The organism is Neisseria elongata subsp. elongata, assembly GCF_900113545.1.
Lineage (GTDB): Bacteria > Pseudomonadota > Gammaproteobacteria > Burkholderiales > Neisseriaceae > Neisseria > Neisseria elongata.
Genome location: NZ_FOPS01000001.1, coordinates 1 through 57,390, shown reverse-complemented (window position 1 = coordinate 57,390; position 57,390 = coordinate 1). Strand labels below are relative to the sequence as shown.

The following is a 57,390-nucleotide window of genomic DNA, read 5'->3' as shown; positions in this document are numbered from 1 at the left end:
ACCTTGACCAACACCGGGACAGGCAAAATCTATGGTAACCATATTGCCCTGGACGCGCAAAAACTGCTTAACCGAGAAGAAACGACAGAAGGCAGTACCAAAGCGGGTGCAATAGCTGCAAGGAAACGTTTGGATATCGGAGCGAAAGAGATTCATAACCAAGAAGGAGCCCTACTATCCAGCGAAGGTATTTTTGCTATCGGTAATCGACTGGATGAACAACATCATGCGGCAGGCATGGCTGATACCTTTGTTAATGGCAGTGCCAGTTTGGAAGTACAAGGTGATGCATTGATGTCCGTTAGGAATATGCAGAATATCAATAATCATTTTAAAACAGAGGCATACTTGGCCAAAGCGGAAAAGCAAGTCCGCGATTACACCGTACTGGGGCAAAATACCTATTATCAGGCAGTAAAAGACGGCCTATTCGACAACTCGCACGGAAAAAAAGACCAAACAACTGCTACCTTCCATTTAAACAATGGTTCTCGTATTGAGGCCAACCAATGGCATGTCCGAGACTATCACATCGAGACTTATAAAGAACGTATCATTGAAAATCGACCAGCACACATTACTGTGGGTGGTAATTTGACTGCTTCAGGCCAAGACTGGCTGAACAAAGACAGTCGAATTATAGTAGGCGGGCGTATTATCACTGATGATTTAAACCAGAAAGAAATCACCAATCAAGGTACAACAGGCAAGGGGCGCACAGATGCTGTCGGCACACAGTGGGATTCAGTTACAGAAAAAGGATGGTACAGTGGCAGAAAAAGACAACGCCGTACTGAAAAAAACCACACTTCTTACCATGATACCCAACTATTTACCCATGACTTCGACACGCCTGTATCTGTCATCCAACAGAATGTCACCTCCCCTTCCTTTCAACCCGCAGCATCTGCAGCCAAACTGATTGACGGAGCATCCACAGCAGCCGTCAATGGGCAGCGCATCCATACCGGTAATGTGGTCTCATTAAATAACGCTACTGTTACTTTGCCTAACAGCAGCCTCTACACCACCCATCCTGACAATAAAGGCTGGTTGATTGAAACAGATCCTCAATTTGCAGACTACCGCCGCTGGTTGAGCAGCGACTACATGTTGAAACAACTGAAATTGGACACCAATCATCTACACAAACGGCTAGGAGACGGCTACTACGAACAAAAACTTGTTAATGAACAAATCCACCAGTTAACAGGCTACCGCCGACTCGACGGCTACAGGAGTGATGAAGAACAATTCAAAGCTTTGATGGACAACGGCCTTACTGCTGCCAAAACATTCGGCCTTACCCCGGGTATCGCCTTGAGTGCAGAGCAGGTTGCCCGCTTAACTTCAGATATCGTTTGGATGGAAAATCAAACCGTCACCCTGTCTGACGGTTCGACTCAAACCGTACTGGCCCCCAAAGTTTATGCCCTGGCGCGTAAAGGTGATCTCAATACCTCCGGCGGCCTGATTAGTGCCGAACAAGTCTTACTTAAACTGCAAAACGGCAACCTAACTAACAGTGGTACCATTGCGGGGCGGCAAGCCGTACTCATCCAAGCACGGAATATTAACAGCAACGGCAACATTCAAGCCGACCAAATCGGCTTAAAAGCTGAAAAAAGTATCAATATCGACGGCGGGCAGGTACAAGCAGGCGGACTGTTGACTGCCCAAGCGCAAAATATCAACCTTAACGGTACAACCCAAACTTCCGGTAATGAACGTAACGGCAATACCGCCATTGATCGTATGGCCGGTATTAACGTGGTCGGAAGCTATACTGAGCAAGTAGATAACAGAGCTTCAGACGGCATCCTATCCCTGCATGCCGACAACGATATCAACCTTAATGCAGCCACCATCTCTAACCAAGTTAAAGGCGGCACCACCCAAATTACCGCCGGTAATAATCTCAATCTCGGCACCATCCGTACCGAACATCGTGAAGCCTATGGTGCATTAGATGACAAAAATCATCGTCATGTCCGCCAAAGTGCCGAAGTCGGCAGCAGTATCCGCACGCAAAACGGCGCAATGCTTAGAGCCGGCAACAACTTAAAAATCCGTCAAGGTGAACTGGAGACCGAAGAGGGCAAAACCGTCCTTACCGCGGGACGTGATGTCAATATCAGCGAAGGACGCCAAATAACCGAATTGGACGCCGCTGTAAGCGGGAAAAGCAAAGGCATCCTTTCCAGTACCAAAACACACGACCGCTACCGCTTCAGTCATGATGAAGCAGTCGGCAGCAACATCGGCGGCGGCAAAATGATTGTTGCAGCCGGGCAGGATATCAATGTACGCGGCAGCAACCTTATTTCTGATAATGGCACTGTCTTAAAAGCAGGAAACGACATCGATATTTCTACTGCCCATAATCGCTACACCGGCAATGAATACCACGAGAGCAAAAAATCAGGAGTCATGGGTACAGGCGGATTGGGCTTTACTATCGGTAACCGAAAAACTACCGATGACACTGATCGTACCAATATTGTCCATACAGGCAGCATTATAGGCAGCCTGAATGGAGACACCGTTACAGTTGCCGGAAACCGCTACCGACAAACCGGCAGTACCGTCTCCAGCCCCGAGGGGCGCAATACCGTCACTGCCAAAAGCATAGATGTAGAGTCCGCAAACAACCGGTATGCCACTGACTACGTCCATACCCAGGAACAAAAAGGCCTCACCGTCGCCCTCAATGTGCCGGTTGTCCAAGCTGCACAAAACTTCGTACAAGCAGCCCAAAATGTGGGCAAAAGTAAAAATAAACGCGTTAATGCCATGGCTGCAGCCAATGCTGCATGGCAGGGTTATCAAGCAGCCCAACAAATACAACAATTTGCTCCAAGCAGCAGTGCGGGACAAGGTCAAAACAACAATCAAAGCTCCGGTATCAGTGTGTCCGTTACCTACGGCGAACAGAAAAGTCGTAACGAGCAAAAAAGCCGTTACACCGAAGCGGCAGCAAGTCAAATTATCGGCAAAGGGCAAACCACACTTGTGGCCACAGGAGGCGGGGAGCAGTCCAATATCAATATTACAGGTTCCGATGTCATCGGCCATGCAGGTACCACCCTCATTGCCGACAACCATATCAAACTCCAATCTGCCAAACAGGACGGCAGCGAGCAAAGCAAAAACAAAAGCAGTGGCTGGAATGCAGGCGTAGCCGTCCAAATAGGTGATGGCATCAGTCTTGGAATTACCGCTGGAGGAAATCTCGGCAAAGGTAAAGGACAAGGGGAAAGTACTACCCACCGCCACACCCATGTCGGCAGTCCGGCCGGCAAAACCACCATCCGAAGCGGCGGGGATACCACCCTCAAAGGTGCGCAGCTTATCGGCAAAGGCGTACAGGCAGATACGCGCAACCTGCATATAGAAAGCGTTCAAGATACTGAAACCTATCAGAGCAAACAGCAAAACGGCAATGTCCAAGTTACCGTCGGTTACGGATTCAGTGCAAGCGGCAGTTACAGCCAAAGCAAAGTCAAAGCAGACCATGCCTCCGTAACCGAGCAAAGTGGTATTTATGCCGGAGAAGACGGCTATCAAATCAAAGTCAGAGATAACACAGACCTCAAGGGCGGCATCATCACCTCCGGCAAGAGTGCCGAAGACAAAGGAAAAAACCTTTTTCAGACGGCCACCCTTACTGCCAGCGACATTCAAAACCACAGCCGCTACGAAGGCAAAAGTTTTGGATTGGGTGCAAGTGTTGCCGTAAGCGGTCAAACACTGGGACAAGGAGAACAAAACAATCCGCAAGAAAGTCACTTAAAAACCGTAGCCGATAAAAACGGTACAAGTTCCTCAGTGGGTTATGGCAATGACAGCGACAGTCAAAGCAGCGTAACCCGAAGTGGCATCAATACCCAAAACATCAGCATTACAGATGAAGACAAACAAATCCAACTGACGGGCAAAACAGCGGAGGAAAGCAAAGCCCAAATCCATACCGACACCACAACGGAAACAGCTCAAGAGCTTTCAGGCAGCCTGAAAAACATCTTCAACCAAGCAGCGGTGCAAAGTGAGCTGGATTTACAGGTTCAAGTAACAAAAGAATTTGGTACAGTTGCGCCTAATCTTGTTGCAAATGCATCTGAAAAATTAGGCAATGTTTCAGAATATGAAACTGTTGCACTCATTAAAGCAAATGCAGAAAAAAAACTTGCTCAAACAAGTGATGAAACTGAACGCACAAAACTTGTACAAATTATCCAACAAGTAGACCAATATTTAACCGCCAATAAAACCACCTACGAAACATGGAAAGAAGGCGGTATAGGAAGAGCTCTCTTGCAGTCAGGCGTTGGCGGGGTGATGACAGGTAATGCAAGTGGTGCATTAGCGGGTGGTAGCACTTCACTAGCTGCTCCCCATTTAAATGAAGCCGAAGAAAAACTTGGTAGTACAGGTACATTAATTAATGCATTAGGTGGTGCAGCCATTGGCTATGCAACTGGTGGCAGTGGTGGTGCTGTGGTGGGTGCGAATGTAGATTGGCATAATCGGCAGTTGCATCCGAGTGAATATAAATTAGCAGAACAATATGCAGATATAGTGGCTTCTCGTCTGAAAATTTCAAGAGAAGAAGCACTTGGGCGAATTATTCGGCATATGCAACGAACCGTAGATTACGCAACAGCTAAAGCGGATAATTTCCGTACAGATGACGCCATTATTTCAATTTTAGGAGCAAACAATTTACCCAAGCAAGATCAACATTACACTAATCCGAACTACAACAAACAATACATTCAAAATTATGTTCGTGATTTCAATTTAGCCAATAAATACAATTATTTTGGGAAAACGCCTACTCAATCAAGGGATTATAAAGTTGGAGTTGTTACAGATATTGGTAAGGCTGCATTAAATAGCGGTATAGGTATATTTGAATCGACTGCGAATTTAGCGACAGGGGAGATAGATCCGAACTCATGGGCTTATGTACACATGGGGCGTATAGGTTATACACATCCTGAATATGGGAATGCTCTAGAAAATACAATGACACTTGGTGTCGCTGCGGTTACCGCTGGGCGAGGGGTGAAGAGTGGGAACAAGGTGGCAACAAATACAGTCATTGATCCAAGTAAATTTAATTATCTTTTTGGTAATGTATCAAGTAATTCTCACAATGCTGCACGCTCTGCTCAATTATTGCAGACAATGCAAAGACTTGGTGTTCCTAATAATACTTATGGACGCAATCTCTTGACCAAACACTTTTCAAATGTTACACAAAATAACAATAACATCATCAGAACTTTTTCTACACAATACGGTAATTTTGAAGTTCGAGAATCGTTGTTTGCAGGTCCAAGTGGAAAGTTTGTAAAATTTGAAACCACATATCAAGTATTACCAAACGGAACAAGGGTATTTAATACAGTAATTCCCAAAGGGGGACAATAATGTCTGAAAATATGTTACTTAACGCAGATGAGTTAATGTGGTTTTTTGAAAAAGAACCAGTAATTAGCGAAGATGAAAGTTGTGTTATTTTCAAATTAAATGACGGTATCAATAATTTTGAAATTGCCTTTGGATATGCTTTGCCGTATGTATCCATAAAAGTTTTTTCATCTATTGGAATGATTTGCTCATATTATTTAGAGCAAATTATTGAAATGAAAATAAAAAATGATGAGATAAGTGAATATCTTTATGTTGAATTAAAACAAAATAACGATGTTAGTAGTTTTAGCATAAGAATAAAACCACATATCCAAATAAACTTGCAATCGCTTTGTAGCTAATAAGCAGTAGCGTGAGCAACTTTTTTGGCATTTACTGCAATAACATTCAGGCAGCCTGAAAAACGTGTTTGACAAAGATAGAGCCAGCGTAGCCTGTGCAATTAACGCGAATTGTTAAATAGCAAGCGTTGCCCACGCAGTTCAATTTCGTACATTAAAACTATGTTTTAATGTGAAATATTTCATTTCAGGCAGCCTTTCTACCATGCCATTGGAATTGCGTATTCGCAGTAAATCCACTACGCAATCACACCGCACACCGATTTACTACGTTGATTTGGTGGTCAGAAGCGGTTTGAGCTTAAATGAAGCCATTAGCCAAGCCAAACAAAAAGCCGCTGAACGCCAAGCAGCAGGTTTTAATCAGCAAGCCGTAGCCCATATGGAACCTAAACTCAACAAGTAGGATGTGTGCGGAACGCACGTATGCGGTTCTCAAGGTTTGAGCTAAGAGGCCGTCTGAAACAATAACTACGGTTTCAGACGGCCTTTCTTTCAACAAGCCACCACAGCAATCAGACAAAAGCAGTCCACCGGCACACCCATGTCGGCAGTACGGCCGGCAAAACCATTATCCGAAGCTGCGGGGATACCACCCTCAGAGGTGCGCAGCTTACCGACAAAGCGGGACAACTTGCCCGAACAGGCAGGACTGCCAAAGAAACCGAAGCGCGTATCTACACCGGCATCGACACCGAAACTGCGGATCAACACTCAGGCCGTCTGAAAAACAGCTTCGACAAAGACGCGGTTGCCAAAGAGATCAACCTGCAAAGGGAAGTAACGCAGGAGTTCGGCAAAAATGCCGCACAAACCACAGCAGCCGTTTCCGACAAACTCGGCAATACCCGAAGTTACGAACGGTATACCGACAATGAAACTTTAGGTACGACGGTCTTGCAAGCGTTGGCAAACAGCAGGACTTTCGTTTATGACAGTTTGGAAGACCAAGATTTTTTTGATACCGAAAAATTTCGGCAACGCTATGAGGATTGGGTTGCCAACCTATGCGGGAACTTGGGCTATAAAACCAGACGCGCCCTATTTAAAAACATGATGAGCGGGGATATTTGGCTGCACAACGGCTGCCTGAAAATCAGCCCGAGCCGCCATGTCAAGCTGGAAGCGTGGGATGCCATTGATGCAGACGATGTAATTTTATCATTGGATAACAGCCCTGAAAAAATCGGATCAGGTTTAAGGTTGGCATTGAGCCGCTGCCGATAATATTTGGCAAAAGTCGTCTGAAAGCTGGAAAAATGTTTCAGACGCCCTTTTTTATTAGACTCAAGCTCGCGTGCGTGCGTACCGCGCACACCTTACCTGCACAGGTTTAATGCGGGCTACGGCTTGCTTGGAAGGATACATGAATTAAAATTTAAAAAAGTTGACTTTCCCGTTCCTAATACTAATTGGAAAAATCCTATTGATGTCTTGAATGAATCAGGTAATGTTAATAGACCTCGTTATAGGAGTAAATAAAAATGGCAATTTGGAATTATCGGTACTACTTTATCCCATCAGCTGCTATCAGAAATAAATTTAATGCAAATAAAGATATCATACTTGATGAGTATCGATCTAATGGTTTTCAGAATTTTAATGAGAATAAAAGTTTTGAAAATTATTTTATCGATAATAATGTTATATTATTATCGATAATAAATGAAGCAAAAAAACAGCTTAAATTGAAAGAGTCTTGGGATAAAGACGCAATCATGTTTTGTGATAATTTTGGTAATAGTCTTACCGTTTGGCCAGATGATATAGAGTGTGAACTTGATTTAAGATTTGATTATACTAAATTTATTCAGAAAACCATTGATTGGGCAATTAAATATAATTGTCTACTTGTAATAGAAAAAACAGGAAATGTAGTTTCCCCTAATATAAATAATCTAATGTATGAAATAAAAGCATATTTGGAAAGCAAGCCGTGACCCATATGAAACCTAAACTCAATACGTAGGATGTGCGGAACGTACGCATGCGGTTCTCAAGGTTCGAGCTAAGAGGCCGTCTGAAAACAAAAAAAACGTTTCGTACGGCCTTTGTTTAACGCCACCGATCCAGCGCGGGCCATAAAGCGCAGTTGTCCAAAAAGGTATATTGATAGGCAAATACAAAAAGGAGGAAAAGTGAATTTTACTATCTTAAAACATTTTCAATTTGGAGTATTTTCATGATAATTAATTATCAAGAAGCAAAGAAAATCGCAGTATCTTTTTTAAGTCAAATAGAGCAAGAAATGGGAATTTCATTGTTAATAGTTGAATCCCATGCACGAGAAAATGATGATGGGTGGTTTTTCCCATATCAGTCAAAAGAATATTTAGAAACAATGGATATAAACAAATCTATTATTGGAAATTGGCCTATATTTGTTTCTAAAAATGGAGAAATTCCTTCTATTCGTTGATGTTGGTTCATTAGCTAAGTCCGTATCCCGCTAAATTTGAAACTATATGGATGGAAACAGACTCATAACGGGTGAAATATATGGACCAACAGGACGCTTTAGGCACGGAGCAAAATAATGAGATTAACGAAATATCCTTATAACTCCATAAGAGAGTTAGAAGACTATTTAATAAACACCTATCAAAAATATATCATTCTACAAGAGGAAGGAAAGGAGATTTATCGATGTTTCATTCTTTCTTTTCACAAAGAATTCAATATAGGTATTGGATTAGCTGTTTCCTGTATAAGCATCCCCCCAAAAGTATTAATATTTGATGATGAAAATATTTTTATTGGATTTGATTCAGTTGTTTTTTGTATTTCTATACAAAATTTAAAAGTTAACATGCTAAATATAGATGGAATATTTTTTGATATTTATTTATTGGAGAATCAAAAAATTTGTATTATTCATGCGTTGGGTGCAATCATTACAGATAAAAACTTCACAAGAGAGAATTCAGTATCTACCGATATAATATCAGACTGGAAAATAGATAAAATTAATAAGTTAATCATATTAACAGAATTAGACTCTGACAAAATAATTTCTCTAAATTATGATTGAGGATGCTTGGTTATTTAAGATATTCTCCCCATTATGTAATACAGGTTGGCTAAAAACTAGGAAACTGTTCCTTTACTGATCGGCTTGAGCGGCGGCGGTAACACCTATGCTAACCCTAATAAATGGCCATTTTTATAGGTCAGTTGAAAATAGCCGTTCTATTTTTTCAATAACTCCAAATGAATTAAAAGTTATTTTACAAAGTAGAAATACGATATCCTCTCCAGTAACAGCCATCCCTGGCGGTCAGTTTGTCCGCGTAGTCGATACTGGTAAGAATATTGGTATAACTAGTTTGAAGGAAGGAGGAACACCAACTAGATATATTAAGATATTTACTGACGAAATGGGAAATTTAATCACAACATATCCAGTGAAAGGGCAGTAATTATGCAAAAAAAATAATACTTTCTTTAAAAGAAAAAATTGAGGGTATAGGTAATAATGTAGATCATATCTTACTCGCAACTTTAATTCTTAAATGGTTACATGATTATCCTAGTTTAGAGAAAGAATTTTTAGATCACGGTTCAAATATTTCTATATTTATGAATATAGAAATTTTAGATATCCCTAATTATCCAATAAAAAAATCACTAATTAGTTTTTACGATTTAAAAGCTCTTAAACGGCAAATAGATATTTCCATGCAAAGAAATAATTCATATATTTATCAATCGCTACAAAATTTTTTAGAGAATTTATTTATTATTTCAAGAACCAGATATGGAATGTAATATTTGCCATGGCACCTATGGTTTTGATTTATTGAAGGAAATTAAGACTAATAGATTAGTTTATTGCTGCAAAACATGTGCATTCTCAGAATATGTTAATGGGGAATTTAGAAATAATGAAAATCACCTTACAATTCCAACAAATGATGATTTGAGTTTATTGAATACATAATTAATAGAATAAGTTATAGAAAACCATGTTTACATTTTTTCATCATGAGAAGCTTATGACTGAATTAAATCTTGTTCTAAATAACCGCAACTTGCAAACTAGAAAAGGAGAATAACCATGAATCATGAGCAATCCGTAGCCCATATGAAATCTAAGCTCAATAAGCAGAATGTGTGAGAAACGCACGTATGCGGTTCTCAAGGTTTGAGCTAAGAGGCCGTCTGAAAACAGGAAAACCGTTTCAGACGGCCTTTCTTTTAACCAGTTGCCTCAGCAATCAGACAAAAGCAGCCTACCTCCACATCCATATAGGCAACACAGGGGAAATATTTTGTAAATTCTACGAATATTTTCCCTGCTAAATAGGGTAGGATATGGTATGAAGCGAACATTGGCTTAATAAACACTATGCCAAGATCGAACCAGACTGGTACTAGATTGTTATATTCCAACGATGGATTGCTATATAACAACTGATCGTTATATCTATGCAACACAGTTTGGAACTTGGAAATAGGAGTATAACTTATACAATTAGAGATTATCGGTAGTAAAATTTATACGGAACAAGATTTTCATAATCAAATTTCAAAAATATTTCCTATACAAGATTATTATGGGAACAATCTTGATGCTCTGTGGGATTTATTAAGCACAAATGTAGAACGACCGATTACTTTAGTATGGAAAGATGCTATATTCTCAAAAAATCAGTTAAAAAGCACATTTATTGAAATAATAAAGGTTCTAGAAAGAGTTAAGAAACAAGATGAGGATTATGGATTCGAAGAAAAATTTAATTATATTTTAGAGTAAGCAAACCCTAATTAAATTACGCACACAGGCTTAAAACTCCCCGGAGCCAATTAAGCCCGGCCGTCTGAACCTCTCCCTCCTTTCAGACGGCCTCCCCCGCAGAACAAACCATGAATAATGACCCACATATCCGCTCCCTCTTCCCCTTATCCCATTCTCCTTGTCATTACTGCCCACCTCCGCCCTCGCCTCCTTCACCCAAGGCATCATCGCCACTCTAGCCGCCCCCGTACACCAACAACCTGAGGCCTTTTCATAGGATAAGTTACTAATTTTTATACTCAATACCATTTCAAAAATGAAAAACCTTTCTGATTTTTCCTACTTTTTGCTCAATATAAGAAAGGTTTTAGTTAATTAAAAAATTTTTTGGCGCACTTTTATGCGTCAAATTTCGGTAATAGAATATTTTTGCAAAGGTCTCAGCCTACTATGATACAAACTGGTAACGACATCCCGCAGGCCAATATCCAAACTCCTACTGCCGCAGGGATTTCAGTTATCCAATATTCCCATTTCAATATTGGCAACCGTGGCGCCATTTTGAACAACAGCCATCGGAATGTGCAAGCACAGTTGGGAGACTGGATATAGAGCAAACCCCTGGTTTGCAGGTGGTGAGGGGCGTGGCATTGTAAATCAAGTCAATTCAGCTAATTCCTCTTTGTTGGATGGATATAGTGGTAGACGAGCAGCACGTATTACAAAAAAAGGGGGAGAAATTGTGATTAATGGCACATCAAACAATAAGTATTTAAGAGGAATTCCAAATGAAACAGAACTAGCCCGATAAAATATAATGGTCCGTTAAAGGAGGAGTTTAAACGACTGAAATTTCATAAGAGTGATGGCGAAAATATAAGATCACAAGACTTTAAAACCATTGTTTTTGAAAAGGTAAAATAATATGACAACTTATACTATTCCAAGAAAATATTATCAATCTCTGCATATAATTGAAGGGTCTCTATTAAACTATACTTTGAAAAATGATGAATTCCATATTATCGTTAAGGATGTGGATTATCCGGATTTTCCTCAAGAGATCCCTACACCCAATTATTCAGAATGGGCAAAAATTAAATTCAAGCAGTTCAGCTATCTGAAATTTATCTATGGATACGCTACGGAGAACCAAGATATAAATATCGATAATACATTGGAGCTTGGAGAATTAAAGCAGGATGATGAAATCTTGGATTATGGAGGTACGCTGGCATTGATAGGCGGTAGGTATGATCTTCCGACCGGTTTTGGCATATATATAGTTTGCCAGGAAATAGAGTTAGAATTTTTAGATCAGGAGAGTTTCAATTAAACAAGCCGTATCTTGTCATGCTGCGCAAGCAGCCTTTTGGAAGCTCTTGGCAAGGCTGGTTGGGCATATGTGCTTTATCATGACAAAAGGCCGTCTGAAAACAGAAGAACCGTTTCAGACGGCCTTTGTTTAACGCCACCGAGTCAGTAATACCGCTGCGCCCTGCGCCTCTGAGGCAATAGGCAGGATATTTGGCCACGGTGAAAACAAAAATGAAACCGCTCAGGCAATCGGACATTTCCTTTTAGGTGCAGCCATCGCTCGTGTCAATGGCGGTAATTTTGCTGCCTGTGGATCGACAGCAGTTGCGGCTGAAAAGGCAGCAGAACATCTTGCCCAACAGTATAACGACGGTAAAACCCCACAATCGATCCACAAACAAGAGAGTTCAATGTCAACCTGCTGCCGGAACATATCAAAGAAGAAATCAAATCAAAGAGCGGGGTGATTGCATCGCTGACGGGAGCAGCCATAGGCGGCAGGCGCCGATAGGCGCGCAAACCGGAGGGGTGGTCGGGCAAAATGCGGTAGAGAATAATTCAGTGGGTATATCATATTCTGCTTGGAGAAAAGATCAGACTTTAATGAAAGAAAATTATACCGCTTATTCGCAATTACGTGCAGAACAACTCCAGGCTATTGACTTTATTCCAGTTATCGAAGATATAAAAGGTTTTGCAGAAGCAGAAACCAAAGGCGATTATTTCTTTGCTACTGTAGGAATTATCCCACTTTATGGAGATGCTGCCAGAAAAATACATCAAGCCGAAAAAGATTATCAGGCAGCCAACGCCGCTAAAAATACGGAGAAAATGAAGGCTGCAATAAATCAAGCCCTCAGTTGAACAACTAACGAAGATTAAAGCAGGAAATGAAAAAATTCCTGGTTATACATGGCATCATAATGCACAAAGCTCTCCTAATAATATGCAGTTAATTCCTAATAGTATTCATAAAGCTGTTAGGCATACTGGTCAAAAATCGTTAAAGAAAGGTCAGTGAAAATGAGAAAACTATCAATATCATCAGATGAGGGATTGGTTTCAACAAGAACAATTCAGCAATTTGCTGAAGATGTCGGGGTTGTTTTTCCTGTTTTATATGTATCACTTCTTAGTAAACATGATCATTTATACCCTAAAGAAAATATTTTCAATTTTGTCAATCAATACGGTGAAAATGATGAAAGAGACATTTCATTTTTAGGGTATAAGCAAAATTTAGGTTATGAAGATATTTATAGCTATTCATGTATTGATGATGAATATGGGTATGCAAAAAAAGTGATTGCTTTTGGGATTTCAGCTAATGGCGATTATATCTGTTTTGATTACAGAAAATGCAATGAAAATCCATGTATCATTCTGATGTATCATGATGATTTTTATAAAGATGAGAATGGAGATACGAAAATGGTAACTAGCCATATTGCAGATAGTTTTGATGCCTTTTTGGATATGCTATATGAACTTTCAGATTAAACGCATAGGTATAGTTGACACTCAATATTTTGAAAATGGCTGATTTTATTGCTTTGGATAGCACATCTAGGAAAAAACCGTTTAAAGAGTGTTCTGCCGCAAAATCCGTATAGTCATAAGCTATCATTTAGCATTGACTGCCGATGGAGTTTTTGAGGGCTATGTCGAGTTGGACGAAAGCTATTTCAGAGAACACCGCAAGAGAAGACACGGTCACGGTGCTGCAGGGAAGTTGTTGTCTTCGACATTCTGAAACACAACGGATGAGTCTATACCGTTATGGTGGATAATACCAAGTCTGAAAGCTTACTACCTGTTATCAAGAAGAAGATTATGCCTGAACAGCTTCAAACCTTGTGGAAATGGTGTGGAAGTTAGGGCTAATCTAGTCCTTAACCGCCTAATGCAATTGCTGATGCAAATCCAATGCAACCATAGCCAAAAACAAGCAGAAAACGAACTATTCGGAACGAATTGTAAAGATAAATCAACAGAGTAATACGGAATACAATTTATTGATTTTAAGAGACAAAAAATAAACCCTTACTATTTTCTAGTAAGGGTTTATTCAAAATCTGGCACGCCCACGGGGATTCGAACCCCGGTTGCCGCCGTGAAAGGGCAGTGTCCTAGGCCTCTAGACGATGGGCGCGTAACCGAAGCGCGAAATTATACGGAAAACTGAATTGTAAGTCAAGCTTTGCGTGGGCTGCCGATATTCAGACGGCCTGTGCATCCTGTATAATGCGCCGCTTTGAGAAGCAAAGGGATGCAAAATGTGGTTTAAGCAAATCAGTCTTTATCCGCTAAATAAAGACAAACTGCCTGATTTGGATACATTGTCTGCCAAACTGGCCGAAGCTGGATTTGTTTCGGTCAGCGGTTTGGATTGGTTCAGCGAGGGCTTTGCAGCACCGGTTTCCTTTTCTCCCGAACCGGTTTTTCCCGCCGAGCATACTTGGCTGGTGGCCTTGAAAAAAGAAGAAAAAGTGCTGCCTGCCGGCGTCATCCGCGACATCTTGGACGATAAGGTGGCGGAAATTCAGAATAATGAGGCACGAAATGTCGGCCGCAAAGAGAAACAAGAATTAAAAGAACAAATTACCGACGATCTGCTTCCCCGTGCCTTTACACGCAGCAGCCGCAGTTTGGCGGTTTTCGACACCAAACACGGCTACCTGCTGGTTAATAATGCTTCATCAGCCAAAGCGGAAAATATGCTGACCAGGCTGCGCGAGGCTTTGGGCGGTTTGGAAGCGTCGCTGCCGAACACCAAGCAATCTCCGGCTTCGCTGATGACTTCATGGCTGCTTAACGGTGCTTGCGACGGCGGTTTCGAACTCGACAGCGATTGCGAACTGAAAGGTAGCGGCGATGTCGCACCGACGGTTAAGATATCGAAACAGGATTTGACGGCTGACGAGGTGGTTCAGCATGTGAAAAACGGCAAAACCGTCACCCAGCTCGGATTGGTGTGGCGCGAACAGCTGGCCTTCGTGCTGACGCAGGATTTCACCCTGAAACGCATCCAGTATCTGGACGTTCTGCAAGAGGAAGCGGAAAGCCACGGCGACGATGCCGCCAGCTTGGCATTTGCCTCGCAAATCCTAATGGCCGAAGCCCTGTCTACCATGGTGGACGAATTAGCCGTACACCTGGGCGGCTGGCAGGATTAGTTTTCAGACGGCCTCAATACATGCACATAGATAATGATTTAAAAAAGGAAATCTACCTTATTCTTGCTGATTTTTTGAATGCCTATCGGACGGAAGACATCCAAATCCTGAACGGCAAATACGATATTTCGGGACAATTTTTGGAAGAAATATACGAAATGTTGGATTTTGTAGAAGACAAAAGCAATCTGCGTCTCTTTCCGATGGAAGAAATGGATAAAGAAGAAGGTGGTGCGGCAAAATTGCAGATTTTCGCCTCAAATCATACGGAGTCGGTGGTGGGAATAGAAGCCTGCCTGTATGACGGACAAGAGTGGATCGGCCTGATCAAGGGAATATACGAACCGGATGGCTTTCCAAAATTTACCTTCCACTATTTCAGCACTTAAGGCCGTCTGAAAATACGGCCCGGATATTAAAGGACATTATCATGCTTGGCGCGGCAATCGGCGACATTGCGGGTTCCCGGTTCGAATTCGACAACCACCGCGATACCGATTTCGAACTCTTTCACCCGGACAGCGATTTTACCGACGACACCGTCTGTACCACTGCCGTTGCCGATTGGGTACTGCAAGGATGCGGGGAAGATTTGGCTTCAATCCTGCGCGATTGGTATGCAGCATATCCCTCTCCCAAAGGCGCGTACGGCGGCCGTTTCCTTCAATGGCTGCAATCGGACGACCCGCAACCCTACAACAGCTGGGGCAACGGATCGGCTATGCGCGTATCCGCCGTCGGCTGGGCATTTGGTACGCTGGAAGAGACCCTGTATTTCGCCGAACAATCGGCTGCCGTGACCCACAACCACCCCGAAGGCATCAAAGGCGCGCAAGCGGTGGCTGCTGCCATATTTTGGGCGAGAAACGGCATCAGCAAAGCACAAATTCAGGAAAACATCACGCGGCAGTTCGGTTACCGCCTCAATCAAAGCTGCGACCAAATCCGTCGGCACTACCGCTTTAACGAAAGCTGTCAGGAAACCGTGCCGCAGGCCATAACCGTCTTTCTTGAAAGCAGCGGTTTCGAACATGCCGTCCGGCTGGCGGTTTCGCTCGGCGGCGACAGCGACACCCTCGCCGCCATCACCGGCAGCATCGCCGAAGCCTGTTACGGCATTCCAGCCGCCATGCGAGAACGAGCTTTGGCCATCCTGCCGCGCCGTATCGCCGAAACCCTGCTGGCATTGGAATCCTCAATCAGGCCGTCTGAAAACATACGCAATAAGGAACCCATATGAAATATTCCGCCCTACTCCTCCTTTTAGGCACATTTTCCGCCGCCGTTTCCGCCGAAACGCTTTCCCCTTATAACGGCAAAGATTGCCAATATCAGGGCAAAGTCGGTAAAAACGGACTTCCCGAAGGCAAAGGCACTTGGTCGTGCCGCAACGGCAACCGCTACGACGGAACGTTTAAAGACGGAAAATTCGACGGCCAAGGAAAATACTCCGTCGGTTCCCAGGGCAACATCTTCCTCGAACCTTTCGGCGTATACAGTGCCTACTTCAAAAATATGACTGTGGAAGGCAACTTTAAAAACAACCGTGCAAACGGCAAACACAAAGTATCGGAAAACGGCCAACTGATTTTCACCGTTACCTTCGACAAAGGCATCATGAAAAATGTCAAACTGGTCAAAACAAAAAAATAAACCGTTTTCAGACGGCCTTACCCTTAAAGGCCGTCTGAAAACCTCCCCGCCAACACCCCAATTCAGGACAAACCCATGAGCATCAAATCCGACAAATGGATACGCCGCATGAGCGAAGAATTCGGCATGATCGATCCCTTCGAGCCGAACCAAATCAAAGAAGCCAACGGACAGCGCATCATCTCCTACGGCACGTCCAGCTACGGCTACGACATCCGCTGCGCCAACGAATTCAAAATCTTCACCAACATCAACAGCACCATCGTCGATCCCAAAAATTTCGACCCGAAAAACTTCGTCACCGTCGAAGACGACTGCTGCATCATCCCGCCCAATTCCTTCGCACTGGCGCGCACGGTCGAATACTTCCGCATCCCGCGCAACGTCCTGACCGTCTGCCTGGGCAAATCCACCTACGCCCGCTGCGGCATCATCGTCAACGTTACCCCGTTCGAGCCGGAATGGGAAGGCTACGTTACCCTCGAGTTTTCCAACACCACCCCCCTGCCCGCCAAAATCTACGCCGGCGAAGGCGTGGCGCAAGTCCTCTTCTTCGAGAGCGACGAAGTGTGCGAAACTTCCTATAAAGACCGCAACGGCAAATACATGGGGCAAACCGGCGTTACCCTGCCGAAAACCTGATGCCCGGCCCTCAGGCCGTCTGAAACCCCACTCTAAAACAACCGAGTAAAAGAAACGAAGCCATGCTGTTTGTCCTATCGCCCGCAAAAAACCTGAACGAAAAAGACCCCGCCCCCATCGGCAGGCATACCCTGCCCGACCTGTTGTCCGAAGCGGAACGACTCATGGCCGAACTGCGCCAGCTCGCCCCGCACCAACTGGCCGAACTGATGCACGTTTCCGACAAAATCGCCCTATTGAATGCCGAACGGAATGCCGCCTGGCACACACCGTTTACCCCTGAAAACGCCAAACAGGCGGTTTACATGTTCAACGGCGACGTTTACGAAGGCTTATCCGCAGAAACACTCGATTCAGACGGCATCGACTACCTGCAACGGCACGTCCGACTGTTGTCCGGCCTCTACGGCCTGCTGCGCCCGCTCGACCTCATGCAGCCCTACCGCCTGGAAATGGGCACCCCGTTTGCCAACCGCCGAGGAAAAAACCTATACGAATACTGGGGCGGAACCATTACCGAATTGCTCAACCGCACCCTGAAGGAGCACAAGGCTGGCACACTGATCAATCTGGCTTCACAAGAATATTTCAAAGCCGTCCAGCCCGAAAAACTAAACGCAGACATCATCACCCCCGTTTTTAAAGACGAAAAAAACGGCCAATACAAAATCATCAGCTTTTACGCCAAACGCGCACGCGGCCTGATGGTCCGCTACGCGGCCGAACGCCGCATCAGCCGTGCAGAAGAACTGAAACAGTTTGATTACGAAGGCTATATCTACAACGAAGCCGCTTCAACCGAAAAAGAATGGGTTTTCTTGCGAGACAACCGCCCATAAACAGAAAAGAATGCTTGGCAGACACCCTGTTTTACGCTATTATGCGCGCTTTCAAGAAACGGAAGCGTGGCAGAGCGGTTTAATGCAACGGTCTTGAAAACCGTCGAGGGTTGATAGCCCTCCGTGAGTTCGAATCTCACCGCTTCCGCCAATCTTGAAAATTTTTTTATCTATCAAAAACGCGACAGAACGGAAGCGTGGCAGAGTGGTTTAATGCAACGGTCTTGAAAACCGTCGAGGGTTGATAGCCCTCCGTGAGTTCGAATCTCACCGCTTCCGCCAATCTTAAAATTATTTTTATCTGCTGGAAACGTGGCAGAGAGGCTGAATGCAGCGGACTCGAAATCCGCTGAGGGTGCAAATCCTCCGTGGGTTCGAATCCCACCGTTTCCGCCATCATCAGACAAGCATCCGACTTGTCTTTTTTCATTTCTACCCTGTTCGAATTTATCCAAAGAAATCATCTGTAACAATTAGGCTGTCTGAAAGCCGAACTGCCGTTCATTTTCAGCCGCATGGCGGATTAACTTGTCTTTTACTATGACTTTGCCGCGCGGGACTCGGGCAGGGACCTAAAAATGCAGAAATAAAATAAATCGGTTTGCACTGGCTGCTCCTCGCATTGGCAACTTACCGCCTTATACCCATGTCCGATTCCTGCCAAACCACTGACAAAACCGCCCTGCTCATTTTGCAGGGCGGTTTGGTTTGTACGGCCTTCAGACGGCCGGAAGATAAAAAGGCCGTCTGAAAATCATACTGCCTTCTGCTGCCGGACGACGGCAAGCAATGCTATCGGACACCATTATATTGCGGCTCTGACAGTATTCGCCGCACGGGCTTTCAGACGGCCTCCCGTTCTTATCGGAAGAATTAAGCGGCGATTTTCTCACACTCTTTGATGCAGTCGGTGCAAGATTCGTAGCAGGCTTTGCATTCGGCATGATGCGCGGCATGTTTTTGGCACGCGGCCGCACATTGTTTGCAGGCTTCGATGCAGACTTTGGCCAAAGAAGGCGTCAGGCGGGAATTTTGTGCCGCCAGATTTTGCATTGCGCCGCAAAGGGCGAGCATTTGGTTAACCGCTGCGGCGCAGTCTTTCATGGAAGTGTCGCCTTTGCTCAGCAGCGTGATGCAGTGTGTCAGGCAAACTTGGCCGGCGGCAACGCAGTGGCCTGCAGCTTTACAGGCGGCTTCGTAGGCATTGTTGGCACTGTGGGCGGCATGGGAATGGCTGCCGTGGTCGTGGTTGCCGTGCGCATTGGCCAATGTTGTGGCGGCAGCCAATGAAATGGCAGCGGTGCCCCCGATAAATTGACGACGGTTCATTTTTGATTTCCTTATGGTTTAATTGATAAAAAATAGGCTTTGTGTGAAAACAAACAGCCTTGTGCAAAATCTTAACACGGGGATTTATTTGCCGCCAAGCCCGAAACCTTCGTCCATAAGGTTTTTCAGACGGCCTCCTTGTTAAAATAATCATGAAAATATTGCGTTACGGCAAATTAACTAAACTTTTATTACAATATCGCCACACTTCGACGTACCATCTGCGCCTTTCTGCCTGCGGTCTGAAAAGCCTTGATTTCAAGCCGATTGAATCGGCCATGGTTTGAGGGAAATATGGTTAAACTGATTCGAAAATATTTTTTACTGGCGGCGTTGCTGCTGGCGTTGGTTGCCAGCTTCATCTACAGCCCGTCGTGGCTGAGGCTGTGTTACGGCTTGGCCCTATTCCTGTTCGGGATGCAGAATATCGAGGACGGTTTGCGCGAGGCGGCGGGCGGACGTTTGGAACGCTGGATGCGAAAATCGACCGCCACTCCGGCCAAGGGGGCATTATTCGGGATGGGGGCGACCTTCATCCTGCAATCAAGCACGCTGGTTTCGCTGCTGACGATTGCGTTTTTAAGTACCGGCATGATTCAGCTTGCCGGCGGTATCGCCATTTTGCTCGGCACCAATTTGGGCGCGACCAGCGGGATTTGGCTGCTGGCTTTGGCCGGGCAAAGCCTGAGCCTCAGCCCCGCCGCCCTGCCCATGCTGGTATTCGGCATCCTGATGAGTTTTTTCAGCGACCGCAGCCGGGCTTTTGGCCGGGTTTTGGTCGGCATCGCACTGATTTTCCTCGGTGTGGACGAAATCAAGGCCGGTTTTCAGGCCTTCGGTGCGGACATTGATTTCAGCGGTACGCAAATCGGCGGCATGGCCGAAGTGCTAATTTTCTTTGTCGTCGGCTTGTCAAATGCAGGCTGCAAATAATCCACGCGCACCGGCGCGGTGGTTGCGCCCACATTCACGCCCAGCTCGGTCAGCGTATCCAACGCCGCCCAGTCGTACACGGCGACGCGTTCGGGATTCTTCGGCACAACGGCATCGCCCCGTGCGGTCGGCACGGTCAGCGTGGCGGCAGATGCGGCTTGGGATGCAGCGGATACAGTTTTTTCGGCGGCAGGTTCGGGCGAACAGGCGGCCAGCAGGACGGCGCAGGCTGCCCAATAAAAACGCGTTTTCACGGTGTGCGGTTCCTTTGTTGTGCGAATAGGAATATCTATTATTAAATAAATAATCTGCAGAAACTATGCTGCAAAACGCAAAATTCCCGATACGGCAAAACAAATTCCCGAAACGGGAAAGGCCGTCTGAAACACACTTTCAGACGGCCTTTCCCGTTTCAACCAATCCCTACGCTTGATTATTGGCAATAATTCCTATTTAATCCACTTATCAGACAACCCGTTCCTATCCAAGCATGAACACCGCCGCCATTTACCGCCAGTACCAAACATATGTCCGCTCCGATAAATCCGGCTGGGCGTTGGACGGCTGTTCCGACAGCGCGCTCATGGCGCAGGCAAAACAGCCCGGTTTGCATCTGGAAATGTGCATCAACCGCTTCGACTCGGGCATCACCCTATCGCGGATGCGCGGCGGCGGAACGGGTGTGTTCCCCACCGAAATCCACAATTTCAGCCACAACTGCGCCCTGTTCGTCATGGTATCGGGGCAGAACCGGTTACAAATGGGCGGCAGGGAATACCGCCCGTCTGCCGGCGAAATCTGGTTGGTGCGCGGCGAACTGGCGGACGTATCCGAAACCCTGCTGCCCGACAACGGCGGCATGTGCGCGCTGCATTTGGATTTTTCGCTGGAAAAACTGCGCCGCTGGCACGACGAAGGCTTGCTGGACGAACGCCTGTTTTCGCCGCAGACGATAGGCCGATTCTCCCTGCAACGGCTGGCGCAAAACGCGGCGGCGCTGACGGCGGCGGCCTGCCCCCTGCTGCAACGCCCGTTCGAATCGGACGGCTTCGGCCTGCTTGCCGACGAAGCCGCCGCGCTGGAACTCTCCGCCCGATTATTGCGCTTCACCTTCCGCCGCCACGACAACGGCTACCGCCGCCGGCGCATAGACGAAGCCGCCGATATTTTGAACAGCGAATTTGCCCGCCCGCTGACCATCGCTGAAATCGCCCGCCGAGTCGGATTGAACGAATGCTACCTGAAACGCTATTTCAAAGCGCAAACCGGCGAAACCGTCGCCGGACGCCTGCGCCGCCTGAGGCTGGAACACGCGCTCGCCCTCATCGAATCCGGCAGCACCGTCCAAGCCGCGATGAACTTTTGCGGCTACCGCCACGCGGGACGGTTCAACGAAGCGTTCAGACGGCATTACGGATTTTTGCCTTCGGATGTGAAGAAGTCTGTTTGTATGCAAATGACCGAATAGAGAAAAGCTGTCTGAAAAAGACGGGAGGATAGTGAATATAAATAAGAATCCGCCATAGCACCATCAGTTTACATAAGTCTGTCCCATCATTCCCGAACAGGTGAAAATTCAGAAGGCTTATGATAATCCATTGATACTATTGAAATTACGTAGCCTGGATTCCCGAACTGTACGGGCATGACAGTAGGAATGTTTCTGTTTTTCAAAGTTGGAATGCCTGCGCTTGAGCAGATGTTGCATGAAGGCAGTCTGAAAACAGTGGGGATTCCCTCTCCCTACTCATCATCCATGAAAGATGGAGCGGTATTGTCGGGGTTCGGGTGTTCATTGGGAGCAGCTGACATGGACAAAAGGCCGTCTGAAAAAGAACAAACCTTTTCAGACGGCCTAAACCGTATCTGGCGGATGGCTAGAACTTCGCTTTAATGCCTAGCGTTACTGTCCTGCCCGGCCCGGGCGTGGGGACGTTGCTCATCGGGTCGAGGTAGTAGCGGTTGGTGAGGTTGTTCACGCCGAGGTTGAGGCTGAGTTTGTTGCCGATGCGGTAGCGGACGTAGGTATCCCAGATGGTGGAGGCATGCCAGTGATAGGCTTGGCCGGTGGAATCGAGCAGGTAGCCGAAGCCGTCGGTAATGAGCTGATCGTGCTGCTTGCTGTTGCGGCGGCTGTGGTGGATGCCGCGGATGCCGAGCTCGAGTTTTTCGCCCAACAGCCGCACGCCCAAGTCTAAATTAATGGAGTATTTGGGCTGGATGGATTGATAGAACCGCGTGGCGCCGATGCCGCCTTCGATGCAGGCGGGTACGCTGTTGTAGTACATATCGTAGGCGAAGGAGAGGTTGTCATCGCAGGTTTCTTGTTTTAAACGGTAAGTGCCGCCCAGCGACATAAAGAAGCGGCCGAAATCGAGGCGGCTTTGCAACTCGATGCCTTGGGTAATTTTGCGGTCGTATTGGATAACCTGCTTATCAAAATTGGTGTCGATAACGTTTTTAATGTTATTGGAGAAATAAGTGAGCCGTACGTCGCCTTCGCGCAGTTTGTGCCACAACGGGGCGAAGTTGTAAGTGTAGCCAACTTCCCAGTTGGTGCTGCGCTCGGGTTTGAGGTCGAAAGTTTGATAAAGCGGCTGCCGGGTATTGAAGCCGAAAGTCATATTGGTTACTTCATAAATACTGGGGAAGCGGCTCATCTGCGCCCAGCGCAGGTGCAGGCGGCTGTTGTCGGTCAGGTCGTAGCTGAGGGCGATCATGGGCGACCAGGCCGAGCTGTTTAAACGTTGGGCTGGCGGATACTTGGTATCCTCGTCAAGCGGGAGATAGACATATTCAGCCTCCTTCATATTATCGACGTTGGCACGGCTTTGGCGTATCTTGCGGTAGTCCGTTTGTCCGGACTCCCCATTTTCAACAAATCGGCTATATCTGTAGCTGGCACCGGTAATGCCCAGTCCCGCATTAGGATCATTAGAATAATGAAAGCTTTGTTCTTCGGCACGCAAGTAACGGTAGAAATTACCCTGCCTGCCTTGCGGGTTTGCCACGCGTTGTTCAAACATACCGTTTTCGAAAACGGGGCCGGTAAATTTTCGGCTGCGATATTCGGAAATCCTCGGCGGCATCGGGCGGTAGAGCACGGTTTGGCTTTCATCAAAAGCCTGGTATTGGCCGTTGCTATCGACATAGCTGGTGTTGCCGTCTTGATTGTGGCGTGAAATGGTGCCATCGGGGAAGAAGCCGTGGCGGCGGTAGAAGTCGCGGTAGATTTCTTCCCAATCGTTCGGGCGGTTTTGCAGCTCAACTTGGGCGCGGTTGTAGGCATCGATTTCTTCCGGACTCATGATTTGAAGATAAGGGAAGGCAATGCCAGTAACCACTTCATCCGCACCTTGGCCGATGGCATAAGCGGGGTCGCGGCGGGCGCGGGCGCGGGCAAGTACGTCATCAACCGCCCAGAAGCGGTCGTAGCGGATGCCGGCTTCGATTTTCAGGCGCGAAGTCGGCCGCCAGTCGAAGCTCAGTTGCGCACCCCATTCCTTGCGCCGCCCGGCACGCGGGCCGGAAAGTTTAGTGAGCATGGTAGCAGCATCCATAATGCCGAAGAAGTCTTTGTCGTTTTGCGCCACTATGCTGGATTCGTCCAGTTTTTCATATTGATGATGGGCAGAAAGGGTCAGGCTGAATTTGTCGCTTAAGTGCGTGCGGTTGCTGATGTTGAAGCCGGTACGGGTGGCTTTGGTGGTTTGGCGCGAGCCGGAAAAAACGGTGTTTGCGCCATCGATAATGGGCGGATCATTGGGCGGGGTGTTGCGGTCGTAGCCTTCGTCAATCAAATCTTGGCAACTGTAACCGCGAGCCAGATCCGGCTCTACATTGTGGCGGAAGCAGCGCGCCCAGGCATCGTATTTGGCATCGCCGTATGGCACGGCCAAATCCGCGCCGCCGCTTTGGTGTCGGGTGCTGGTGGTATTCACGCGCCAGATGTCGGCTTTAAGGTCTATCCAGCGGCTGCCTTCGGGCTGCCATTGGTAGCCGAGTTTGTAGGTACGGCTGCGGATATCGGAATCAATCCCCTGTATCGGCACGATTTCATAACGTTTTCTGCTGGCATTGTTCCACAGGCCGCTATAACCGATCAGTATTGAGTTGATAAAGGGGTTTATCTCGCCGAATCGGACTTTGGTGTCCATATAGCGCAGGTTGATTTGCTGGTTGCGCGGCAGATACCAGTTGTTTTTCAGCAGCAGGCTGCGGCTGGCCACGTTGCTGTTGGGCACTTGCTCGCCCGGGCGGTAGAGCTCGGCCATATCGGGAATTAGGGTTTCAGACATCCCGGCACGCGGATTGTCGGAGAGCACGCTGTTGCCCTGATAGCCTTCAAACCCACCTTTACCGCTGAAATAAGTGCCTTTGCGGCGGTCGCTATAGGCAACGAGGCCGTCGGCAATATCGGTTTTGAAGGCGGCGGAAAACAGCAGATTGCGGTCGTTTTTGAAATCAGAAAAGCGGCTGCCCGTGCGCGGTTTGTCGTTATCCGTACCGTAGAAATTCAGACTACTAAAAGCTATGCTTCCGCCTATCAAGCCGCCCGCGCCGTCCGCGGTGGGATTGCCCGGCAAGGTGCGGTAATCCTTGCCCAAATAGTCGTTGAAATTATGGATGGGCTCGGCGGTGTTGTTGGAAAACTCGGTTTTCACTTCCACGCCCCAGCTTTTGCCTTCGGGGATGATGTCGGCAGGCTCGATGGTGCGGATGGACACCGCGCCGCCCACGCCGGACTTCACGCCGCGCGTCATGGCCGGGCCTTTTTCTACCGTAATACTGCGGAACAAGGCGGGATCGACATAATTGCGGTCGGCGATGCCGTAGTTGTTCATCCACACGTCCACGGTCTGCTCCGTGCCGTCGATGGTAACGGGGATGCGGCCTTTGCCGCTGATGCCGCGGATATTGGGCGTAATCGCGCTGCCGGCGTTGCGGGTGTTCATGTTGTACACGCCGTTTAAGCCTTTGAACACGTCGCCGGCGGCATCCGTGCGGTAGCGTTCGAGATATTCGCGGCCGGCGTAGACGCTGGAAACGTTTTTATAAAACACGTCGTCCGCACCTTTTTGGTCGACACTGCGTTTGCCGGTAACGGTGAGTGCTTCGATGTTGCTGCTTTCGGTTACTTCGGCGGGCGGGTTGCCGGTTGTGTCAGCTGCTTGGACAGGCAGGGCGGTGAGTATGCCCGCGAGGCTGGCGGCGAGGATGGTTGGGCGGGAGGGAAGTTTGACCATAAGTTTAATCTTTGTCAGAAAATGTGAATGCCAGAATATTAATGCAAAAATTATCAATTATCAATTGATATGATGCTATAAAAATATACAAAACCATATGATTCATTTTGGGAATATTGTTTTATTTCATTATTTATGATTATCTAAATAGAGAATTAATTTTGTTAATTTTAGTAAAACACCGATATGGGCAAATTCAAATACGCATCCACCGTTAGTTTATGAAGCCTTGCCGCACATCGGCTGAAAACAAGGTTCGGCTATCCCATAATATGCACTGTAACAAAAAGGCCGTCTGAAAACAGTTTTCAGACGGCCTCCTTTTTATTTCTGTTCGATACGGTGATACTGACCGGGTTTCAATTTGAATGTTTCGGCATCCCCGCGTCCGCACCAGCGTACCGACAGGCTGACTTCGCCACTGCCTTTGCCGCCCAAGCCGAAGAGGATGCGGCGGTCGCTTTGGGCGGCCAGTCCGTTGTTGGCATAAACTTCGCGGTGTTGCGCGGCACCGGTCGGGCTGTCCCCTGCGGCAAGGACGACTTTACTGCCCAGCGCGTCGCGGTTGCAGGTTTGACCGTTGCCGACCAGTTCCACGCCTACCCAGCCTGCGGGCCGGCTGTCGTTGCGGTAAAGCGAGGGCGCGGCGGTCATGTGGGTTACGAGGCTGTCAAGGTCGCCGTCGTTGTCGAAGTCGGCCAGTATCATGCCGCGCGACGTGCCTTTTTTGTTCCAGCCGGCCTGTTCGGCAACATCGACGAAATAGCTGCCTTTGTTCAAATAAACGCGGTTGGCTTCAAAGCCGAAGACGCAGCGGCCGCGCACGTCCGCCCAGCGGTCGGCATAGCCGTGCACGTCGGGGTTGGTCAGGGCGATTTGGGCGTTCCAATACCAATAATCGGGGCAGACGGCCTCTTTTTTGTCGTAGGCATCGTCGGCCATGCCGTTGGCCTGCACGATGTCGAGGCGGCCGTCGCGGTCGAGGTCGCCGAAAGCCGCGCCCCAGCCGAACCGCCGTTCGTTGAGTGCGTTGCGGCGGGCGGCTTCGTCTTTGAACATGGCGGCATCGGTTTGGCCGCTCTTGCTGTAGTTCATCCACAGCAGGCTGCCTTCGGCCTGTAATTTTTCATGCACGTTGGAAACGTGGATGTCGGGACGGCCGTTGTCGTCCAAATCGCCGAAAGTGGCGTTCATGCCTTTGTAGGTGTCGCGGCCGACGGAGCCGGCAAAGCTGCCTTTAACGGGCAGGAAGCGTTTGCCCTGCTCGTTGATGTACAGCTCGTCGGGGCCGAAATCGTTGGCGATGTAAAGGTCGGCAAAGCCGTCGTCGTTCAAGTCGCCCGTAGCGACCGCCATTGTCCAGCGTTTGCCGCTAAAGCCGTTTTCGTTGTTGGGGATTTGCGCGAAGCGACCGCCGCCCAAGTTGCGCAGCAGCAGGTTTTCGTCGGCATTGTTTGCGTCGTGCCAACTGCGGTGCATGACGTTGAACATCCTCCTGTCGCCCCGGTATTCGGGTTGTGGCAGTTTGAAGATGTTGTAGGGAACGGTGCGGTCGTAGCCGGGCAGATAACGCTGCATGACGTTGCCGATGATGATGTCGAGGCGGCCGTCGTTGTCGTAATCCAAAACATTGGTGGCAACGCTGATTTGATAGTCGTCCACGGCGTTGCCGCTGCCGACTTCGGTAAAGCCGAGCGTGCCGGTTTCCTTCAAATCGTTACGCAGTAGGCGGCCTTTGCCGAAGCCCATACCGAGCAGCAGGTCTTGGTCACCGTCGTTGTCCATGTCGAACCAGGTGGCCGAGGAAATCAGGCCGTGGGTTTCGGGATGTTTGCGATGGTCGTCCAATTGCGGCAGCGGGAAGCGTTCGAAACGGAAGTTCCCTTTGTTCAGGAACAACTGGGCGCGGTCCTGTTCGCTTTTGAGCGGCTGGGTCAGGAAAACGTCGGGCAGGCCGTCGTTGTCCGCATCGGCGACGGCGGCGGCATCACCCACCGACAACAGCCATTTGGCCACATGCTGCATACGCGGGTCGGTACGCTCCCAGATGTCGCCTTTCGTGCCGCCGATGCCGCTTTGCGAAGAAGGGATTTCGCTGAAGCGGAAAGTTACTTCGTCCGCACTATAAGCATGGGTGAGGCGGTATGCGCCCCAACCGGTGCCGCCAATCAGGCCGGTCAGCAGCAAGGCTTTGGCAAACTGCTTCAGCGCAGGCAACGGATTGCGGTATTGGCTGCGGTTTTGCCAGAGCAGCCACAAGCCGCGCAGCGTCATGTAGGCGAAAGCGGAATAGAAAAGGGTGGAGAAACTTTGAAATTTATGCAGCAGCAAATCAACGAAAACGATGAAAAACGCCATAAACACCTGCCCTTTCCGCGATTCGGCGGAGGTGGGCGGGTCGGTAATCATAAAGAAGGTAAACAGGTAAAACGCCGGCGAGGAAAATGCGCCCATAAAGAGCGTTTGCGGCGGAATATGGTGGCGGAGCAGCCAGGCGCGCAGCGACAGTTGCAGCGCGTAAAACAGCAAAAAGCAGCTGATCAACACGCTGCGGCGGATATTGAGGGCAAACAGCATCAGTGCGGCGGTGGCGATAAAAAAGGCCGTGATGCCCGCCCCACCCCACTGATAGGCGGGCGCGGGCGTAATCATGCCGTCACTCAACACCAGTGCGGCAATCACGCCGAACAGGCCCGGGTTGTAGATATGGCGGCCGTTTACCGTGAAAACGTATTTGGACGCGGTGGCAAAAAACGGCGGTATGGCGGCCAGCCACAGGCCGTGGGAAAAATTGGTCAGCACCGACAGGCCGAGGCCGGTAATCAGGCCGCTAATCGGGACAAGCAGGGTTTTACGCCGCAACAAATAATGCAGCAGACAGTCCAACGTAACGCAAATCAGCAGAATCAGCCCAACCTGGGCCGGACTCCGGTTGAAACCCCAAAACGTGATGCCGCAGGTAACGAAAGTGGCCTGAAGCAGCAACACGGGCAAACGGGGGTCGTTTTTGGCGGGAAGGCGGTCGAAAGCAATCATGGCAAACGGGGGAAGTCAAAAGAAGCGGATTATAGCCCAGCAACATACCCGGCGGACCATTTTCAAACAACAGGCCGCCTGAAAACATTACCACCCGATTTTCCTGCCCGATATGTTTTCAGACGGCCTCAACCGTTTGCCGTATCTACGCCCGCCTGCGGCACATCCTTGTCAAACCCTCCCGGCGGGGGTATAACATTATCCCGCATCCGCTTGATAACATGATTACATGATTGCGAAAACCATGACGAAAAAAGCCGTTTCAAAACAGAAAATCCTTGCCGGCGCGTTGATTGCCTCCGTTGCGGCGGGCGGTTATTTTTATTACAGGCAGCAACAGGCCGCAGCCCTGCCCGCATTTGTCGCGCAGTCCAACGGCAGGCTGGAGCTGAACCGCATCGACGTGGCCACCCTGTATCCCGGACGGGTGGAAAAAGTGTATGTGGAAGAAGGGGTGGATGTAAAATCGGGCGACATACTGGCCGAACTCTCGTCCGACACCAGCAGCAGCCGCGTGGAAGAGGCGCGCGCCGCCGCCGACAGGCAGCGTGAAAGCGTGCAGCGGGCCAAAGCGGCGGAAGAGCAAACGCGCCGTACCGTCGCCCGCGCCGAAGCCAACATCGAAGCCGCACGGCAGCAGCAGCGCGTGGCGAAAATGGAATGGGACAATGCCCGCAACCTGCTGTCGGAACAACTGGTATCGGAATCCGAAACCGCCCGCCGCCGGGCCGATTACGAACGCGCGACTGCCGCCGTGAAGGCTGCCGAAGCCGCCCGTGCGGAAGCACAGGCCACCGTGGCGCAAAGCCGTGCCGCAGCGGCCGAAGCGCGGGCAAGCGTGGGACAGGCGGAAGCGGCCGTCAAATCGGCTTCGTCCGCCAACGACGACATGAATATCCGCGCGCCGATAGACGGACGGGTGGAATACACCATCGCCGAAGTCGGCAATGTGGTGGCCTCCGGCTCGAAAGTGGCCAGCCTGCTCGATCCGGCCGATGTCTCCATGAACATCTTCCTGCCTACCGACAGCATCAGCCGTCTGAAAGTAAACGACGAAGCACGCATCAAACTCGACGGCATCGATGCGGTTTTCCCGGCAAAAATCAAATTCATCGCCACAGAAGCTCAATTCACGCCCAAAGCGGTAGAAACCACCGACGAACGTGCCAAGCTGATGTTTAAGGTAAAACTGCAAGTACCGCGCGAAACGGCGCAAAAATACGACCGCCTGCTCAAAGGCGGTATGGCGGGCAACGGTTTTGTGAAAACCGATGCCGCAGCTCAATGGCCTGCCGCATTGGCGATAAAACTGCCGCAATAGCTTTCAGACGGCCTCCATACCCTTTGGAGGCCGTCTGAAAAATACCGCAAGCCAGAATATAGGTTTGAGACCCGGCCAATCTTAATTAAAATCAACCATGTGGAAACCGGAAAAGATATTGTTTGATGAGTCTGACGATGAAGGCTTATCGTATGTTTATTTTGATTTGGGGGATTTTCGTTATTTCACCCTCACGTTCAATCCTGATGAAGATGATGAAATATACCTTGAGTTTAACGAACAGACTTTTTCGATTGAAAGCAATAATGTTGCCTATACGTTAAACAATCGGATTTTATCCTTCGATTTCGGGGCCGATATTCAGGAAGCTCTGAAAATTGAAAAGCATATCGACATTGATATTGTTTCGCATATCGACATCAATTCATTTGGGAAAACCTTAGCAAATATTTTTTCCAATGCCGGCAAACCGTGATTCCACGCGCACCATCAAAAAAGCATCAACACGTTTCATAAGAAAGGAAACAAAATGAACCCCGTCTTCCAGCCCTACACTTTCAACAACGGCGCCACCGTTCCCAACCGCCTCGCCGTTGCTCCCATGACGCACTTCGCTTCGGATGAAAACGGCCACATAACCAACCAAGAGCGCACGTTCTTGCAAAACCGCTTCCGCGGCTTCGGCCTATTTATCGCCGCCGCCACATTGGTGCAGGCCAACGGCAAAACCTTTCACGGCCAACCGTACGCCATCAATGAGGACGACCTGCCCAGCCTGCGCGAAGTTGCCCGAATCGCCCAAGTACAGGGCGCGAAAGCCATCCTGCAAATCCACCACGGCGGCAAATTCGCCCCCAAAGAGCTTTCCGCCGACATCGTCGCCCCGTCCTCCGATGAAGCCAGCGGCGCGCGCGAACTTTCCGCCGCCGAAATCGAACAGCTCATCGCCGCCTATGCCAATGCCGCCACCCTCGCGGTGCAGGCCGGGTTTGACGGCGTGGAAATCCACGGCGCAAACGCTTACCTGCTGCAACAATTCGTGTCCGCCCAAACCAACCGCCGTACCGACGAATGGGGCGGCAGCCTGCAAAACCGCCTGCGTTTCCCGCTGGCCGTGGTCGATGCCGTCGCCGCTGCCGTGAAAGCACACGCCAAACCCGACTTCATCCTCGGCTACCGCTTCTCGCCCGAAGAGTCCGGCGAAACCGGCATCACCATGGCCGACACCTTCGTGCTGATAGACGAATTGGTGCGAAAACCGCTGCAATATCTGCACGTTTCGCTATGGGATTTCTACAAACACGCCCGACGCGGCGCAGATACCAACCGCACCCGCATGGAACTGCTGCACGAACGCATCGCCGGCCGCCTACCCTTAATCGGCGTGGGCAACCTCTACACCGGCAGCGACATCGCCAAAGCGTTTGACACCGGCTGGGCGGAGTTTATCGCGCTGGGCAAAACCGTGATGATTAACCCCGATTTGGCCGATTTAGTGCGCGAAAACCGCGATGCCGACATCCAAACCGCACTCGATCCCGACCGTGCCGACCATTACCGCCTGCCCGATCCGCTGTGGCAACGCTGCCTGACCAACTCGCCATGGCTGCCGCCGGTGAAAGGGATGGAACATCGGATTGTGGATATTTGAGCGTTTCAGACGGCCTTTTAAAACCTTTTGGTAGCCGAGAGGCCATCTGAAAATAAAAAAGCAGCCTGCACTGGAAGTCATCCGAATGCAGGCTGCTTTTTCTATGGGGCTGTCCTAGTTATCTAGGACAGCCCCTTATTGTTTTTGCCGACATTGATGCCACGCAGCAAAAGGACAGAGCGCATTTTGATTTCCTCGTGATAAACATATTTGGCCAGATGGCGGCCGAGAGGCCGTCTGAAAAAGGAAATACGGACAGCCTGAAAAACATCCCGCCTTATCGGACGCAATGGTTTTCAGCCGCATTCCCGTTGAACGAGTGCATCCAATTCGGCCAAATCGGCATCGTCGGCCAGATACTGATGGGCAAGCCTGCGGTAATGTTCGGCGAGTACGGGATCGGCAACGACGCCTTCCCCGTCGGCATAGATGCAGGCAAGGTTGCAGGCGGCGTAGCCGTAACCTTGTGCGGCGGATTTTTCATACCAGGCGATGGCTTGGGCGGTGTCGCCGGCAGTGCCGAAGCTGTGGTAGATGCAGGCCAGCAGATATTGCCCTTGCCTGTTGCCCGCTTGCGCTGCACGGCGGTAGCAGGCGGTTGCGAGCACTTCGGCATGTCGTCCGCCGAGACTGCCGAAACGGCACGGAAGGCCTTTGCCTTTACATTTGGCGATGCCGTAAAAGTATGCGGCCTGAATTTCGGCATCACTGCTGCCTCGGCGGGCAAGTTTGCGCCAAACGGCAAAAGCGTGCAGCCAACGTGCGCCGTTGTTTTCGATTTGCACGGCGCATCGCGGATTAAGGCTGCGGTAACGGACACGCGGCAGGGCGTAGATACGCTGGCGGAATCGCTTGATTTTCTGACGGTGATTCATGGCCTGATAAGAAAAGAAAAGTCGGATTTAAAAAACATCAAATGGCTGCCCATCCCAAATTCGGCTTTCAGACGGCCTCCGCGCTTTTTACGATGTCCGTCAGCGGCCAGCGCGGTTTGACGTTGAAACCGCCCGCCACCACCACCTGCTCCGCCCGCATCGCACCGGCAAAGGCAATCATCGCGCCGTTGTCGGTACAGTATTCCATGGGCGGGAAATAGGTTTGCACGGATTCGGCGGGCTTTTTCAGACGGCCTTTGCCCTGCGTCGGACGGATGGTCAAACGGCTCAAGCGTTCGCGCAGTTTTTTGTTCGCGCCTACGCCGCCCGCGACAACCAGCGTGCGGAAGCCCGTGTCGCGCAGGGCTTTTTCCGCTTTGGCGGCCAATACTTCGATAACCGCGTCTTCAAAGGCGCGGCAGATGTCGTTGCGCGTTTGTTCGGCAATTCCGCCGTGTTCGGCGCGTACTTTCTCCACAGCGGTCAAGACGGCGGTTTTCAGGCCGGAAAAGCTCATCTGCAAGTCGTTAGAATGCAGCATGGGCCGGGGAAAGGAAAAGGCTTCGGGATGGCCGTGTTCGGCCAGTTCGGCCAGTTTCGCGCCGCCCGGGTACGGCAGGCCGAGCAGTTTGGCGGTTTTATCAAAGGCTTCGCCCGCCGCGTCGTCCACGCTTTCACCTAGCAGCACATAATCGCCTATGCCGCGCACGGCCATAAACTGCGTGTGGCCGCCCGATACCAGCAGGGCGACGAAGGGGAAGGCGGGTTTGTCGGCCGCCAGCAAAGGCGAAAGCAGGTGGCCTTCAAGGTGATGGACGGGGATGACGGGTTTGTTCAGGGCGAAGGCCAGCGCGTTGGCATAGCTCGAACCGGCCAACAGCGCGCCGCCCAGCCCTGGCCCTTGGGTGAAGGCTACCGCGTCGATGTCGGCATAGTCTTTGCCCGCGTCGCGCAGGCAGGCACGGGTCAGCGGCACGAGGCGGCGGATGTGGTCGCGGCTGGCCAGCTCGGGCACCACGCCGCCGTATTCGGCGTGCATGGCCATTTGGGTGTGCAGGGCGTGGGCGAGCAGTCCGCCTTCGCTGTGGTAAAGGGCGACGCCGGTTTCGTCGCAGGAAGATTCGATACCGAGTACCAGCATGATGCGTGTCCGATGCGGATGGAAAACAAAGGGCCGGTATTGTAACGCAAAGCCGCTGCGGAATCAGGCCGGTTTTTCAGACGGCCTGCCGTTCCCTCTCTGCCCGACGCGGCTTATCGGGGCCGTCTGAAACGGCGTGACGGCGGCCGGCAAAGCCTGCGCCCTCCCCTTTCAGACGGCCTGCCGTTTCTATATAATGCCCGTCTGTCAAAGCCCGCAACTTCAGGAGCCGCATATGCAGACCTTCGAATTCGCCACCTCCGATTTAATCGATTTGGCACCCGACACGCCGTCGTGCGAAATCCAATTCCGCAGCTTCGGCCGCCGCAGCCGCTTTTGCGGCCGCATCCGCACCGTCAAATGCTTCCGCGACAACGGTTTGATCAAGCAACTGATGAACAGCCGCTCCGACGGCGAAGTTTTGGTGGTGGACGGCGGATATTCCGCCGCCAGCGCGCTGATGGGCGATTTGATTGCCTCGGCGGGCGCGGCCAACGGCTGGGCCGGCGCAATCATCCTTGGCGCCATCCGCGACAGCGAAGCCATCAACACACTGGATTTCGGCGTGAAGGCCTTGGCTGTCAATCCGCGCAAAAGCGCGAAAGACGGCGCGGGGGAAACCGATGTCGTGCTGAGTTTCGGCGGCGTGGACTTCATCCCCGGCCACTACCTTTACAGCGATGCCGACGGTATTTTGGTCTCGCCCCAACCCATCGGAGAGGAGTAAGTCATGCAGGTAACTTCGCAATGGTTGGACGGCCTCTGCTTCGTGGGCACCACTGAAAACGGCCACAGCGTGGTCATGGAAGGCGCGGCGGCGGAAAGCGGCGTGAAGCGCGGCCCCAGCCCGATGGAAATGCTGCTGTTGGGCGTGGCCGGCTGTTCGAGCATCGACGTGGTGATGATTGCGGAAAAACAGCGGCAGAAAGTCAGCGACTGCCGCGCCACGGTTACGGCCAAACGCGCCGACGAAGCCCCGCGCGTGTTTACCGAAATCCATATTCATTTCAAAGTGTTCGGCACGGATTTGAAAGAAAGCGCGATTGCCCAGGCAGTTCGGCTGTCGGCGGAGAAATATTGTTCCGCTTCGATTATGCTGGGCAAGGCCGCCGCCGTCAGCCACAGTTTTGAAATCGTCGAATGCGTTTGAACGGCAAAAAGGCCGTCTGAAAGCCTGCTTCGGTTTTCAGACGGCCTGAACGTTTTATAGTTTATAGTGAAATCCCCCCAATCGGCCGTACCCATCAGCTTATCGGTCGTTCCACTGATATTTGAAACCGATACCCCGGTATCGAACAACTTCCCTGAAAGGACAAAAACATGGCCTACACCCTGATTATCCCCGTCTGCCCGCATGTTGATGCGGCCAAAGCCGCCGCCAATATCGCGGCGAAACTGCCGAATGCCGCGGTATTCAACGCAATGGACTATGCCGACGAAGCCGTCCGCCTGGCGGCCGAAGGCAAAGCGGACGACTGGTTCGACCTGCTGGTCGGCCGCGCCGCCGCGCTGGGTAAGGAAAACGTCGTCATCCAAGGCATCACCCCGAACGATGCCTATATCTTCCTGAGCCGCCAAAACAACGGCCTAGCCACCGCGTTCAACGCCCGCGTCGTCTTCGCCGTCAGCAACGAACACGCCACCACCGAACGCCTGCAGATGGCCAAAGCGTCGTTTGCCGGACGCAACATCGAATTTGCCGGCGTGGTCGGCGGTACGGCCGAAGCCGCCCAAGCAGCCGGTTTGGACTATCTGGGCAGCGCAGACGCATCCGAAGGCGTGGCAAAACTGGCCGCCGAACAAGCCGTCCGCCTGTCGCCCGCGCAATTCCGCTACAACATGATGGAAGCCGCCCGCAAGGCAAACAAACGCATCGTACTGCCCGAAGGCGCGGAACCGCGCACCGTCCAAGCCGCCGCCATCTGCCATGAAAAAGGTTTGGCCCGCTGCGTGCTGCTGGCCAAACGCGAAGAAGTCGAAGCCGTTGCCAAAGAAAAAGGCATCGCCCTGCCCGCGTCGCTGGAAATCATCGATCCCGCCACACTGGTCGAACAATACGTCGCCCCGATGTGCGAACTGCGCAAATCCAAAGGCTTAACTCCCGAAGACGCGCGCAAACAACTGCAAGACACCGTGGTACTCGGCACCATGATGATGGCGCAAAACGATGTGGACGGCCTGGTTTCCGGCGCGGTACACACCACCGCCAACACCATCCGCCCCGCCTTGCAGCTGATTAAAACCGCCCCCGGCGCGAGCATTGTGTCCAGCGTGTTCTTCATGCTGCTGCCCGAGCAGGTTGTGGTATACGGCGACTGCGCGGTGAATCCGAATCCGACTGCCGAACAGTTGGCCGAAATCGCCGTCCAATCGGCCGAGTCTGCCAAAGCCTTCGGCATAGACCCGCGCGTGGCCATGATTTCCTATTCCACCATCGATTCCGGCAGCGGCCCCGATGTGGATTTGGTGATTGAAGCGACCAAGCTGGTCAAAGAAAAAGCCCCTGCCCTGGCCGTGGACGGCCCGTTGCAATACGATGCCGCCGTGGTGGAAAGCGTGGCCAAATCCAAAGCCCCGAACAGCCCCGTGGCCGGCAAAGCCAACGTGTTCGTGTTCCCCAACCTGACCACCGGCAACTGCACCTATAAAGCCGTTCAGCGCAACGCCAACGTCTTGAGCGTCGGCCCGATGCTGCAAGGCCTGCGCAAACCGGTAAACGACCTGTCGCGCGGCGCACTGGTGGAAGACATTGTCTACACTATCGCCCTGACTGCGATTCAGGCAACCCAAATTGCGAAATAACAATGAATTGATGTAATAGGCCGTCTGAAAGGGTTTGCCCGTTTTCAGACGGCCTTTTTCAAAAACCCCCAAACCGAAAGGAAACCCCATGACTACCCGTCATCCACTGAACAACCCCGAATTGGCCGACCACACCTTTTTGCAGGATATGTATGACGACGATTATTTCCCTGCCGAACTGGTGCAAAAAGGAGAAAACATCCTAGTCGAACTGTGCCGCCAAATCGAAACCGAACAGCCGGAAAATCTCGACGCCCTATACGAACTGACCCACGCAGCTACCGAACGCTTCAACGAACTGGCCGAAGAATTTGACGAAGGCGGCAGCGAAATCGAAACCGTCGCCAGAGACACGATTGCCACCGATATGGAATACATCGCCCAAAGCTACGGCTTTGAAGATGCGGACATCGAAGAACTGGTTGCCCCGCGGGATTGGTAAGTCAGGCCGGGAAAAGGCCGTCTGAATTTTTCAGACGGCCTTTGATGTTAAAATAGCCCTTCCGCAACACACACCATTTTTCATGAATATTCTCGAAGCCTTATTGTTATTGGTCCTGCTGATTGTCATCAGCGCATTCGTTTCCTGTTCCGAACTCGCGCTTGCCTCGGCGCGCAAAATTAAATTGCAAGTCATGGCAAAAGACGGCGGCGACACCCGCGCGCTGGACGTACTCAATATGCAGCAGCAGCCGGGCAGTTTCATCACCGTCGTCCAAATCGGTTTGAACGCCGTCGCCATTCTCGCCGGTATCGTCGGCGAAGCGGCGGTGCGCCCTTATTTCGGCGGTTTGTTGGCAAACGCGGGCAGTTGGGGCAGTACCGCCGCGTCGCTGCTGACGTTCGCGCTGGTTACGAGCAGCTTCATCCTGATTGCTGACCTGATGCCCAAGCGCATGGCGATGACCCATCCCGAAGCGGTGGCGGTGCGCATCGTGCGGCCGATGATGTTTTTGATTTTTATCCTAAAGCCTTTCGTTTGGACATTTGACGGACTGGCGAACGCGATATTCAAACTCTTCAAAATTTCCACCGTCCGCCAAGAGCAGCTGACTTCGGAAGACATTTACGCCGTCGTCGATGCGGGCGCGCAGGCAGGTGTGTTGAAAGAGCAGGAACACTACCTGATTGAAAATATTTTCGACATGCAGGCGCGCACGGTGACTTCCACCATGAGTACGCGCGAATACATCGCCTATTTTGATAAAAACGACGGCAGCGATACCGTGTTGGAAATCATGTCGGAAAAACCGCACAACAAATTCTTGGTGTGCGACGGCGATTTGGAACGAGTCATCGGCTACATCGAATCTCATACGCTATTGACATTGTTTTTAAAAGAAAAAGACGTCCGCCTGACCGACAAGCGCGTGCTGCGCAAAGCCTTGTTCATCCCTGACACGCTGTCGCTTTACGATGTCTTGGAAACCTTCAAAACTTCCGGCGAAGACTTTGCCGTAGTGGTGAACGAATACGCGCTGGTGGTCGGCGTGGTTACGCTGAAAGACGTGATGAGCATCGTCATGGGCGAGCTGGTCAATACCGAAGAAGAGCCGCAAATCATCCGCCGTACCGAAGATACTTGGCTGGTGGACGGCGCGACCCCGCTCGCCGACGTAATGCGCGCACTGGACATCGAGGAATTTCCCCATTCGGAAAACTACGAAACCATCGCCGGCTTTATGATGTATTCCCTGCGCAAAATCCCGAAACGCACTGATTTTCTGGTTTACGCGGGCTATAAATTTGAAATCATCGACACCGAAAATCTGAAAATCGACCAGCTTCTTGTTTCCAAACAAAATAATGAAGCGGACGGGATATAGTCAGAGGCCGTCTGAAAAAAAGAAAAAGCACGACATCGGATAAGCCCGTCCGCCCGCGACACCTTTTCAGACGGCCTCAAGCCGATACACACCATGCAGCAGCGAAAAATCATCCACATCGATATGGACGCGTTCTACGCCTCGGTAGAACTGCGCGAACAGCCGCATTTGCAAGGCCTGCCCGTCGTCGTGGCTTGGGAAGGCGCGCGTTCCGTCATCTGCGCCGCCTCCTACGAAGCCCGCCGCTTCGGCCTGCATTCCGCCATGTCCGCCGCCACCGCCAAACGCCTCTGCCCGCAAGCGGTTTTCGTGCCGCCGAATTTTTCCCTCTACCGCAGCGTGTCGCGGCAGATACACGGCATTTTCAGACGGCATACCGACCTTGTCGAACCTTTGTCGCTGGACGAAGCCTATTTGGACGTTACCCTCAACCACCAAAACATCCCCTACGCCAGCGACATCGCCCGCAGCATCCGCGCCGACATTCTCGCCGAAACCGGCCTGACCGCCTCGGCAGGAGTCGCGCCGAACAAATTCTTGGCCAAAATCGCCTCCGACTGGAACAAGCCCAACGGCCAGTTCGTCCTGCCGCCGCAGAAAGTCGAGGCCTTTTTAACCGACCTGCCGCTGGGCAAAATCCCCGGCGTCGGCAAAGTTACGCGGCAGAAGATGCAGCGGCTGGGCATGAACACCGTCGGCGACCTGCGCCGGCACAGCCCCGGCGAATTGGCCAACCTGTTCGGCAAATGGGGCTACCGCCTCCACGACCTCGCCTACGGCATCGACAACCGCCCCGTCAAAGCCGAACGCGAACGCCTGCAAATCTCCACCGAAATCACCCTGCCCGAAGACCTGCCGCTTGCCCTGATTGTCCGCCACCTGCCACATCTGGCCGATGATTTGTGGCAGCAGCTGCAAAACAGGAAAACCGAGGCGCGGGGCGTCACGCTGAAACTGAAAACCGCCGATTTCCGCATCATCACCCGTTCCCTGACCTATTCTTCCCCCCTGCCCGATTCCGCCGCGCTTTTATCCGCCGCCCGAGAATTGGCGGGGCGGATTCCGCATGCCTCCGACATCGATTACCGCCTGATCGGACTCGGGGTCGGCCACCTCGAACCGCGCGGACGGCAGCAGGATTTATGGCAGGCCGTCTGAAAAACAGCGTTGTTTCAAAATATAGTGAATTAAATTTAAACCAGTACAGCGTTGGCTCGCCTTGCCGTACTATTTGTACTGTCTGCGGCTCGCCGCCTTGTCCTGATTTAAATTTAATCCACTATACCTGTGCCGTCATCGGCAGATACAGGTGTGGGGAGGTGTTAGTTTTGTCATAGTGGGGAATTAGAAAAAAAAGGGTGAAATTTTAATAAAAACAGAAAAATAGAAGAAAACCCGACAAAATTTGAAAATGCAAAAAATCGCGCAAAACTTGTCAAAGTTCTGACAGTTTCGCGCGATTTTTGTCATGGGACTTATCACAAAGTCATCAAAAGCCATCACAGCTTAATGCTGCAATCCCACAGGTAGCGGCCGTAAATCTCAAACTCGTAATCCTGCATTTCGCGCAAATCTAAATCCGTAATCGGATAAAGAGTGTCGTTAGGGTTGTCACTGATAATGCGGAAAGTAAAGCTGTTGATTTGCTGCAAACGCTTAATGCGAAGTTCTCCGACTTGACGAAATAGGTAGATACCTTCGCTCATATAACGCGACGTCATCTGCCACAGCACCGTGCCGCCGTCTGTCAGCGTGGGATGCATGCTGTTACCTTTGACGCGGGTGCAGAAGCAGCGGGCGGGCGGCACGCCCAGCACGTCGAAGAACGAACGGCGGAACCACATGGCTTCGGTATTGACCTCTTCCAGCATCTCGTAGCCGTTGCCCGCGCTGCCGAATACGTTGGTATGGTAGCGCACGGGCACTATTAAATCCGTATTCTGCTGCTCCGCCCAATCGTCGTAACCATCCACCATGGGCTGCATGAAGGAAGCAACTGGTTCGCCTGCCGCATGCTTGCCAGTTTTTAAATAGGGGCGGTGCAATTTGGCAGGTGCGGGCTGTTTTGGCGAAGATATTATTTCAGACTGGGGTATTAAATCATTTTTCTCTAATTCATCAATCAGATATGCAGGGAGCGTGTAAATTTTCTTTAATCCATTTTTACCACCCTGAGTCGGTACTTCTTCGTAATCCCAGTTTTCTTTTTCCGCCCTGTACTGGATGGCGCGTACTGTAAGGGGAAGGCTTTTTAAATCATTCTTGGAAACTAAATTTTGAATTTCCGAAATACTGAATTTTGAATTTTTCATTTCCATGCTCCATCTAAAAACATAGAAAAAATCTTAGAAATTATTTTCATATTAAAATCAATACTATATTTAAAATCTTGGAAATTACTTGGAAATTTATGTTGCAATGATTTTTCCAAGCTATATAATTTTAAAAACAGCGAAACGACAGCTTTAAAGAAGTATAGCCGATTTTGCGATGCTCTTTAACAATTTGGAAAAAAGCCGAAAAAGACGGGTATTCGACCCGTCAGGAAGGAGACTGTTTAACAGGCCGTCTGAAAATGATTCAGACGGCCGATTAAGCAGTTTTATTGAAATATTCAACAAATGCGAAAGGACTTAAAAAATGAAACATGTTGCAAATGTTATGAGAATGAATGATTGGAATACAAATCAGGAAAGCACGGTAGGGCGAATCTTTGCCCAAGGGCGTGGAAAAACCAAAAAGCACCTGATTGTATGGCTGAACGGTAAAAAAGAAGTGTTTGGCGGTAACTATTACGACGCATGCGCTGCCGGACTGGGTGCCGATACGTGGAATTTCATCCGCCCCGTCTAATATTTAACAGGAGGTTGTTTATGCACCCGGAACTGATTAGGGCTGAAATCAAGATGAAGGGGCTGTCGCTTGCCGATGTGGCTGCGATGGCGGGTGTCGGCGAAAGCACGGTGCGTCAGGCTTTAAGGAAGCCTTCGACTGCGGGCGAGGTGGCAATTGCCGAGGTTTTGGGCAAGCCGCTGCACAAATTGTGGCCGGAGCGGTGGACAAAGGACGGGCGGCGCATCCGCCCGCGCTACGCACACTTATATAAAGAGGCAGCGGCATGAAAACGCATTACTCAATTTCCGAGTTATTAGAAATGAACTTGGAAAAATTTCCTAAGACGAACAGAGCAATCTTATATAAGGTTGAACGAGAGAAGTGGTCTTTTATTGAAGCCTCTTGTCAGGGCGGAAAAAACGGCAAACGCCGTGAATATGCCCCGCCACCCGATGTGATGAAACAGATTCAGACGCGGAAGCTGGAGGAGGCCTTGGGCGGACTGGAAGATTTGCCCTCGCCCACGGAGATGGAAGGCAAACCCGCCGTCAGGAATGAAGAAACCCCACTCGCCCTGCCTGAAACGGTGTGTATTGTCGATGGTTCGACCGAACAACAGCGTTTATGCGAAGCATCGCGCCGCGGTGTACTGACGGCGGTTGAGCGGGTAATGGCCGAAGCGGGCGTATCGAAGGAGGCGGCGATTACTACTGTTTTGACTCAGGCGAAGATGTCGGGCTTCGAGCATATTGCGAAGCTGTTTTCCCTTGCGGCGGATGGGCGCGGCGGCGGTGGAAAGCTGCCGAGCGTGCGGACAATCAAGCGTTGGTTTGCAGCCCGCGAATGTAACAGCCTTGCGCCGAAAATATCACAGAAAGATATGAACGTACCGTCTTGGCTGCCGCTGTTTCTGGAATGCTACCGTCTGCCGATGAAACCGTCAGTTGCCGAAGCTTACCGTTTTTTTTTACGGAGGCTGGAATCGGACGGGAATGAATGCCCGAGTATCCATACCGTGCGCCGCTGGCTGGACAAGGTGGGCAATGTGGAGCGGGAACGGGGGCGGCGCGGAGCACGGGATTTGAAAAACATCCTGCCGCACAAACGGCGCGATTTCCTGCATTTGAAACCTGCCGCTACCCCGAGGCACAAGACTACCTGCAAGGCGTGGAGATAGTCGGCCAATCCTACCGCGAGCTGCTACCGCAACATATCGGCAACCCGCGCACGTTATTGGTACTCGACCCGCCCTACGTCTGCACCCAGCAGGGTAACTATCGCAAGGCAGCCTACTTAGGCATGGTCGAGTTCCTGCGACTAATGGCAATGGTGCGGCCGCCATTTGTCTTCTTCTCCAGCACCCGCAGCGAACTGCCTGCCTATCTTGACCTCGTGGCCGAACTGCGCCTGCCCGGATGGGAGCGTTTTGCAGGCAGCCAAACCTTGACTGTGAGCAGCACCATCAACCGCAATTCTAGCTACGACGACTACCTGATTTATAAGTTCTGACGACAAGCGGCATGCGACTCTTAAAGGTATAAGATAATCCCCGTTTAACAGGCCATTAAACGGGGATAAATTTATGCAAAAGCTGATGGGTGAGTTAAAATTTGCACATCTTTTGTCATAGGTTCTGTGCGCGGGTTTTGTCACAGCCTATGACAAAACAAATGCAAAACTATGACAAAACCCGCGCGACCTTACAACAGGCGCAAATAAAAGGCCGTCTGAAAACACTGTGTGGGCTTTCAGACGGCCTTTTAGTTATCGGGCTTATTCGTCCGTTTTGATTTTTGCGGGTTGTACGTTTTCGTATTGCGTCGATTCGTCGCCGTAATACAGCACGCCGAGTTTGATGGGGATGCGGCCTTGCGATTTGCGGTGGGCGTTGGAGTCGCGCAGGGAGTAGGCGCAGCCGCAGTATTCTTGTTGGTAGAAATGTTCGCGTTTGCTGATTTCAATCATGCGCGCACTGCCGCCGCCTTTGCGCCAATTGAAATCCCAGTAAACCAAATCGTCATAAGGCTCGGCGGCACGGTGACCGCAGTCGTTGATTTGCTTCATGTTTTTCCAGCGGGAAATGCCCAGCGAGCTGGTGAAGACGGGGAAGCCGTTTTCGTGGGCGTATTGGGCGGCTTTTTCGAAACGCATGTCGAAACACATGGTGCAGCGGATGCCGCGTTCGGGTTCGAATTCCATGCCTTTGGCTTTGGCAAACCATTCTTTGCGGTCGTTTTCGTAGTCGTCGTCTTTGTCGATGAAGGGGATGCCGAATTTGTCGGCGAAGCGCATGTTTTCTTCTTTGCGCAACATGTATTCTTTGAGCGGGTGGATGTTGGGGTTGTAGAAGTAGATGGTGTAGTCGATGCCGCTGGCGAGCATGGCTTCCATCACTTCGCCACTGCACGGGGCGCAGCAGGAATGCAGCAGGACTTTTTTATGGCCGCCGGGCGGGATAAGGACGGGACGGTCGATGTCGGTAACGATGGGGGTGTCGGATGTGTTCATGTCAAATTATCGTTTTTCGTTGCAATCGGATGAAGGGAGGCCGTCTGAAAAGACGGCCGAAACGGTTTATCGGGATGCGGTAGGAGGTACGGCCTGTTTGCGCTGCCGTTTTTTCCAAAACCGCCAGCCGTACATCACATAACCGGACAGGCTGTAGCCGAGGAAGAATAAAAACAGGACAAGCGCGGGTTTCAAGGCCAATATCAACAGGCCGAGCATGATTAAAATCATCACGAAAAACGGCACTTTCCGGTGGACGTTGATTTCCTTGAAACTCCAAAACGGAATCTGAACCACCATAGAAAGCCCGGCAAACAGGGTGATGAACAATGCCCACCATTTCTCACCGGCAAAATTTTCCACGCTGTGGTTTACCCAAATCAAGCCGACAATCAAGGCGGCCGCCGTCGGGCTAGGCACGCCGACAAACCAGCGTTTGTCCGCTTTGCCGGTTCCGATCAAAGTATTGAACAGGGCCAGGCGCAGGGCGGCGCAGGCGCAATAGATAAAGGCGACGGTATAGCCGATTTTGCCGAAGTGGAAAAGTTGCCATTTGTAGGCAATCAGTGCGGGGGCGACGCCGAAGCTGACCATGTCCGCCAAACTGTCGAGCTGTTCGCCGAACGCGCTTTGGCTGTTCGTCCAGCGTGCGACACGGCCGTCCATGCCGTCAAGCAGCATCGAAATGAAAACGGCGATGGCGGCGGTTTCGTAGTAACCGTGCATGGCCTGGGTGATGGCGTAAAAAGCGGAAAACAGGGCGGCGATGGTAAAGGAATTGGGCAGCACATAAATGCTGTTCTGCCGCAGGCTGCGGCGGATTTCCATGCCGCTGCGGGATGGTTCTGTGGCCATAATGAAAAGCCGTCGGTTGTTGGAGAACAGAATGATTATACCCGATTTGCCCGAAACGGGCTTTTCAGACGGCCTTCTCGGACGGCCGATTTATTGCTTATGCTTTGCCGGATGCCGAACGTATCAGTATTTGCGTTCCGAACCAGCCCCAATAAATCCGATGATGCCGGATTTTTCCCTGCCCGATCCGCATCACTTCAAGAATATCGACCTGATTGCCGTCGGGCGTTTGGCGCGGATATTCCCAAATCAGCGTATCCCCTGAAATAAAACGGCTGCCGTCGCGATACCAGCGTACCAATTCATTCGGCCGCCGCCGCGTGCCTTCCTGTAAAAAACGCAGGATTTCGGCTTTCCCATTCAGAATCCCGCTCTCAATATTTAAGATAACAGGGACAAGCGGGCTTTCCAGCACGGCATCGTCCGCATACAGCCCGATTAACGCTTCGGTATCGCGGTTTTTTGCGTATTCGTGCCAATCGCGGTAAATCCGTTCGAAATCGTTCATAATGCACTCCAAGGTTTCACACAAGAAAAAGGCCGTCTGAAAACCCGGTTTGACTTTCAGACGGCCTGCCGTTTATTCGGCTGAAGTTTCGGGAGCCGCTTCCTGCACGGCGGCCTCAACGGCTTCAGCAGATTGCGTTTCACCGCCCTCTTCCTTTGCCGCTTCCGCCTCGGCACGGCGTGCCGCCTGTTTTTCCAACATTTCTTTCACCATCGGATTTTGCGCGGCAACAGCCTGCTCTTCCGGCGTTACTTCGCCTTTGAAACGGTTGTTCAAATCAAAACGTTTGCCGCCGCGTGCCAATGCCTTCAAATAGCGCGGACGGCGGCAGTGATTGGCCAGCACGCGCATAATCAGGGCAGAATCATATTGCGGCATGGCCGCGATTAAATCCTGGTCGATGCCCAATGCCAAAGGCTTAAAGCGTTTGAAAACATCAAATTTGCCGTAGATATAGTCGGCAATCATATCGGTTTGCTTCTTTTTGCTCATGGTTTGCACTGCGGTTTTCAGTGCCGCACCCAAGGCGGTTTCTTTTGTCATGCTTCGTTATTCCTGAGTAAATGAGAAGGGGAAATCGGCGTGTATTGTAACGTAAACCGCGGTTTGGGTTAAGCTGTTGTTGGCTGCGCTCCGCCATTGATACATCTTTTGAAACAATCATGCTTAGGTTATATGCCGTTTAAACATCAAGCAAAATATAAAATAGCAAAGATGCATCTGAAACAAAATAAAATTTTAAACTATTTTTAGTTTTCGGCACCTTTTCCCATCATTATTTTAATAATTGATGCGCGCTATCATTTGTATTAACATCGCAACCTTCACATCCCATTACGAAGGATTACAGAAAGGTTGCAGAAATGTCCGAAAACAAATCCAAATTCCCCTCACGGCCGAAAATCCTCGCCGTCAGCCTCGCAGGCATCCTCATTGCCCTCCCCGCCTATGCCGCCGACAACCCGCCCGCCGAAGTAACCGAAAGCAGCAACATCGAAGCGCTGACCGTTACCGGCAAACGCAGTGCCGACCAAAAAGGCGCGGACGACGTGTATTACAAAAACGTCTCCAACGCCTACGTCGGCAAGGAATACCTCGAACGCTACCGGATTAACGCCGCCGGCGACGTGCTCAAAGGCCTGAACGGCGTGTACAACATGAACACCCGTACCGCCGGCGGCGCGATTACGCCCAATATCCGCGGCATCGCGGGCAAGGGCCGCATCCCGGTTACCGTGGACGGCACCGAGCAAACCATCGACGTGTGGATGAACAACTACGGCGTGGTAGACCGCAATTATCTAGACCCCGCCCTGTTCCGCAGCATCGCGGTGGAGAAAAGCCCCGCCCTCACACGCGGCGTGAAATCCGGCGTGGGCGGCGCGGTCATCATCCGCACCATCGAAGCCGCCGACATCGTGCCCGAAGGGCGCAAATGGGGCTTTCAGGTAGCCACCGAGCAATCCAACAACGCCGTCAAGCCCCAATACGACTTTACCCGCTGGCTCGGCTGGGACGACTACCGCACCCTGCCCATCGGCGCCACCGCCGACGGCGACAATGTACTTGGCGGCGTAGGCACCAACACCCCGCAAACCCTGATATTCGACCAAGGCAGCTTTGAAGACCCGCGCCGCAAAAACAACCGTTTCGGCGGCGACCGCTATTGGCAGGGTGCAGCCGCCTTCAAAACCGATATTGCCGACGGCTTGGCCGCCTACAGCTACCGCAGCAAAGGCAACTATTATGCCGGCAAGGCCGGTGCCGGCGGCTATCGCAACAACCCGATTTATGCCTATAGCCGCTGCTACGAAACCGGCGGTACCGATGAAGAATGCCTGAGCACCGCCACGCTGGTGCCCAACATGGCCAAAATGTTCCCCGAAGGGCGCGAGGTCTACAACACCAACACCGAAACCAAAACCCTGCTGCTGAAAAACAACTGGCACTTGCCCGGCAGCCACAAGCTCGGCTGGCAATATATGCGCAGCGACATCCGTTTCGGCGAAATCAACCCCTTCCAAACCGCCTACGAAATGACGTTTGTCGAGAACAACCCAGCTGATGCGCCAAAACCAAAACATCGACTCCAAAGTCCGCACCGACACCTACAAACTCGGCTGGAGCTGGAAGCCGGAAGGCAGCCGCTGGCTCGATTTGGAAAGCAGCTTCTGGCAGATTAAAACCGACACCACCCGCTACCAGAGCGGCGGCGCCGCCCTGGTAGCCGCCAACCGCGACCAGCTATTCGACAAATGGTATTGGTGCACCCACCGCGGCCGCCCGGACCGGCTGGATGCCGCATCCGGCTTAAGCTGCGACGATCTGAACGGCCCTGCCGCCCCCTTCTTCGGCACGCTTCCCGGCTTCCTTTCCAAAACCCGCGAAGAAATCCTCGCCATCAACCCCAACGACGGCCGCAAATTCGCCGTGTTGAGCAATGCCGAGCAGAAAACCCGCATCACCCGCACCGGCTTCGACCTCAGCAACCGCTTCCGCCTGCACCCGCGCCTGAACATGACCCTTTCCGCCGACTACCAGCGCGAACGGCTGAGCGAAGAGAGCAGGATCACCAATTCCGAAGACCTGCTCAACCTGCGCGGCCTGCTCACCGGCATGACCTACCTGGCCGGCCCGCGCGGCGGCAAACGGCGCGAATGGGGCACCAACCTGGTGTTCGACTGGCAGGCCACCGACCGCCTGAAAATTTCCGCCGGCCTCCGCTACCACAATTTCAGCGCACGGGATACCGCGCTGGCCGCAGGCCGCGCCCGCCGCGACCCGCTCTATCAGGCCGGCGGGGAAGGCTCCAACAGCTATTACGACGGCCTCTACGCTCCCTATTGGCAGTTGGCGGGCGAAGAAGAAGCCGCCAGCTGGGACAGAGTGCAGGCGGCGCGGCAGGCATATTCGGCTGCGGCTTTGGCCGGCGATCCGGATGCAGACGATAAACGTCGGATTTACTATGATTTGGAAAATGCACATTTGGAGCGTTTCGATTATCCGTTTTACAGCGGGACTCCTTACCGCCGCACAAATGTTGCAGAGTATGCGGATGAGCAGGGGAATGTGGGGTACTACGGCATCAACGCCGTCCTATACCGGGTGGTGCCGGTTTTTGTCCCATTCCGCAACGGCAAGCTCGACAGCCGCGCCTTCGACGCCGCCTACGGCAAAATCGATTTTTCCGAACAGGTGCAGGATCCGCAGGGGCGGCACGGCCGCTTCAACCGCTATCTGTTTAAAATAGGCAATACCTTTGGGCTAGGCCCGTGCACCAACCCGCATCGGGGCTGCACCCCCGAGAGGGGCACGCGCATTACCGATTTGGCTTCGGATAATAGATACCCGGAGGACATCGGCGGGCCGGAGCCGGGGAAAATCCGGCGGAACTACACCGAAGAGCAGCGCTGGGCGCAGCCCGAAACCATCAAGGCCCATGCCTGGGCGCCCACTATCGCCGTCAGCTACGACCTGACCGACAACCAGCGCCTGTTCGCCCGCTATGCCCAGGCCACCCGCTTCCCCAGCATCTACGAAGTCGGCTCCATTTATAGCGACATCAACCACATCTCCACCCCCACCGCCCCGCGCTTCGAGCTGAGACCGGAAAAAAGCCGCAGCTTCGAAGTCGGCTACAGCTTCGATTTCTCCCCCTATTGGAGCAAACTGCGTACCGGCAATATCCGCCTCACCTACTACCGCAACAGCATCAAAAACCTGATCGAAACCACCGACTACTTCCGCATCACCCAATACGACCGCAAAAACACCGCCGGGCTCGAGCTGCAAACCCGTTTCGACGCCGGCTCCGTTTTTGCCTCTCTCGGCGGCTCCTACCGTCTCAAGCAGGAAATCTGCGACCGCGACACCACAGTCGATTTCGACCCCTTCGGCAACATGGGGCTGCCCGGCTGCATCGAGGGCGGCTACGGTTCCACGCGCGGCTTTCAGGCGTTCCAGCCCAAATATTCGCTCAATTTCGACCTCGGCACCCGCCTGTTGGGCGAACGGCTGGAGCTCGGCCTGCGCGGCATCTACCACAGCCGGCTCGACAACCGCCAATACAACGAACTGATACGCAAAGGGCTCTCACTCGTGGTGCAAAGCAGCGGCGCACGCTACCACTGGCGGCCGTCGCTGATTATTGATGCCTACGGCAACTATGCGGTAAACCGCAATTTCGACGTTAAATTCTCCGTGGGCAACCTCACCAACCGCTACTATCTCGACCCGATGAGCAACGTGCCCACCCCCGGACCAGGCCGCACCGTAACCCTCGGCATCAAAGGGAAATTCTAGCCGCAAGATAAGATAGATTAGGCCGTCTGAAAACCTGAAATCAGTTTTCAGACGGCCTTTTACTGTAAGCGGAAGATATGCGGATGATATTCCTGCAAAGCCGGGGATTTTTGAGCAGCAAACCGTCTCAGCGGCCGCGCTGTTTATATTTTCCTGCCTTTCGCCGCCAACATATCCAGCATCCCTGCTAGATGACTTCTGCCCTCCTCCTTGCTCACAATCGGCTCGCCGCCTTTGCGCCCTAAAATCTTGATGTCTTCCTGCGGCATTTCGTCTATGAAGCGGCTGGGTTCGGGGAACTGCCATGTACCTTGTTTTTTGCGTTTGACGCAGTGGGTCAATGTAAGCTGGCGCTTGGCGCGGGTGATGCCGACGTACATCAGTCGGCGTTCTTCTTCGACGTTGTCTTCTTCGATGCTGTCGTTGTGCGGCAGAATGCCCTCTTCGCAGCCGACGAGGAAAACGTAGGGATATTCCAAGCCTTTGGAGGCGTGCAGGGTCGAGAGTTTGACGGCATCGACTTCTTCTTCACTTTTGCCTTCTAAAAGCGTCATTAGGGCGACGGTTTGGGCGAGTTCGATGATGTTTTTGCCATCTTGTTCGCCTTTGCGCTCTAGCCAGCCGGTCAGGTCGCTGACGTTGCGCCATTTGATTTCGCCGGCTTTGCCTTCTTCACTGGCAAGCAGGTGGTTTTCGTAGTCGATTTCTTTGAGCAGGCTGTTGATGAGTTCGCCCGCTTCGCTGGTTTCGGCTTTGGCGCGGTAGCTGCCGAACATATCCATAAAGGCTTGCAGGTGTTGGCGGTTGGTATTGTTCAACAGGGCGAGTGCTTCTTCGTTTTGCGCGGCTTCATACAGGCTGCATTCGTGTTCGTGCGCGTAGGTGTTGAGCTTGCCCAGCGTTACATCGCCGATGCCGCGTTTGGGCGTGGTTACGGCGCGCAGGAAGGCGGGATCGTCGTTGGGGTTGGCAAGCAGGCGCAAATAGGACAAAACGTCTTTGATTTCGGCTTTGTCGAAAAAGCTTTGTCCGCCGGAGAGTTGGTAGGGAACGCGCGCGCTGCGCAAGGCTTCTTCAAAAATCCGCGCCTGATGGTTGCCGCGGTATAACACGGCGAAATCGGCGTATTGGGTTTTGTCGCCGCCGACCAGCTTCTGCTTGACGATTTGGCTGACAACCCAGTCGGCTTCGTGTTGCTCGTTTTGGCAGGCAACGACTTTGACGATTTCGCCTTCGCCGAACTGCGACCAAAGTTTTTTGGTGAACAACTTGGGGTTGTTTTCAATCACTTTGTTGGCGATTTTGAGAATCCGCGCGGTGGAGCGGTAGTTTTGCTCCAGTTTGATGACTTTCATTTGCGGATAGTCTTCCTGCATTTTGCGCAGGTTCTCCATGTTCGCGCCGCGCCATGCGTAGATGGACTGGTCGTCGTCGCCGACGGCGGTAAACATGCCTTCCGCGCCGGTCAAGAGTTTCATCAGGGTAAATTGGCAGGTATTGGTGTCCTGACATTCGTCAACCAACAGATAACGCAACCGCCGCTGCCATTTGTTGCGCACTTCGCTGTTTTGCTGCAACAGTACGGCGGGCAGGCGGATTAAGTCGTCGAAGTCCACCGCCTGATAGCTTTTTAGGGTTTCCTGATAGCTCGCATAAACGCGCGCGATTTGTTCTTCCCAAGCGTTTGAGGCCGTCTGAAGTACGTCTTCCGGCGTTTTCAAATCGTTTTTCCACAGGGAAATCTGGTGCTGCGCTTTGAATAAGGCTTCTTTTCCCATGCCGCCCAAAAGTTCGCCGATGATTTTCGCGCTGTCGGTGGAATCAAGGATGGAGAAGTTTTTTTTGTAACCGACATGATTCGCCTCTTCGCGCAGAATCTTCATGCCCAAAGAGTGGAACGTGCAAATCGTCAGCCCGCGCGTTTGCGATTTGGGCAGCATTTTGGCGACACGCTCCTGCATTTCCGTAGCGGCTTTGTTGGTGAAGGTAATCGCGGCGACGGTATGCGGCAGATAGCCGACGTTGACAATCAAATGCTTGATTTTTTGCGTAATCACGCCGGTTTTGCCGCTGCCTGCGCCGGCGAGCACGAGCAGAGGCCCGCCGAGGTAGCGGACGGCTTCGATTTGCTGTGGATTGAGTTTCATGGGAATTTTGACGCAGAAAGGCCGTCTGAAAAAGGCCGGATTATAACGCAACGGACGGTTTTCAGACGGCCTGCCATTATGGACGGGCGTTTTAGCGGCAAACTTCGACCAACCAGCCGTATTTGTCCTCCGCCAAGCCGTATTGGATGTCGGTTAAGGCTTTACGCAGGGCATAACCGCGCTCCTGGCTGTTCACTTCGATTTCTTTGCCGCCGATAACGAAAGAAGTAACGGGCGAGATGACGGCGGCGGTGCCGGTCAGAATCGCTTCCGCGCCCTCTTCGACTGCGGCTTTGAGTTCGTCCACGGTGAAGTTGCGTTCGCTGACGGTGTAGCCCAAGTCTTTGGCGACGGTCAGCACGGAATCACGGGTAACGCCGTGGAGGAATTCGTCGGTCAGCGGCTTGGTGATGATTTCGCTGCCTTTAATCAGGATAAAGTTGGACGCGCCGGTTTCCTGTACGTCGCCGTTCGGGCAAAACAGGACTTGGCTTGCGCCGTAGTCTGCTTTCGCCTTCAGCACCCAAGGCATGGCGGAGGCGTAGTTGCCGCCGCATTTGACGCGCCCCATGTGCGGTGCGCAACGGATGTGTTCGGTTTCAACCAAAATTTTCACGGGCGAACCGGCTTTGAAATAATCGCCGACCGGAGAAGCGAGGATATAGAGCAATGCGGTTTCAGACGGCGAACCGGCTTTGCCGATAACGGGGTCGGTACCGATGAGCGTCGGGCGCAGATACAGCGCGGCAGGCGCGTCGGGGATTTCGTCGGCGGCGCGTTTGACTAATTCGATCAGGGCATTTAAATAGGCTTCGGTTTCGGGGCGCGGCAGGTGCAAAATATCCGCGCTTTGCTGCATACGGGCGATGTTTGCCGTCGGACGGAACAAGACGATTTTGCCGTTCGCCTGACGGAAGGCTTTCAAGCCTTCAAAGCATTCGCTGCCGTAATGCAGGGCATGCGCGCCGGGCGCGAGGGTAAGGTCTGCGGAAGTTTGCCATTCGGTCGGCTGCCATTTGCCGTCCTTATAGGCGATAACGGGCATTTGGGCGTGGAAAACGCTGCCGAACACGGCGGGTACGGGTCTGCTCATGATGGATACTCTCAACCGGATTTCGAAAAAACGTAAAGATACGCCTCCAAGTCCGTGTTTGGCAAGAAGCGCGCAGCCGAACAAACGAAATGCAAACGCAGGCCAAATCGTTTACACTAGCGGCTGTTTGTCCGCCTAACCGAGCCCCGCCCGATGCGGAGGCCGTCTGAAAACATCCTTACGGAGCCGTCAATGAAAACAGTTTCCCTGATTATCAAAGTATTTATCCTGCTGATTTTCCTAGTATTGGCCGTCATCAACAGACAGGCCGTGCAATTCAACTACCTGCCCGAACAAAGCGTGAACGCGCCGCTCATCGTCTTGCTGTTCGGCATGTTCGTCATCGGCGCACTGTTCGGCATCTTCGCCCTGTTCGGCCGCCTGCTGCGCCTGCGTGCGGAAAACAGCCGCCTGCGCGCCGAAGTGAAAAAGGCCGCCCGCCTGAACAACACCGACATCGCCGCACCGACCGCCGCCCCCGTTCCGGCTCCGACCCAGGCTCCCGTCCCCGCCGCCGAAACCGCCAAGAAAGAATAATCCCCGATGGAAAACGATATTCCGGCATGGTGGGTGCTGATTGCCCTGCTGCCCTTTATCTGCTTCGCCTTGGGCTGGGTTGCCGCCCGCATCGACATGAAAACCGTACTGAAGCAGGCAAAAAGCATCCCGACCGGTTTTTACGCCAGCCTGGAAGCCTTGGTAGACCGCAACACAGGTAAAGCCGCACACGAGCTGGCGGAAGTCGCCGATTTGCAGCCGCAGTCCTACGACCTGAACCTCACCCTGGGAAAGCTCTACCGTTCGCGCGGTGAAAACGACAAAGCCATCCGCCTGCTGAAAACCCTGAGCGAACTGCCCGACACCGTCGGCGACAAAAAACAGCGCGCCCTCTTTGAGCTGGGGAAAACCTACCAAAGCGCGGGCCTGGTCGACCGCGCCGAACAAATTTTCCTCTCCCTGCAAGGCGACAACATGGCCAAAGGCGCGCGCGAACACCTGCTCCACATCTACCAGCAGGACCGCGACTGGGAAAAAGCAGTCGAAACGGCGCAACTGCTCAGCCACGACGAACAGACCTACCAATTCGAAATCGCCCAATTCCACTGCGAAATCGCACAGGCAGCCCTGTTCAAATCCGACATCGAAACCGCCCGCAGCCATATTCAGACGGCCTTATCCGCCAACGGGAAATGCTGCCGGGCCAACATCATCTTGGGCGACCTGGAACTCAAACAAGGCAACTATGCCGCCGCCGTTACCGCCTACACGGCCATCGAAAAGCAAAACCACGCCTATTTGAACATGGTGGGCGAACGCCTATACGACGCCTACGACGGCCTGAAACAGCCGGAAGAAGGCCTGACCGTGCTGATCGGCTATATGCAGACCTTCCCGCAGCTCGACCTGTTGAACGTCATTTACGAAAAATCCCTGCTGCTTCACGGCGAACAAAAAGCCAACGAAACCATTGCCGAACTGGTGCGCGCCAAGCCCGACCTCAACGGCGTTTACCGCCTGCTGGGCGTGCAAATCAGCGGCCTGAACCCCGTATGGAAGGCAGATGCCGACATGATACGCGGCGTCGTCGGCCGCCAACTGCAAAAAAGCTGGATGTACCGCTGCCGCAACTGCCACTTCAAATCGCAGGTTTTCTTCTGGCACTGCCCCGCCTGCAACAAATGGGAAACCTTCACACCCGGCCGCATCGAAATATAGCGGATAGAGAAAACAATCCAAATGAGGCAGTAAACCCGCAGGTATAAACCAACGCTTTCAGACGGCCTCCCTACACATCAGGCCGTCTGAAACCGCATTTCCCATAGCCTACAGAAAAAGGCCGTCTGAAACACTTTAACCAAGAAAAACCATGAACCCCATACCGCGCAACGAATCCGAATCCGACGAACAATTCGTCTACACCTTGGCCGACCGCTGCTTCGCCTATCTTGAACGGCACGGCGAAGACGCAGGCGAAAAACTGACCGACGAACAACACACCCTCATGGCCTACGTCTTCCTCGACAGCCAAGTGCAGGAAGGCGGCTTTCTACAACTGATTGCCACAGGCTACGGCGACTACATCTTCGCCAACCCGCTGGCCGACAGCCTTCGCCGCTGGAAAATCAAACCCACGCCGAAAATCCTCGACCAAGCCAAAATGCTTTATCAACGCTACGGTGCGGAAATCGAAGAATTGGCCGGACAGGGAATCGGCCTGGAAGACATCCGCCGCCGTTACGGCATCTTTGAAGAACTCGACGGCGAATATTACGAAGCATCCAAAAGCGACATGCAGGCCGTGGCCGAGTACATTGAAAACGAATGGCCTAAATTCGCCGACCTTCCCGAATAACAAGGCTTTCAGGCCGTCTGAAATCAAACCGATAAGGAACCCCGATGAAAAAATTATTGCACACCATCCCGCTCACCCTCTTGCTCGCCGCCGCCCCGCTTCAAGCCTACCCCGTTATAGAACTTACACCCGAAAACACCCCGGCTTCCGCGCCGAAACAAGAAGCTCCGCTACCCGAGACCCCGGAGACCCGACTCAGCGAAGAAACCCTGCATCAGGAACTCCGCCAACTGCGCGACCATATGCAGACCGCCTTGAACAAACGCGATTTGGATGCCCTTTTGGACGGGCTGACCGACGACGTCGTCTTCACCACCATGAACGGCGACCGCATCATCGGCAAAGAACAAGTGCGCGGCTACTACGAAAAAATGCTCGGCGGCAGCCAACCCGTCGTCAAAACCATCACCGCCCAATTTGAAGCCGACAAACTCTCCCACCTTTACGACGGCAGAAACACCGCCTTCGCCTTCGGCCGCAGCAACGACCGCTACGAATTGGCCGGCGGCGAAACATGGGAAGTCAAGCCGCAATGGAGCGCGACCATCGTCCGCCAAAACGGCCGGTGGCTCATCGCCGGCTTCCACTACTCCGTCAATATGCTCGACAACCCCGTACTGTCCGCACAGCGAAACTGGCTGATGGGCGGCGGCGCGGCAGCCGCACTTTTGGCCTGTGCCGCCGGCTTCCTGTTGGGCAGACGGACAGGCCGTCTGAAAAAATAAACCCACCGCCCCACCCTCTTTTAGAAAGGAGACCCCATGAATTTCAATAATCTGCTCAATCAAGTTTTGGATACCGTACAAAAAACCGGCAACAGCGCACTGTCCGGCAAAAACGGCAACCCGTTGAACTCCTTCGGCGGCGGCGCACTCGTTGGCAGCCTGGCCTCCATGCTGCTGAAAAAGAAAGGCGGCGGCTCGCTGGTGAAAGCCGGTTCGATGGCCGCACTGGGCATGCTCGCCTACAAAGCCTACCAAAACTGGCAGGGCAATCAGGCACAAGCCCAACCGCAAAGCGCGTTCGCACCCGTCGGACAAATCGCCGAAGACCACAGCCGCATCATCCTGCGCACCATGATTGCCGCCGCCTCTTCAGACGACCTGATTGACGAGGCTGAAAAACAAATGATTGCCAAAGAAAGCAGTGCCGATGCACAAGCGCAGCAATGGCTCGCAGCAGAATACGCCCGCCCGGCCACCGTCGGTGAAATCGCCCAAGCGGTCGGCGGCGACCAGGCTCTTGCCGCAGAAACCTATCTGGCCGCGCGCATGGTGTGCGGCGATTTGGAACGCAAAGAAATCGTCTTCCTTGCCCAACTGGCGCAGGCTCTGAATCTGGACGACAAACTGGTCGATCAATTGGAACAGCAGCTCGGCCTGTAATTCATCGGTGCATAGTAATCAATCGTTTGTACGAGGCCATCTGAAAACTGCTTGGCATGTTTGGCGAGGAATGGCTGAAACATTCTTCCGACACAGGGCGGTTTATTCCGTTACCGGCAAAATGCCGTCTGAAAAACCTTGTTACAGCGTTTTCAGACGGCATTTTATTTGCTTGCCTTTGTGAGGCTCTGGCTTTTCCAATTTCAAACTGAAACGTTCACGGTTGCAATAATCTACATAATCATCCATCTATTGCATCAACTCCTTTACCGTCAACTCACCTTTGCGATACCTCCTGTCTTCAACACAGTAAAAAAACCTCTATCTGCACATTAGCTCGACAATTCCCTTTGCGCGATATGTCTTGAACAATCGAATGCCGTACAAGTATCCGCCTATACCCCTGCATGCGATACGGCACTTCTTGGCTGGAGTGCCGCAATGTTCCGGTTTTGCCGTCAAGAAGCAGAACGGCTGTGCGCAACATCTGCACCACCATTCTGCTGTCGGGACGGCAGCAATCCGATAACGGACACGCATCCTTTATTCACAACAGATATATAAGGGGCTGTACTAGATTAGCCCTAGATTTCGCACCACTTCCGCAGGATTTCAAGCTGCCGGGACGGCGTGCCGAAGTTAAACCGAAACCCGCATTCTTTCAAGAACAGCGGGAAGGATTTGCGATCGATTCCGTTGTATTTGCGTAGACGCGCTTTGCCTGATGCCAAAAATTTTTAATGCCGTTAATGTGGTTTTGACGGTCGGCAAATTCCTTGGAATGGTTGATGAGGTGATGGATAAAACCGCTTACGTCCGGCTTGCCATAGCTGCTCAGGCTATCCGTGCAAACGATGCCGTCAGGCATGATTTTCTGTCTGATAACAGGTATCAAAGTATCGGGTTTGGCATTGTGTCCACGAGTACTGTATAGACTTTATCGTGCCGTTTCGGAATACCGAAAACAACCACCTTGCCCGCCGGCCGCACCACGTCCGCAATCAATGATTGATGCGCACTATCATTTGTATTAATATTGCAATCTTCACATCCCATTACAAAGGATTACAGAAAGGTTGCAGAAATGTCCGAAAACAAATCCAAATTCCCCTCACGGCCGAAAATCCTCGCCGTCAGC

The 57,390-nt window shown here is 51.6% G+C and carries 53 protein-coding genes, 4 tRNA genes and 7 pseudogenes (1 of these 64 only partly in view); 46 read left to right on the top strand and 18 right to left on the bottom strand.

Translation table 11 applies throughout. From position 1 onward, the window contains the following. The 3 genes from BM261_RS00335 to BM261_RS12210 form a co-directional block, all read left to right on the top strand. Positions 1–5,436, top strand: the 3' portion of a protein-coding gene (locus tag BM261_RS00335) for a two-partner secretion domain-containing protein (RefSeq protein WP_240317887.1). It extends 2,613 nt beyond the left edge of the window; only the last 5,436 of its 8,049 coding nucleotides appear in the window; the start codon falls outside the window, past its left edge; the stop codon is at positions 5,434–5,436. Further along, a complete protein-coding gene (locus tag BM261_RS00330; protein WP_016686797.1) occupies positions 5,436–5,780 on the top strand; it encodes a hypothetical protein in 345 nt (114 codons plus the stop codon). The genes BM261_RS00335 and BM261_RS00330 overlap by 1 nt, the downstream gene beginning before the upstream one ends. Positions 5,781–5,985: 205 nt before the next feature. Beyond that, positions 5,986–6,186 (top strand): hypothetical protein, encoded by a 201-nt coding sequence (locus BM261_RS12210; RefSeq protein WP_143095741.1) that lies wholly within the window; start codon positions 5,986–5,988, stop codon positions 6,184–6,186. Positions 6,187–6,275: 89 nt separating this feature from the next. Here the strand turns inward: BM261_RS12210 and BM261_RS12595 are convergent, their stop codons facing one another. Next, positions 6,276–6,494 (bottom strand): hypothetical protein, encoded by a 219-nt coding sequence (locus BM261_RS12595; RefSeq protein WP_162817029.1) that lies wholly within the window; start codon positions 6,492–6,494, stop codon positions 6,276–6,278. Between BM261_RS12595 and BM261_RS00315 the strand changes: the two are divergent. From BM261_RS00315 to BM261_RS00265, 8 genes and pseudogenes are all read left to right on the top strand, one after another. Next, positions 6,396–7,007, top strand: a pseudogene (locus BM261_RS00315) (contact-dependent growth inhibition system immunity protein); the annotation flags it as partial. The gene BM261_RS12595 and the pseudogene BM261_RS00315 sit on opposite strands and share 99 nt — an antisense overlap. Before the next feature lie 257 nt (positions 7,008–7,264). After that, on the top strand, positions 7,265–7,720 hold the full coding sequence (locus BM261_RS00310; RefSeq protein ID WP_074894089.1) for a hypothetical protein: 456 nt from the start codon (positions 7,265–7,267) through the stop codon (positions 7,718–7,720). Between the two features lie 242 nt (positions 7,721–7,962). After that, positions 7,963–8,199, top strand: coding sequence for a YrhB domain-containing protein (locus tag BM261_RS00300; protein WP_074894087.1), 237 nt, complete (start codon positions 7,963–7,965; stop codon positions 8,197–8,199). A 117-nt stretch (positions 8,200–8,316) separates the two neighbouring features. Continuing rightward, positions 8,317–8,811 carry a hypothetical protein gene (locus BM261_RS00295; protein ID WP_074894085.1) on the top strand — a complete coding sequence of 165 codons (495 nt, stop codon included), beginning with the start codon at positions 8,317–8,319 and terminating at the stop codon, positions 8,809–8,811. A 106-nt stretch (positions 8,812–8,917) separates the two neighbouring features. Continuing rightward, positions 8,918–9,199 carry a hypothetical protein gene (locus BM261_RS12205; protein WP_143095740.1) on the top strand — a complete coding sequence of 94 codons (282 nt, stop codon included), beginning with the start codon at positions 8,918–8,920 and terminating at the stop codon, positions 9,197–9,199. Positions 9,200–10,248: 1,049 nt separating this feature from the next. Next, on the top strand, positions 10,249–10,536 hold the full coding sequence (locus BM261_RS00280; RefSeq protein ID WP_074894617.1) for a barstar family protein: 288 nt from the start codon (positions 10,249–10,251) through the stop codon (positions 10,534–10,536). 417 nt (positions 10,537–10,953) lie between these two features. Then, positions 10,954–11,272, top strand: a pseudogene (locus BM261_RS13030) (two-partner secretion domain-containing protein); the annotation flags it as partial. Between the two features lie 171 nt (positions 11,273–11,443). Next, a complete protein-coding gene (locus BM261_RS00265; RefSeq protein WP_074894081.1) occupies positions 11,444–11,854 on the top strand; it encodes a hypothetical protein in 411 nt (136 codons plus the stop codon). On the opposite strand, the gene BM261_RS00260 is transcribed toward BM261_RS00265, so the two are convergent. Then, the gene (locus BM261_RS00260) at positions 11,847–12,092 is read right to left on the bottom strand and encodes a hypothetical protein (RefSeq protein ID WP_074894079.1); all 246 of its coding nucleotides are present in this window, start codon (positions 12,090–12,092) and stop codon (positions 11,847–11,849) included. The genes BM261_RS00265 and BM261_RS00260 overlap by 8 nt on opposite strands. A gap of 31 nt (positions 12,093–12,123) precedes the next feature. Here BM261_RS00260 and BM261_RS12785 point away from each other — a divergent pair, with 31 nt between their 5' ends. The 4 genes and pseudogenes from BM261_RS12785 to BM261_RS00240 all read left to right on the top strand — a co-directional run. Continuing rightward, positions 12,124–12,699, top strand: a complete 576-nt coding sequence (locus BM261_RS12785) for a hypothetical protein (RefSeq protein WP_240317886.1) — start codon at positions 12,124–12,126, stop codon at positions 12,697–12,699. Continuing rightward, on the top strand, positions 12,683–12,856 hold the full coding sequence (locus tag BM261_RS00250; protein WP_074894615.1) for an HNH endonuclease: 174 nt from the start codon (positions 12,683–12,685) through the stop codon (positions 12,854–12,856). The genes BM261_RS12785 and BM261_RS00250 overlap by 17 nt, the downstream gene beginning before the upstream one ends. Positions 12,857–12,858: 2 nt before the next feature. Then, positions 12,859–13,335, top strand: coding sequence for an SMI1/KNR4 family protein (locus tag BM261_RS00245; protein WP_074894078.1), 477 nt, complete (start codon positions 12,859–12,861; stop codon positions 13,333–13,335). An 88-nt stretch (positions 13,336–13,423) separates the two neighbouring features. Continuing rightward, a pseudogene (locus BM261_RS00240) lies at positions 13,424–13,683 on the top strand (IS1595 family transposase); the annotation flags it as partial. Between the two features lie 228 nt (positions 13,684–13,911). Here BM261_RS00240 and BM261_RS00235 read toward each other — a convergent pair. Further along, positions 13,912–13,987, bottom strand: a tRNA-Glu gene (locus BM261_RS00235). 124 nt (positions 13,988–14,111) lie between these two features. On the opposite strand from BM261_RS00235, the gene BM261_RS00230 reads away from it, so the two are divergent. The 9 genes from BM261_RS00230 to BM261_RS00190 all read left to right on the top strand — a co-directional run bounded on the left by BM261_RS00230 (position 14,112) and on the right by BM261_RS00190 (position 18,541). Then, positions 14,112–15,011: a recombination-associated protein RdgC gene (locus tag BM261_RS00230; RefSeq protein ID WP_074894076.1), complete on the top strand. Its 900-nt coding sequence runs from the start codon at positions 14,112–14,114 to the stop codon at positions 15,009–15,011. 20 nt (positions 15,012–15,031) lie between these two features. Further along, positions 15,032–15,400 (top strand): hypothetical protein, encoded by a 369-nt coding sequence (locus BM261_RS00225; RefSeq protein ID WP_074894073.1) that lies wholly within the window; start codon positions 15,032–15,034, stop codon positions 15,398–15,400. Positions 15,401–15,441: 41 nt separating this feature from the next. Continuing rightward, entirely contained in the window at positions 15,442–16,251 is an 810-nt protein-coding gene (locus BM261_RS00220) for an ADP-ribosylglycohydrolase family protein (protein ID WP_074894071.1), read from the top strand. Next, positions 16,248–16,664 carry an MORN repeat-containing protein gene (locus BM261_RS00215; protein ID WP_074894069.1) on the top strand — a complete coding sequence of 139 codons (417 nt, stop codon included), beginning with the start codon at positions 16,248–16,250 and terminating at the stop codon, positions 16,662–16,664. Before BM261_RS00220 ends, BM261_RS00215 begins: the two co-directional genes overlap by 4 nt. A gap of 75 nt (positions 16,665–16,739) precedes the next feature. Next, positions 16,740–17,306, top strand: a complete 567-nt coding sequence (gene dcd / locus BM261_RS00210) for a dCTP deaminase (RefSeq protein WP_004565761.1) — start codon at positions 16,740–16,742, stop codon at positions 17,304–17,306. Between the two features lie 62 nt (positions 17,307–17,368). After that, complete coding sequence (gene yaaA, locus BM261_RS00205) at positions 17,369–18,145, top strand: peroxide stress protein YaaA (protein ID WP_074894067.1); 777 nt, start codon at positions 17,369–17,371, stop codon at positions 18,143–18,145. Between the two features lie 60 nt (positions 18,146–18,205). Beyond that, positions 18,206–18,296 (top strand) — tRNA-Ser (locus BM261_RS00200). 40 nt (positions 18,297–18,336) lie between these two features. Then, positions 18,337–18,427: transfer RNA gene (locus BM261_RS00195), tRNA-Ser, on the top strand. A 24-nt stretch (positions 18,428–18,451) separates the two neighbouring features. Further along, positions 18,452–18,541: transfer RNA gene (locus BM261_RS00190), tRNA-Ser, on the top strand. Positions 18,542–19,018: 477 nt separating this feature from the next. On the opposite strand, the gene BM261_RS00185 is transcribed toward BM261_RS00190, so the two are convergent. Next, on the bottom strand, positions 19,019–19,474 hold the full coding sequence (locus tag BM261_RS00185; protein WP_074894065.1) for a four-helix bundle copper-binding protein: 456 nt from the start codon (positions 19,472–19,474) through the stop codon (positions 19,019–19,021). A 294-nt stretch (positions 19,475–19,768) separates the two neighbouring features. Here BM261_RS00185 and BM261_RS00180 point away from each other — a divergent pair. Beyond that, a pseudogene (locus tag BM261_RS00180) lies at positions 19,769–20,386 on the top strand (Na/Pi symporter); the annotation flags it as partial. On the opposite strand, the pseudogene BM261_RS00175 reads toward BM261_RS00180, so the two are convergent. Next, positions 20,374–20,661: pseudogene (locus tag BM261_RS00175) on the bottom strand (iron ABC transporter substrate-binding protein); the annotation flags it as partial. The pseudogenes BM261_RS00180 and BM261_RS00175 sit on opposite strands and share 13 nt — an antisense overlap. Before the next feature lie 236 nt (positions 20,662–20,897). On the opposite strand from BM261_RS00175, the gene BM261_RS00165 reads away from it, so the two are divergent. Beyond that, positions 20,898–21,875, top strand: a complete 978-nt coding sequence (locus BM261_RS00165; protein WP_074894063.1) for a helix-turn-helix transcriptional regulator — start codon at positions 20,898–20,900, stop codon at positions 21,873–21,875. Between the two features lie 409 nt (positions 21,876–22,284). Here the strand turns inward: BM261_RS00165 and BM261_RS00160 are convergent, their stop codons facing one another. Together BM261_RS00160 and BM261_RS00155 are read right to left on the bottom strand one after the other, a co-directional pair. Beyond that, positions 22,285–25,653: a TonB-dependent receptor domain-containing protein gene (locus tag BM261_RS00160; RefSeq protein ID WP_074894061.1), complete on the bottom strand. Its 3,369-nt coding sequence runs from the start codon at positions 25,651–25,653 to the stop codon at positions 22,285–22,287. A gap of 324 nt (positions 25,654–25,977) precedes the next feature. Further along, positions 25,978–28,689, bottom strand: a complete 2,712-nt coding sequence (locus tag BM261_RS00155) for an FG-GAP-like repeat-containing protein (protein WP_074894059.1) — start codon at positions 28,687–28,689, stop codon at positions 25,978–25,980. A gap of 244 nt (positions 28,690–28,933) precedes the next feature. On the opposite strand from BM261_RS00155, the gene BM261_RS00150 reads away from it, so the two are divergent. From BM261_RS00150 to BM261_RS00140, 3 genes are all read left to right on the top strand, one after another. Continuing rightward, complete coding sequence (locus BM261_RS00150; protein ID WP_074894613.1) at positions 28,934–30,010, top strand: HlyD family secretion protein; 1,077 nt, start codon at positions 28,934–28,936, stop codon at positions 30,008–30,010. A gap of 97 nt (positions 30,011–30,107) precedes the next feature. Next, on the top strand, positions 30,108–30,446 hold the full coding sequence (locus BM261_RS00145) for an RNA polymerase subunit sigma (RefSeq protein ID WP_074894057.1): 339 nt from the start codon (positions 30,108–30,110) through the stop codon (positions 30,444–30,446). Positions 30,447–30,500: 54 nt separating this feature from the next. Then, positions 30,501–31,622, top strand: a complete 1,122-nt coding sequence (locus tag BM261_RS00140) for an NADH-dependent flavin oxidoreductase (protein ID WP_074894055.1) — start codon at positions 30,501–30,503, stop codon at positions 31,620–31,622. Positions 31,623–31,918: 296 nt separating this feature from the next. Here BM261_RS00140 and BM261_RS00135 read toward each other — a convergent pair whose 3' ends face one another. Together BM261_RS00135 and tsaD are read right to left on the bottom strand one after the other, a co-directional pair. After that, entirely contained in the window at positions 31,919–32,497 is a 579-nt protein-coding gene (locus tag BM261_RS00135) for a tetratricopeptide repeat protein (RefSeq protein ID WP_074894053.1), read from the bottom strand. Positions 32,498–32,564: 67 nt separating this feature from the next. Next, a complete protein-coding gene (gene tsaD / locus BM261_RS00130) occupies positions 32,565–33,638 on the bottom strand; it encodes a tRNA (adenosine(37)-N6)-threonylcarbamoyltransferase complex transferase subunit TsaD (RefSeq protein WP_074894050.1) in 1,074 nt (357 codons plus the stop codon). Positions 33,639–33,873: 235 nt separating this feature from the next. On the opposite strand from tsaD, the gene rraA reads away from it, so the two are divergent. The 6 genes from rraA to dinB all read left to right on the top strand — a co-directional run bounded on the left by rraA (position 33,874) and on the right by dinB (position 39,424). Then, complete coding sequence (gene rraA / locus BM261_RS00125) at positions 33,874–34,365, top strand: ribonuclease E activity regulator RraA (RefSeq protein WP_074894048.1); 492 nt, start codon at positions 33,874–33,876, stop codon at positions 34,363–34,365. A 3-nt stretch (positions 34,366–34,368) separates the two neighbouring features. After that, on the top strand, positions 34,369–34,788 hold the full coding sequence (locus tag BM261_RS00120) for an OsmC family protein (RefSeq protein WP_074894046.1): 420 nt from the start codon (positions 34,369–34,371) through the stop codon (positions 34,786–34,788). A 170-nt stretch (positions 34,789–34,958) separates the two neighbouring features. After that, positions 34,959–36,440 carry a phosphate acetyltransferase gene (pta, locus tag BM261_RS00115; RefSeq protein WP_074894044.1) on the top strand — a complete coding sequence of 494 codons (1,482 nt, stop codon included), beginning with the start codon at positions 34,959–34,961 and terminating at the stop codon, positions 36,438–36,440. An 88-nt stretch (positions 36,441–36,528) separates the two neighbouring features. Beyond that, a complete protein-coding gene (locus BM261_RS00110; RefSeq protein WP_074894042.1) occupies positions 36,529–36,882 on the top strand; it encodes a DUF5713 family protein in 354 nt (117 codons plus the stop codon). A gap of 82 nt (positions 36,883–36,964) precedes the next feature. Continuing rightward, a complete protein-coding gene (locus BM261_RS00105) occupies positions 36,965–38,266 on the top strand; it encodes a hemolysin family protein (protein WP_074894040.1) in 1,302 nt (433 codons plus the stop codon). Positions 38,267–38,359: 93 nt separating this feature from the next. Beyond that, positions 38,360–39,424, top strand: a complete 1,065-nt coding sequence (gene dinB / locus BM261_RS00100) for a DNA polymerase IV (RefSeq protein ID WP_074894038.1) — start codon at positions 38,360–38,362, stop codon at positions 39,422–39,424. Between the two features lie 19 nt (positions 39,425–39,443). On the opposite strand, the pseudogene BM261_RS12190 reads toward dinB, so the two are convergent. Both BM261_RS12190 and BM261_RS00090 read right to left on the bottom strand, forming a co-directional pair. Further along, positions 39,444–39,553, bottom strand: a pseudogene (locus tag BM261_RS12190) (IS5/IS1182 family transposase); the annotation flags it as partial. Between the two features lie 212 nt (positions 39,554–39,765). Continuing rightward, the gene (locus BM261_RS00090; RefSeq protein WP_240317883.1) at positions 39,766–40,578 is read right to left on the bottom strand and encodes a S24 family peptidase; all 813 of its coding nucleotides are present in this window, start codon (positions 40,576–40,578) and stop codon (positions 39,766–39,768) included. A 328-nt stretch (positions 40,579–40,906) separates the two neighbouring features. Between BM261_RS00090 and BM261_RS00085 the strand changes: the two genes are divergently transcribed. The 4 genes from BM261_RS00085 (at position 40,907) to BM261_RS00070 (ending at position 42,610) form a co-directional block, all read left to right on the top strand. Beyond that, on the top strand, positions 40,907–41,119 hold the full coding sequence (locus BM261_RS00085; RefSeq protein ID WP_074894031.1) for a hypothetical protein: 213 nt from the start codon (positions 40,907–40,909) through the stop codon (positions 41,117–41,119). A gap of 20 nt (positions 41,120–41,139) precedes the next feature. Continuing rightward, positions 41,140–41,388, top strand: coding sequence for a helix-turn-helix domain-containing protein (locus tag BM261_RS00080; RefSeq protein WP_074894028.1), 249 nt, complete (start codon positions 41,140–41,142; stop codon positions 41,386–41,388). Between the two features lie 167 nt (positions 41,389–41,555). Beyond that, positions 41,556–42,278, top strand: coding sequence for a hypothetical protein (locus BM261_RS12185; protein WP_143095739.1), 723 nt, complete (start codon positions 41,556–41,558; stop codon positions 42,276–42,278). Beyond that, the gene (locus tag BM261_RS00070) at positions 42,269–42,610 is read left to right on the top strand and encodes a hypothetical protein (RefSeq protein ID WP_240317882.1); all 342 of its coding nucleotides are present in this window, start codon (positions 42,269–42,271) and stop codon (positions 42,608–42,610) included. The genes BM261_RS12185 and BM261_RS00070 overlap by 10 nt, the downstream gene beginning before the upstream one ends. A 264-nt stretch (positions 42,611–42,874) precedes the next feature. Here BM261_RS00070 and BM261_RS00065 read toward each other — a convergent pair whose 3' ends face one another. The 4 genes from BM261_RS00065 to BM261_RS00050 all read right to left on the bottom strand — a co-directional run bounded on the left by BM261_RS00065 (position 42,875) and on the right by BM261_RS00050 (position 45,515). Next, positions 42,875–43,609 carry an epoxyqueuosine reductase QueH gene (locus BM261_RS00065; RefSeq protein WP_074894023.1) on the bottom strand — a complete coding sequence of 245 codons (735 nt, stop codon included), beginning with the start codon at positions 43,607–43,609 and terminating at the stop codon, positions 42,875–42,877. A 66-nt stretch (positions 43,610–43,675) separates the two neighbouring features. Further along, entirely contained in the window at positions 43,676–44,437 is a 762-nt protein-coding gene (pssA, locus tag BM261_RS00060) for a CDP-diacylglycerol--serine O-phosphatidyltransferase (RefSeq protein WP_074894609.1), read from the bottom strand. A 124-nt stretch (positions 44,438–44,561) separates the two neighbouring features. Beyond that, positions 44,562–44,972 (bottom strand): nuclear transport factor 2 family protein, encoded by a 411-nt coding sequence (locus BM261_RS00055; RefSeq protein WP_074894020.1) that lies wholly within the window; start codon positions 44,970–44,972, stop codon positions 44,562–44,564. Between the two features lie 72 nt (positions 44,973–45,044). Continuing rightward, positions 45,045–45,515: a ProQ/FINO family protein gene (locus tag BM261_RS00050; RefSeq protein ID WP_074894017.1), complete on the bottom strand. Its 471-nt coding sequence runs from the start codon at positions 45,513–45,515 to the stop codon at positions 45,045–45,047. A 320-nt stretch (positions 45,516–45,835) separates the two neighbouring features. Between BM261_RS00050 and BM261_RS13025 the strand changes: the two genes are divergently transcribed. Continuing rightward, the gene (locus BM261_RS13025) at positions 45,836–47,155 is read left to right on the top strand and encodes a Plug domain-containing protein (RefSeq protein WP_370446627.1); all 1,320 of its coding nucleotides are present in this window, start codon (positions 45,836–45,838) and stop codon (positions 47,153–47,155) included. Further along, entirely contained in the window at positions 47,037–49,274 is a 2,238-nt protein-coding gene (locus tag BM261_RS00045; RefSeq protein WP_394327989.1) for a TonB-dependent receptor domain-containing protein, read from the top strand. Before BM261_RS13025 ends, BM261_RS00045 begins: the two co-directional genes overlap by 119 nt. Positions 49,275–49,417: 143 nt before the next feature. On the opposite strand, the gene rep is transcribed toward BM261_RS00045, so the two are convergent. Continuing rightward, a complete protein-coding gene (rep, locus tag BM261_RS00040) occupies positions 49,418–51,421 on the bottom strand; it encodes a DNA helicase Rep (protein WP_074894015.1) in 2,004 nt (667 codons plus the stop codon). Between the two features lie 91 nt (positions 51,422–51,512). Continuing rightward, positions 51,513–52,514: a branched-chain-amino-acid transaminase gene (ilvE, locus tag BM261_RS00035; protein WP_074894607.1), complete on the bottom strand. Its 1,002-nt coding sequence runs from the start codon at positions 52,512–52,514 to the stop codon at positions 51,513–51,515. A gap of 192 nt (positions 52,515–52,706) precedes the next feature. Between ilvE and BM261_RS00030 the strand changes: the two genes are divergently transcribed. The 5 genes from BM261_RS00030 to BM261_RS00010 all read left to right on the top strand — a co-directional run bounded on the left by BM261_RS00030 (position 52,707) and on the right by BM261_RS00010 (position 56,252). Continuing rightward, on the top strand, positions 52,707–53,051 hold the full coding sequence (locus BM261_RS00030; protein ID WP_049250107.1) for a LapA family protein: 345 nt from the start codon (positions 52,707–52,709) through the stop codon (positions 53,049–53,051). 6 nt (positions 53,052–53,057) lie between these two features. After that, on the top strand, positions 53,058–54,230 hold the full coding sequence (lapB, locus tag BM261_RS00025) for a lipopolysaccharide assembly protein LapB (protein WP_074894013.1): 1,173 nt from the start codon (positions 53,058–53,060) through the stop codon (positions 54,228–54,230). A gap of 151 nt (positions 54,231–54,381) precedes the next feature. Beyond that, positions 54,382–54,867: a DMP19 family protein gene (locus BM261_RS00020; protein ID WP_074894011.1), complete on the top strand. Its 486-nt coding sequence runs from the start codon at positions 54,382–54,384 to the stop codon at positions 54,865–54,867. 44 nt (positions 54,868–54,911) lie between these two features. Then, complete coding sequence (locus tag BM261_RS00015) at positions 54,912–55,592, top strand: YybH family protein (protein WP_074894009.1); 681 nt, start codon at positions 54,912–54,914, stop codon at positions 55,590–55,592. 36 nt (positions 55,593–55,628) lie between these two features. Next, complete coding sequence (locus BM261_RS00010) at positions 55,629–56,252, top strand: tellurite resistance TerB family protein (protein ID WP_074894007.1); 624 nt, start codon at positions 55,629–55,631, stop codon at positions 56,250–56,252. A 584-nt stretch (positions 56,253–56,836) separates the two neighbouring features. Here BM261_RS00010 and BM261_RS00005 read toward each other — a convergent pair. After that, positions 56,837–57,233, bottom strand: a pseudogene (locus BM261_RS00005) (IS1595 family transposase); the annotation flags it as partial. Positions 57,234–57,390 lie beyond the last annotated feature (157 nt).

Coding starts and splice junctions, on each gene's coding strand:
- BM261_RS00330 (WP_016686797.1), top strand. CDS start 5,436: ATGTCTGAAAATATGTTACTTAACGCAGATGAGTTAATGTGGTTTTTT.
- BM261_RS12210 (WP_143095741.1), top strand. CDS start 5,986: ATGCCATTGGAATTGCGTATTCGCAGTAAATCCACTACGCAATCACAC.
- BM261_RS00310 (WP_074894089.1), top strand. CDS start 7,265: ATGGCAATTTGGAATTATCGGTACTACTTTATCCCATCAGCTGCTATC.
- BM261_RS00300 (WP_074894087.1), top strand. CDS start 7,963: ATGATAATTAATTATCAAGAAGCAAAGAAAATCGCAGTATCTTTTTTA.
- BM261_RS00295 (WP_074894085.1), top strand. CDS start 8,317: ATGAGATTAACGAAATATCCTTATAACTCCATAAGAGAGTTAGAAGAC.
- BM261_RS12205 (WP_143095740.1), top strand. CDS start 8,918: ATGCTAACCCTAATAAATGGCCATTTTTATAGGTCAGTTGAAAATAGC.
- BM261_RS00265 (WP_074894081.1), top strand. CDS start 11,444: ATGACAACTTATACTATTCCAAGAAAATATTATCAATCTCTGCATATA.
- BM261_RS00260 (WP_074894079.1), bottom strand. CDS start 12,092: ATGTCCGATTGCCTGAGCGGTTTCATTTTTGTTTTCACCGTGGCCAAA.
- BM261_RS12785 (WP_240317886.1), top strand. CDS start 12,124: ATGGCGGTAATTTTGCTGCCTGTGGATCGACAGCAGTTGCGGCTGAAA.
- BM261_RS00245 (WP_074894078.1), top strand. CDS start 12,859: ATGAGAAAACTATCAATATCATCAGATGAGGGATTGGTTTCAACAAGA.
- BM261_RS00230 (WP_074894076.1), top strand. CDS start 14,112: ATGTGGTTTAAGCAAATCAGTCTTTATCCGCTAAATAAAGACAAACTG.
- BM261_RS00225 (WP_074894073.1), top strand. CDS start 15,032: ATGCACATAGATAATGATTTAAAAAAGGAAATCTACCTTATTCTTGCT.
- BM261_RS00220 (WP_074894071.1), top strand. CDS start 15,442: ATGCTTGGCGCGGCAATCGGCGACATTGCGGGTTCCCGGTTCGAATTC.
- BM261_RS00215 (WP_074894069.1), top strand. CDS start 16,248: ATGAAATATTCCGCCCTACTCCTCCTTTTAGGCACATTTTCCGCCGCC.
- dcd (WP_004565761.1), top strand. CDS start 16,740: ATGAGCATCAAATCCGACAAATGGATACGCCGCATGAGCGAAGAATTC.
- yaaA (WP_074894067.1), top strand. CDS start 17,369: ATGCTGTTTGTCCTATCGCCCGCAAAAAACCTGAACGAAAAAGACCCC.
- BM261_RS00185 (WP_074894065.1), bottom strand. CDS start 19,474: ATGAACCGTCGTCAATTTATCGGGGGCACCGCTGCCATTTCATTGGCT.
- BM261_RS00165 (WP_074894063.1), top strand. CDS start 20,898: ATGAACACCGCCGCCATTTACCGCCAGTACCAAACATATGTCCGCTCC.
- BM261_RS00160 (WP_074894061.1), bottom strand. CDS start 25,653: ATGGTCAAACTTCCCTCCCGCCCAACCATCCTCGCCGCCAGCCTCGCG.
- BM261_RS00155 (WP_074894059.1), bottom strand. CDS start 28,689: ATGATTGCTTTCGACCGCCTTCCCGCCAAAAACGACCCCCGTTTGCCC.
- BM261_RS00150 (WP_074894613.1), top strand. CDS start 28,934: ATGACGAAAAAAGCCGTTTCAAAACAGAAAATCCTTGCCGGCGCGTTG.
- BM261_RS00145 (WP_074894057.1), top strand. CDS start 30,108: ATGTGGAAACCGGAAAAGATATTGTTTGATGAGTCTGACGATGAAGGC.
- BM261_RS00140 (WP_074894055.1), top strand. CDS start 30,501: ATGAACCCCGTCTTCCAGCCCTACACTTTCAACAACGGCGCCACCGTT.
- BM261_RS00135 (WP_074894053.1), bottom strand. CDS start 32,497: ATGAATCACCGTCAGAAAATCAAGCGATTCCGCCAGCGTATCTACGCC.
- tsaD (WP_074894050.1), bottom strand. CDS start 33,638: ATGCTGGTACTCGGTATCGAATCTTCCTGCGACGAAACCGGCGTCGCC.
- rraA (WP_074894048.1), top strand. CDS start 33,874: ATGCAGACCTTCGAATTCGCCACCTCCGATTTAATCGATTTGGCACCC.
- BM261_RS00120 (WP_074894046.1), top strand. CDS start 34,369: ATGCAGGTAACTTCGCAATGGTTGGACGGCCTCTGCTTCGTGGGCACC.
- pta (WP_074894044.1), top strand. CDS start 34,959: ATGGCCTACACCCTGATTATCCCCGTCTGCCCGCATGTTGATGCGGCC.
- BM261_RS00110 (WP_074894042.1), top strand. CDS start 36,529: ATGACTACCCGTCATCCACTGAACAACCCCGAATTGGCCGACCACACC.
- BM261_RS00105 (WP_074894040.1), top strand. CDS start 36,965: ATGAATATTCTCGAAGCCTTATTGTTATTGGTCCTGCTGATTGTCATC.
- dinB (WP_074894038.1), top strand. CDS start 38,360: ATGCAGCAGCGAAAAATCATCCACATCGATATGGACGCGTTCTACGCC.
- BM261_RS00090 (WP_240317883.1), bottom strand. CDS start 40,578: ATGAAAAATTCAAAATTCAGTATTTCGGAAATTCAAAATTTAGTTTCC.
- BM261_RS00085 (WP_074894031.1), top strand. CDS start 40,907: ATGAAACATGTTGCAAATGTTATGAGAATGAATGATTGGAATACAAAT.
- BM261_RS00080 (WP_074894028.1), top strand. CDS start 41,140: ATGCACCCGGAACTGATTAGGGCTGAAATCAAGATGAAGGGGCTGTCG.
- BM261_RS00065 (WP_074894023.1), bottom strand. CDS start 43,609: ATGAACACATCCGACACCCCCATCGTTACCGACATCGACCGTCCCGTC.
- pssA (WP_074894609.1), bottom strand. CDS start 44,437: ATGGAAATCCGCCGCAGCCTGCGGCAGAACAGCATTTATGTGCTGCCC.
- BM261_RS00055 (WP_074894020.1), bottom strand. CDS start 44,972: ATGAACGATTTCGAACGGATTTACCGCGATTGGCACGAATACGCAAAA.
- BM261_RS00050 (WP_074894017.1), bottom strand. CDS start 45,515: ATGACAAAAGAAACCGCCTTGGGTGCGGCACTGAAAACCGCAGTGCAA.
- BM261_RS13025 (WP_370446627.1), top strand. CDS start 45,836: ATGTCCGAAAACAAATCCAAATTCCCCTCACGGCCGAAAATCCTCGCC.
- BM261_RS00045 (WP_394327989.1), top strand. CDS start 47,037: ATGCGCCAAAACCAAAACATCGACTCCAAAGTCCGCACCGACACCTAC.
- rep (WP_074894015.1), bottom strand. CDS start 51,421: ATGAAACTCAATCCACAGCAAATCGAAGCCGTCCGCTACCTCGGCGGG.
- ilvE (WP_074894607.1), bottom strand. CDS start 52,514: ATGAGCAGACCCGTACCCGCCGTGTTCGGCAGCGTTTTCCACGCCCAA.
- BM261_RS00030 (WP_049250107.1), top strand. CDS start 52,707: ATGAAAACAGTTTCCCTGATTATCAAAGTATTTATCCTGCTGATTTTC.
- lapB (WP_074894013.1), top strand. CDS start 53,058: ATGGAAAACGATATTCCGGCATGGTGGGTGCTGATTGCCCTGCTGCCC.
- BM261_RS00020 (WP_074894011.1), top strand. CDS start 54,382: ATGAACCCCATACCGCGCAACGAATCCGAATCCGACGAACAATTCGTC.
- BM261_RS00015 (WP_074894009.1), top strand. CDS start 54,912: ATGAAAAAATTATTGCACACCATCCCGCTCACCCTCTTGCTCGCCGCC.
- BM261_RS00010 (WP_074894007.1), top strand. CDS start 55,629: ATGAATTTCAATAATCTGCTCAATCAAGTTTTGGATACCGTACAAAAA.